This is a genomic window from Rhodopseudomonas sp. BAL398 (assembly GCF_033001325.1).
Lineage (GTDB): Bacteria > Pseudomonadota > Alphaproteobacteria > Rhizobiales > Xanthobacteraceae > JARJEH01.
On record NZ_CP133111.1, the window covers coordinates 1137642 to 1193824 of the forward strand.

The following is a 56183-nucleotide window of genomic DNA, read 5'->3' on the forward strand; positions in this document are numbered from 1 at the left end:
CACGCCGAAGCCGGTGGCGAGCTGCGCCTGGGGCGTGCGCGATTGCCGTCCGGGTCCGAAGGGCGAGCCGCCGGAAATCTCGACCCGTTCGCCGATGGTCAAGAAGGCGCGCGAAGGCGTGATGGAATTCCTGCTGATCAATCATCCGCTGGATTGCCCGATCTGCGATCAGGGCGGCGAATGCGACCTGCAGGACCAGGCGATGGGCTACGGCGTCGATTCCAGCCGCTTTGCAGAGAACAAGCGCGCGGTCGAGGACAAATATCTCGGCGTCCTGGTCAAGACCTCGATGAACCGCTGCATCCAGTGCACCCGCTGCGTGCGCTTCGCCTCCGAAGTCTGCGGGCTGCCCGAAATGGGCGCCACCGGCCGCGGCGAGGATATGGAGATCACCACCTATCTCGAAAGCGCGCTGACCTCGGAATTGCAGGGCAATCTGGTCGACATCTGTCCGGTCGGGGCGCTGACCTCGAAGCCCTATGCGTTCGCCGCACGGCCTTGGGAGCTCGGCAAGACCCAGTCGATCGACGTGATGGACGCGCTCGGCTCGGCGATCCGGGTCGACACCCGCGGCCGCGAAGTGATGCGGATTCTGCCGCGCGTCAACGAGGCGGTGAACGAGGAGTGGATCTCCGACAAGACCCGCCACATCGTCGACGGATTGCGCACCCAGCGGCTCGATCGGCCCTATATCCGAGAAGCCGGCAAGTTGCGCGCGGCGTCGTGGGCGGAAGCGTTCGGCGCGATCGCCGCCAAGCTCGGCCAGGTCGATGGCAAGCGGATCGGCGCGATCGCCGGCGATCTTGCCGCCGTGGAAGAGATGTTCGCGCTGAAGCAGCTGATGACCATGCTGGGCTCGGCCAACATCGCCGCGCAGAAAGTCGCGGCGTTCGATCCCAAGGCGGGCCGGGCGTCCTACATCTTCAATCCGACCATCGCCGGCATCGAGCAGGCCGACGCGCTGCTGATCGTGGGCGCCAATCCGCGCAAGGAAGCCGCCGTCTTCAACGCCCGGATCCGCAAGCGCTGGCGCAGCGGCGCGCTGAAAATCGGCGTGATCGGCGAACAGGCCGATCTGACCTACCAATATGATTATCTCGGCGCTGGCGTGGATTCGCTGAGCGATCTCGCCGCCGGCAAGAACGATTTCGCCGAGGTGCTGAAGAACGCCAAAAACCCGATCATTCTGGTCGGCGCGTCGGCGCTGGCGCGGCACGACGCCGCCGCGGTGCTGGCGCAGGCAGCGAAACTGGCGCTGGATCTGGGCGCGGTGAAGGATGGCTGGAACGGCTTCGGCGTGCTGCATGGCGCGGCTTCCAGCGTCGGCGCGCTCGACGTCGGCTTCGCACCCGGCGACAGCGGTCTCACCGCCGCGCAGATGATCACCGTCGGCACGCTCGACGTGCTGTTCTCGCTGGGCGCCGACGAGATCATGGTGCCGGACGATGTTTTCGTGGTCTATATCGGCACCCATGGCGACCGCGGCGCGCATCGCGCCGACGTCATCCTGCCGGGCGCCGCCTATACGGAGAAGTCCGGCCTTTACGTCAACACCGAGGGCAGGGTGCAGATCGCCGAACGCGCCGCGTTCCCACCCGGCGAGGCCCGCGAGGATTGGGCGATCCTGCGCGCGCTGTCGGAGGCGATCGGTCACAAATTGCCTTATGATTCGCAGAGCGCTTTGCGCAAGGCGCTGTTCGGCGCGGTGCCGCATCTGATGCGGGTCGATCAGATCGAGGCCGGCGACGCCGGCGGCATTCGCGCACTCGCGGCGCGCGGCGGCAAGGTCGAGAAATCGCCGTTCAGGCCGGCGATCGACGATTATTACATGACCAACCCGATCGCGCGGGCCTCGGCGGTGATGGCGGAATGTTCGCGCCTGGCCTCCGGGCAGATGCTGACAGCGGCGGAGTGAGCAGGATCGATGGCTGAATTCTGGACAACCTATCTGTGGCCGTTGATCATCGTGGTGGGGCAGAGCCTGCTGCTGATCGTGGTGCTGCTGGTCTGCATCGCCTATATCCTGCTGGCCGATCGCAAGATCTGGGCGGCGGTGCAGATCCGGCGCGGGCCCAATGTGGTCGGGCCCTTTGGGTTGCTGCAATCCTTCGCCGACCTGTTGAAATTCGTGTTCAAGGAGCCGACCGTTCCGTCGGGCGCCAACAAGGGCGTGTTCCTTCTGGCGCCGCTGGTGACCTGCGTGCTGGCGCTGTCGGCCTGGGCGGTGATCCCGGTCTCGGCCGGATGGGTGATCGCCGATATCAATGTCGGCGTGCTGTATATTCTCGCGGTGTCGTCGCTGTCGGTCTACGGCATCATCATGGCCGGCTGGTCGTCGAATTCGAAATATCCGTTCCTGGCGGCGCTGCGCTCCGCCGCGCAGATGGTATCCTACGAAGTCTCGATCGGCCTGGTGATCATCTGCGTGCTGCTCTGCGTCGGCTCGCTCAACCTCACCGCGATCGTCGAAGCGCAGAACACCAAGCTGGGCCTGCTCGGCTGGTATTGGCTGCCGCTGTTTCCGGTGTTCGTGATCTTCTACGTCTCGGCGCTGGCCGAGACCAACCGTCCGCCATTCGATCTGGTCGAGGCCGAGTCCGAGCTGGTCGCGGGCTTCATGGTGGAATATTCCTCGACGCCCTATCTGCTGTTCATGCTCGGCGAATACGTCGCCATCACCACGATGTGCGCGATGGGCGCGATCCTGTTCCTCGGCGGCTGGTTGTCGCCGATTCCCTTCGCCCCGTTTACCTGGGTGCCGGGCATCATCTGGTTCGTGCTGAAACTGTTCTTCATGTTCTTCATGTTTGCGATGGCGAAGGCGATCGTACCGCGCTACCGCTACGACCAATTGATGCGACTCGGCTGGAAGGTGTTCCTGCCGCTGTCGCTGGTGATGGTGGTGATCGTCGCCGCCGTGCTTCAATTTGCGGGGCTGGCACCGAAATGAGGCCGTCATGAGCGTCAACGCATCCGCCCGTTCGCTACTGCTGACCGAATTCGTATCGGCGTTCTTTCTCGCCATGCGTTATTTCTTCAAGCCGAAGCCGACGTTGAACTATCCCTTCGAAAAGGGGCCGATCTCACCGCGCTTTCGCGGCGAGCACGCGCTGCGTCGTTATCCGAACGGCGAGGAACGCTGCATCGCCTGCAAATTGTGCGAGGCGATCTGCCCGGCGCAGGCGATCACCATCGAGGCCGGACCGCGCCGCAATGACGGCACCCGCCGCACCGTGCGCTATGACATCGACATGGTGAAATGCATCTATTGCGGGCTGTGCCAGGAAGCGTGCCCGGTCGACGCCATTGTCGAGGGGCCGAATTTCGAATTCGCCACCGAGACCCGTGAGGAGCTGTATTACGACAAGGCGAAACTTCTCGCCAACGGCGACCGCTGGGAACGCGAGATCGCCAAGAGCATCGAACTCGATGCGCCATACCGGTGAGCTGACGCCATGACCATGCCCGCGCTGTTCTTTTATCTCTATGCCTGCACCGCGATCGCCTCCGCGGTGATGGTGATCGTCGCGCGCAATCCCGTGCATTCGGTGCTGTTCCTGATCCTGGTGTTCGTCAACGCCGCCGGGCTGTTCATGCTGATGGGCGCCGAATTCCTGGCGATGATCCTGATCGTGGTCTATGTCGGCGCGGTCGCGGTGCTGTTCTTGTTCGTGATCATGATGCTGGATGTCGATTTCAGCCGCTTGCGCGAAGGATTTCTGGAATATCTGCCGTTCGGCCTGTTGATCGGCGTGATCTTCCTCGCCGAATTGCTGCTGCTGGCGGGCGGCTGGGTCATCAGTCCGACCATCACCCAGGCGATCACCTCGCCGATCCCGGCCAATGTCGGCAATACCGAGGCGCTCGGGCTGGTGCTCTACACCCGCTACATTCACTACTTCCAGATTTCGGGCCTGATCCTGCTGGTGGCGATGATCGGCGCGATCGTGCTGACGATCCAGCACAAGAAGAAGGTGAAGCGGCAGAACATCGGCGCGCAGAACGCGCGGACCAAGGACGCGGCGATGGATGTGCGCAAGGTGGCGTCGGGGCAGGGGCTCAAGGACGCGGACGCGGCGGAGTGGGTGCAATGACGGATGCCTTGACGACCATCGGCCTGGGGCACTTCCTCTCGGTCGCCGCCATCCTGTTCACCCTCGGCACGCTCGGGATCTTCCTGAACCGCAAGAATGTGATCATCATCCTGATGTCGATCGAGCTGATGCTGCTCGCGGTCAACATCAATCTGGTGGCGTTTTCCAGCTATCTGAACGACATCGTCGGACAGGTGTTCGCCTTGCTGGTGCTCACGGTGGCCGCGGCGGAAGCGGCGATCGGCCTTGCGGTGCTGGTGGTGTATTTCCGCAACCGCGGTTCGATCGCGGTTGAAGACATCAACTTGATGAAGGGCTAGGGCATGATCCGGGACCACGAGACGCGGTTGTCCGGCCGGATCACGCTCGCGCAAAAGGCGCTCGCATGATCCAGGCCATTGTTTTCCTGCCGCTGGTCGGCGCGCTGATTGCTGCCGTCATCGCGCTGGTCGGCGCCCATGCGCGCCATCCCAGCGGCGACACCCTCGATCATGGCGATGGCCACGGCCACGCCGCGCATGACGATCATGCCCATGCCGCTCATGCCGACGACGATCACGGCCACGATCATCCGGTCGAGCCAGCGGCCGCCGGCTCGCGGGTCACCGAAATCATCACCACGGCGCTGCTGCTGATCTCCGCCGGCCTGTCATGGGTGGCGCTGGTCGATGTCGGCTTCATGCATCACGACGTGCGGATCGCGCTGTTTCCCTGGATCAATTCCGGGGATCTGCAAGTGGCGTGGTCGCTGCGCGTCGATACGTTGACCGCGGTGATGCTGGTGGTGGTGACCTCGGTGTCGTCGCTGGTTCACCTGTATTCGATCGGCTACATGAATGACGACCCGAACCGGCCGCGGTTCTTCGGCTATCTGTCGCTGTTCACCTTCGCGATGCTGATGCTGGTGACCGCCGACAATCTGGTGCAGATGTTCTTCGGCTGGGAAGGCGTCGGTCTCGCCAGCTATCTGCTGATCGGGTTCTGGTACCAGAAGCCCTCGGCCAATGCCGCGGCGATCAAGGCCTTTGTGGTCAACCGGGTCGGCGATTTCGGCTTCGCGCTCGGCATTTTCGCGATCTACATGCTGATCGGCTCGACCGATTTCGAAACCATCTTCGCCGGCGCGCCCGGCCTGGTCGGCAAGACCATTCCGCTGTTCGGCTGGCACGCCGATGCCCTGACCTTGACCTGCCTGCTGCTGTTCATGGGCGCGATGGGCAAGTCGGCCCAGTTCCTGCTGCACACCTGGCTGCCGGACGCGATGGAAGGCCCGACCCCGGTCTCCGCGCTGATCCACGCCGCCACGATGGTCACCGCTGGTGTATTCATGGTGGCGCGGCTGTCGCCGCTGTTCGAGTTGGCGCCCGACGCGCAGACCTTCGTGATGTTCATCGGCGGCACCACGGCGTTCTTCGCCGCGACCATCGGCCTGGTGCAGAACGACATCAAGCGGATCATCGCCTATTCGACCTGTTCGCAGCTCGGCTACATGTTCGTCGCGATGGGGGCGGGGGCCTATTCGGTCGGCATCTTCCATCTGTTCACCCACGCCTTCTTCAAGGCGCTGCTGTTCCTGGGCTCGGGCTCGGTGATCCACGCGATGCATCACGAGCAGGACATCCGCCGCATGGGCGGGCTGAAGGACAAGATCCCGTTCACCTATATCGCGATGGTGATCGGCACCCTGGCGCTGACCGGCTTTCCGCTCACCGCCGGCTATTTCTCCAAGGACGCGATCATCGAATCCGCCTATGCCTCGCATAACCCAATGGCGTTCTACGGCTTCGTCATGACGGTGGTCGCCGCCGGCCTGACCTCGTTCTATTCCTGGCGGCTGATCTTCAAGACCTTCCACGGCGAGCCGCATGATCAGGCGCATCATCAGGCCGCTCATGAAAGTCCGTTGCCGATGCTGATCCCGCTGTTCGTGCTGGCGGTCGGCGCGCTGGCGGCGGGTTTCCCGTTCAAGGAATTGTTCGCCGGGCACGGCATTGAGGAGTTCTTCCGCGACTCGCTGAAGATGAACCCGGAGATTATCGACGCGATGCACCACATTCCGGAAAGCGTCGCGTTCCTGCCGACGGTGATGATGGTGATCGGCTTCCTGGTGGCGTGGATGTTCTATATTCGAAGGCCGTATCTGCCGGTCGAACTCGCCAATCAGCATCAGCTGCTGTACAAATTCCTGCTCAACAAATGGTATTTCGACGAGCTGTATGACCTGATCTTCGTGCGCCCGACCAAATGGCTCGGCCGCTTCCTGTGGAAGAAGGGCGATGGCCTGATCATCGACGGGCTCGGCCCGGACGGGATTTCGGCGCGGGTGCTGGATGTCACCCGTGGCGTGGTCAGGCTGCAGACCGGCTATCTCTACCATTATGCTTTCGCGATGCTGATCGGCGTGGCCGGTCTGATTACGTGGTTCATGCTCGGCGTGGGAGGCCAGTGATGACGACCTGGCCCGTTCTTTCCGTCGTCACTTTCCTGCCGCTGGTCGGCGCCGTGCTGGTGTACCTGCTGGCGCGCGGCAGTGACGAGGCCGCCAACCGCAATGCGCGCTGGATCGCGCTGTGGACCACGCTGATCACCTTCGCGGTGTCGCTGATCCTCGTGATGCGGTTCGACCAGAGCAATCCGGACTTCCAATTCGTCGAAAAGGCGCCGTGGATCGCCAACGCCATCACCTATCATATGGGTGTGGACGGCATTTCGCTGCCCTTCGTGATCCTGACCACGGCGTTGATGCCGTTCTGCATCATCGCCAGCTGGAAATCGATCAAGCTGCGGGTGCGCGAATATATGATCGCGTTCCTGTTCCTCGAAACGCTGATGATCGGCACCTTCTCGGCGCTGGATCTGGTGCTGTTCTATCTGTTCTTCGAGGGCGGCCTGATCCCGATGTTCCTGATCATCGGGGTGTGGGGCGGTCCGCGCCGGGTCTATGCCTCGTTCAAATTCTTCCTCTACACGCTGCTCGGCTCGGTGTTGATGCTGCTGGCGATCATGGCGCTGTACCTGAACGCCGGCACCACCGACATTCCGACGCTGATGCATACGGCCGTGCCGCGTGGGTTGCAGACCTGGGCGTGGCTGGCGTTCTTCGCGTCCTTCGCCGTGAAGATGCCGATGTGGCCGGTGCACACCTGGCTGCCGGACGCCCATGTCGAGGCACCGACCGCGGGCTCCGTGGTGCTGGCGGCGATCATGCTGAAGATGGGCGGGTACGGCTTCCTGCGGTTCTCGCTGCCGATGTTTCCGGATGCGTCGCTGTATTTCACGCCGTTCATGTTCGCCCTGTCGGTGATCGCGATCGTCTACACCTCGCTGGTCGCGCTGATGCAGGAAGACATCAAGAAGCTGATCGCCTATTCGTCGGTGGCCCATATGGGCTTCGTCACCATGGGGATCTTCGCCGGGACCACCCAGGGCGTCGCCGGCGGCGTGTTCCAGATGATCTCGCACGGCATCGTGTCGGGCGCGCTGTTCCTCTGCGTCGGCATCGTCTACGACCGCCTGCATACCCGCGAGATTGCCGCCTATGGCGGGCTGGTCAACCGGATGCCGCTCTATGCGCTGGTGTTCATGGTGTTCACCATGGCCAATGTCGGGCTGCCGGGCACCTCCGGTTTCGTCGGCGAATTTTTGACGCTGATCGGCACCTTCAAGGTCTCGCTGCCGACCGCGATGGTGGCCACGCTGGGCGTGATCCTGTCGGCGGCCTATGCATTGTGGTTGTACCGCAAGGTGATCTTCGGGGCGCTGGTGAAGCCGTCACTGGCCAGCATCAAGGACCTGACCTTGCGTGAAAGCATCATGCTGGCGCCGCTGGTCATCCTCACCCTTCTGTTCGGCGTCTATCCGAAGCCCGTGCTCGACATGTCGGCGGCTTCGGTGCAACTCCTCGTCACCAATTACGCTGCCGCGACCTCTGCCGTGAAGGCAGCGGCGCTGCTGCATTAAACGCGGCAGGTCAGGACAAGACGCCATGAATTTTGATGCCGCCGGCTATTCGCTGCTACCCATCCTGCCGGAGATCGTGCTGGTGATCGGCGCCATGCTGCTGTTGATGCTCGGCGCCTATCGCGGGGCACAGACGACGCGGCTGGTCACCACGCTGGCGATCGTCCTGCTGGTGGTGACCGGCGGCCTCGAACTGATGCTGCCGGCCGGCAGACTGGTGACGTTCGGCGGCAGCTTCATCGTCGATGACTTCGCCCGGTTCCTCAAGATCCTAGCGCTGATCGGCTCTGCCGCGACGCTGATCCTGTCGGCGGAGATTGTCGCCGATCCGTCGCGCCGGATGTTCGAATATGCGATCCTGGTGCTGCTGTCCTCGGCCGGCATGATGCTGCTGATTTCGGCCGGCGACCTGATCATGCTCTATCTCGGCCTCGAACTGATGAGTCTCGCGCTCTATGTGGTGGCGGCGAGTAATCGCTCGGATCCGAAATCCAACGAGGCCGGCCTGAAGTATTTCGTGCTCGGCGCGCTGTCGTCCGGGATGCTGCTATACGGCGCCTCGCTGATCTACGGCTTCACCGGCACCGTCAGCTTCGCCGGCATCGCCGCGGTCGCCAAGGACGGCAATGTCGGCCTGGTGTTCGGTCTGGTGTTCCTGTTTGCCGGCCTGTGCTTCAAGGTCTCGGCGGTGCCGTTCCATATGTGGACGCCCGACGTCTATGAGGGCGCGCCGACCCCGGTCACCGCGTTCTTCGCCTCGGCGCCGAAGGTCGCGGGTCTGGCGATCTTTACCCGGGTGGCGCTCACCGCCTTTCCCGGCATCGTCCCGCAATGGCAGCAGATCATCGTTTTCGTGGCGATCGCCTCGATGGCGCTGGGCTCGTTCGCGGCGATCGCGCAGACCAACATCAAACGCCTGATGGCCTATTCGGCGATCGGCCATATCGGCTTCGCGCTGGTGGGGCTGGCCGCCGGGACGGTGGAAGGCGCGCAGGGCGTGCTGGTCTATATCTCGATCTATGTCGCGATGACGCTCGGCACTTTCGCGGTGATCCTGGCGATGAAGCGGGGCGGCCTGCACGTCGAGAACATCCGGGATTTCGCCGGCCTGTCGCGCACCAATCCGGCGCTGGCGTTCGTCTTCGCGATGTTGCTGTTTTCGATGGCGGGGGTTCCGCCCTTGGCCGGGTTCTTCGCCAAGTTCTACGTGTTTGTCGCGGCCATCAAGGCCGGGCTGTTCACACTTGCGGTGATCGGCGTGGTGACCAGCGTGGTGAGCGCCTTTTATTATCTGACCATCGTCAAGGTGATGTATTTCGACGAGCCGGCGCCGGGCATCGATCCGGTGCGGATGGAGCTGCGCACCGTGCTCGCTGTCGCGGGCGTGTTCAACATCCTGTTCTTCGTGTATCCGGCGCCGCTGGTGAGCGCCGCGTCGGTGGCTGCCAAGTCGCTGTTCTAGGTGGTGTTCTCGCTGGGTCCGAAATCGCGGGCGGCGGGCACCGGCGTCAAGGTGTTTGCCGAGACCGGCTCGACCAATATCGACGCGATGGATCATGCCCGCGCCGGCGGCGCGGCGCCCTGCTGGTTCGTCACCACGATCCAGACGGCCGGCCGCGGCCGCCGCAACCGCCCATGGGTCGCGCCGCGCGGCAATCTTGCCAGTTCGGTGTTCGAAATCCTCAACGTGACGCCGCCAGTGGCGGCGACGCTTGGCTTTGCCGCCGGTATCGCGGTGGAGATGGCGCTGCGCCAGGTCAGCGTCGAGGCCGCCATGCGGGCCCCGGATTCGGCTGCGAATGATTATCGGCTGAAATGGCCCAACGACATTCTGGCCGGCGGCGCCAAGCTCGTCGGCATGAATCTGGAGGCCGAGGCACGCCCCGACGGTCAATTGGCGGTCGTCGTCGGTATCGGGATCAATGTGGTGGCGGCGCCCGAAGGCACGCCCTATCGGGCGACCAGTCTCAACGCCCTCGGCGTCGGCGCCAGCGCCGAAGACGTGTTTGCAGCGCTGTCGGATTCGTGGCACGAGATGCGTGGAATTTGGAATAACGGTCGCGGCTTCCCGCAGATCCGCACCATGTGGCTGGAACGCGCTGCCGGGCTCGGGCAGGCGGTCTCGATCAGCCACGGCACTTCCGTTGTTTCGGGAATATTCGACACCATCGATGATACCGGCTGTATGATCGTGACGACTGCGGACCGCAAACGAATCCCGATTGCGGCCGGGGATGTTTATTTCGGCGACGCCGCGTCGGCAAAGGCAACAAATTGATGGCACGGCCAGATGAAATGACCTTCGTCCCGCTCGGGGGCGTCGGCGAGATCGGCATGAATCTTTATGTCTACGGCTTCGGCAACGGTCCGCAGCGGCGCTGGCTCATGGTCGATCTCGGGGTGTCGTTCGGCGATGAGGAGCATCTGCCCGGCATCGATCTGATCATGCCGGATGTACGATTCCTGGAGAAGGAAAAGAAGAATCTGGTCGGGCTGGTACTGACCCACGCCCATGAGGATCATTTCGGCGCCATCATCGATTTGTGGCCGAAGCTGAAATGCCCGATCTACGCCACCAAGTTCAGCGCATCTTTGTTCGCCGCCAAGTTGGCGTCGGAACGCAACCCGCCGAAAATTCCGGTGACCGTGGTGCCGTCCGGCGGCCGAATCGATCTGGGGCCGTTCAACGTCGAATTCATCCCGGTGGCGCATTCGATTCCGGAAGCCCACGCGCTGGCGATCCGCACCTCGGTCGGCACCGTGGTGCATACCGGCGACTGGAAGATCGATCTCACCCCGATCATCGGCAAGCCGACCGACGAGGCGCGCTTGCGCCAACTCGGCGACGAGGGGGTGCTGGCGCTGATCGGCGATTCCACCAACGCGGTGCGCGAGGGCCAATCGCCGTCGGAGGCCGAGGTCGCCAAGAATCTCGCCGCCTTGATGAAGGCGGCACGCGGTCGGGTCGCGGTCACCACCTTCGCTTCTAACGTCGCGCGGCTGCGCGCTGTCGCCGAGGCCGCGCAGGCCTGTGGCCGCGAGGTCGTTCTCGTCGGCCGCGCCATGGAACGGGTGGTGCAGGTGGCCCGCGAGACCGGTTATCTCGACGGCATCCCGGCATTCCGCGGCGCCGACCTGTACGGGCATTTTCCGCCTGACAAGGTGGTGGCGCTGTGCACCGGCAGCCAGGGCGAACCGCGCGCGGCGCTGTCGCGGATCGCCAATGACGACCATCCGCAGGTCACGCTGAACAAGGGCGACTGCGTGATCTTCTCCTCGCGCACAATTCCGGGCAATGAGCGTTCGGTCGGCGGCATCATCAACGGCCTGATCAACCAGGGCATCGAGGTGATCACCGACCGCACCCATATGGTTCACGTCTCCGGCCATCCGCGCCGCGACGAATTGCGCGAGATGATTTCCTGGGTCCGTCCGCAATTGCTGATCCCTGTGCATGGCGAAGCGCTGCATCTGTTCGAGCACGGCAAACTCGCGCGCGCCTGCGGCGTGCCCAAAGTGCTGATCTGCAAGAACGGCGATTTGGTGCGGCTGGGGCCGGGCGATAGCGCGGTGATCGAGCAGCTGCCGTCGGGTCGGCTTTACAAGGACGGCTCGATTCTCGAGGAGTCGAAATCGCGCGCCGTGGTGGAACGCAAGAAACTGTCGTTCGCCGGCGCCGTCTTCGTGGCCTTCGCCATCACCGACAAGGGCGAGTTGGTCGACGATCCGGAGATCGATCTGGCCGGCATCCCGGAAAAGAATTCCGGCGGCGAGCCGATCGACGATATCCTGTTCGACGCCATCGTCACCACGATCGAAGGCCTGCCGAAGGCGCGCAAGCGCGATCCCGACGCGATGGCCGAATCGGTGCGACGCACGGTGCGTTCGGTGGTGCAGGAGCATTGGGGCAAGAAGCCGCTGTGCTATGTACACGCTTTGACGGTTTGATAAGCAACGACGGAGAACTGCCATGTTGGGCCGGCTTAATCACGTGGCCATCGCGGTAAAGGATGCGGAGCACGCCGCCAAGATCTATGGCGCGGCGTTCGACGCGGAGATCTCGGCTGCGGTGCCGCTGCCCGAGCACGGCGTCATCACGGTGTTCGTGACGCTGCCCAATACCAAGATCGAGTTCATCCAGCCGCTCGGCGAGGCCTCGCCGATCGCCAAATTCCTTGAGCGCAATGCCGACGGCGGCATTCACCACATCTGCTACGACGTGCCGGATATCATCGCGGCACGCGATACGCTGGTGAAGGCGGGCGCCCGCGTGCTCGGCGACGGCGAGCCGAAGATCGGTGCCCACGGCAAGCCGGTGCTGTTTCTACACCCGAAGGATTTTTCCGGAGCGCTGGTCGAAATCGAGCAGGAGTGATCGGATGATCGCCACTATCTCGACCCTGCTGGCGATCTACTTCGTGCTGTGGTGGATCGTGTTGTTTATGACGCTGCCGTTCGGAATTCACAGCCAGTCCGAAAGCGGCGAGGTGATCCCCGGCACCGATCCCGGCGCGCCCGTCGCGTCATCGATGGCGCGCAAAGCCAAATGGACCACGATCGTTTCGGCGGTGATCTTTGCCGTCGCGCTGCTCGCTTACCATGCCGGCTATTTCAACATCGAGCGGCTGTCGAAGCTGATGGGCGTCCCGCTGTAGCGCCGATCTTGGATGGCGTGATCGGATCGATCGACGATCGGTGCTGCAAAAAAAAGAGCAGGACGCAAGTCCTGCTCAAAAACCGTGTCGACCCTTAATGTCCCGATTAGTTCTCTTATCGTTGTTTGCCGGGCGACGCTGCTTTTGCGCGTCAGGGTTCCTCCCGAGACTTGGACCACCAGACTTTCGCCTTACGGATAAGCCTGAGCTTGAATTCGTAACCGATCGCATGCGATTTGTCATCAATTCCGGCAATGATTGGGCAAAATTGATGCACACGACGAAATGATTGAAAAATCGCCACCGAAGGTTGTGGCCGTCGCCGTGCGCGATGCCGCAGCGACAACTGTCAAGTGCACTTCACGCCGCCGCAGTCTACAGCCGCTGCAGCTGCTTAGCGGTTGCATCGGCCTGTTTCGACCTGCATGATAATTGCTCAGGGAAGGCAGGCTGCGATCATGCGTCCGCGGTTTCGACAATTGATGCCGATCGTGGCGATCGCGCTGCTGGTGCAGCTTTTGTCGCCGATCGGCGCGTTCCGCGTCGTCGCCCTGTCGGTATCCGATCCGCTGGCCGTGATCTCGATCTGTTCCGGCCGGGCCGGGACCCAGGACAGTTCAGGCCTGCCGGCTGGTCCGCATGGCGATGGCAGTTGCTGCGCCATCTGTGCCGCGGGACTCGGCGGCCCGCCGGTGCCGAACGGGGCGCCGTTCAGCTTCGTGACGCTGCAGCGTCAGTATCAGACCGTGGTCTGGCGCGAGCGCATTGCGGCGCCGACGGCCGACCGCGTCGGCTCCAACGCACAGGCGCGCGGACCGCCGCTTGCCGCCTTGCTATGAGGCGACCCACGGGGCGCAGCTACCGGCTGCCTCCCTATTGCATGATTTAACGGGCTGGCTTCGCGATCGGGTTCGGACATCGTCCGCCCGCAGCGCGCGACGCTCGCTCGCAAACAAGAGAGATTCCAACATGAACACCATCTTTCGCGGCGTTGCATCCGCGGCCATCCTCTGCGCGCTGTCCACCGCTCAGGCGCAGGCCGGCGAAGTCAAGGCCGGCAATCTGGTCATCACCCAGGCATGGGCTCGCGCCACGCCGGGCGGCGCCAAGATCGGCGGCGGCTACCTCACCGTCGAGAACACGGGGACGACGCCGGACCGCCTGCTGGGCGGCTCCTCGACCATCGCCGCCAAGATCGACATCCACGAAATGGCGATGAACAACGGCGTGATGACCATGCGTCCGCTCGACAACGGCCTTGCGATCGCGCCGGGCAAGACCGTCACATTGGCACCCGGCGGCTATCATTTGATGCTGATGGATCTGAAGGCCCCGCTGAAGCAGGGCGACAAGGTGCCGGTGACGCTCGATTTCGAAAAGGCCGGCAACGTGAAGGTGGCGCTCGACGTCCAGGGCGTCGGTGCGCAGGCGCCGGCAGGCGGCGCTCATGGTGGCGCGATGGCGCCGATGGGCCATTCCGGAATGAAGAAATGAGCCGCGCTCGGATGAGTGGCTGGCCGTCGGCAGCGATGCCGCTGGCTGCGCTGGCGTTGATCTTTGGATCGGCGCCGGCCTTCGCGCATGTCACGCTGTCGCCCAATGAGGCGGCGGCGGGCGGCTATTTCCAGGCCACCTTCAGCGTGCCCCATGGTTGCAACGGCAGTGCCACGGTCGCCCTGCGGATCAAGGTGCCGGACGGGGTGTTGAGCGTGAAGCCGCAGATGAAGCCCGGCTGGAGCGTCGACATCACGACAAGGAAGGTCGATGGCGCCCCGCGCCTGCACGGCAAGGTCATCACCGAGACCGTGGACGAGGTGTCATGGCGCGGCGGCCCGTTGCCGGACCGGCTTTACGATACGTTCGGCCTGATCATGAAGCTGCCGGATACGCCCGGCAAGACGCTGTACTTCCCGGTGGTGCAGGAATGCGAGAGCGGCGTGACGCGCTGGATCGAGATTCCGGCCGCGGGCAAGGACGGTGACGAAATGCCTGAGCCCGCGCCACGGCTCCGCCTGAAGCCCAAGGGATCTTGAGAGGGATCTTGAGAGGGATCTTGAGAGGGTCCGTTGCACAGCGATTCCGGCGCCGCCTATGGGCGGCGCTGGGCCTTGTGTGGCTGGCGCTGGCGCCGTCGGCGGCGCTCGCCCATGCCAGCCTGGTCGCCAGCGATCCCGCCAACGAGGCGGTGCTGACGACCGCGCCGGCGACGCTGACGCTGCGCTTCAACGAGGCGGTCGAACCGCTGGCCTTGCGGCTGATCGATGCGCGCGGCACCGCGACGCCGATCGTACAAATAGACCGGGACGGCGACAATCTGGTGCTGACGCCGCCGGCGCCGCTGGGCGAGGGGGTGCATCTGCTGAGCTGGCGGGTGATCTCGGAGGATGGTCATCCGGTCGGCGGTTCGCTGAGCTTCTCGATCGGACGCGCCGACACCGCGCTGCCGACGCTCGAGGTCACCGGCCACGCCCCGCGCCGCGCCGCGATCTGGCTGGCGCGCCTCGCCATCTATCTGGGGCTGTTTGTCGGCGCCGGCGGCGCATTCTTCCTGGCCTGGGTGCCGAGGTCGCAGCCCGATCGCGGGACGACCATCGGCTGCGCCGTGATCAGTCTTGTCGGACTGGCAGCCGTCGCGGTGTCGACCGCATTGCAGGGGCTCGACATGGCCGACCTGCCGTTGCGCAGGCTGTTGTCTACGGCGGCCTGGGCCAGCGGCATGCAGGGATCGTTCGGCCATGCCGCGGCGATTGCCGTCGTGGCGCTGCTATGCGGCCTGGTCTCGCTGGCGTCGCGGGGCCGGGCAGCGAAGACCTGGTCGCTGATCGCACTGCTGGGGACCGGCGCGGCGCTCGCCGCCAGCGGTCATGCCGCCACCGCGAATCCGCGCTGGGTCACCATGACGTCGGTCTTCGTGCATGGCGTCTGCCTGGCTTACTGGATCGGCGCGTTGCTGCCGCTCGGACTGGCGCTGCGTGCCGGGGCCGATCGCGGCCGGGATTCGCTCGCCGCTTTTTCCCGGACGATTCCCTTTGCGGTCGGGGCCTTGCTGGCCAGCGGTGTCGCCTTGGCGGTCGTGCAACTGGGGCGGGTCGCGGCGCTGTGGACCACCTCCTATGGCCAAGTGCTGTGCGTCAAGATCGCCCTGGTCCTGCTGCTGCTGGCTTTCGCGCTGCTCAATCGCCGGCTGACCCCGGGCGCGCTGGCGGGGGCGGAGCGGCCGCGGCGCGCCTTGCGGCGATCAATCGCGGCCGAACTGATCGTGGTGGCGGCGATCCTCGGCGTCGTGGCCCTGTGGCGATTTACGCCGCCGCCGCGGGCGCTGGCCGCGGCCACCGACAGCTCGGTCACTTATCTGCATGCCGAGCGGGCGATGGCGCAAGTCACCGTGGCGCCGGGGCGGGCCGGGCCGATCGACATCACCGTTGAGCTTGAGGCGCCCGACCACACTCCGTTGCGCGCCCAGGCGCTGACCGTGACGCTGTCAAATCCCGCCATGGGCATCGAACCCGCGGCCGCGGACGCGCAAAGCCTCGGGTCGGGGCAGTGGCGGGTGCGGATGGTCGCGCCGGTGCCCGGCCGTTGGACGTTGTCGCTCGGCATCCTGATCTCGGATTTCAACAAGATCGTCGTCGAGGGGCCGATCCTAATCCGATAGTCTGAGCTGCGACGGGGCCTGCGCCAAGCCATGCCGCCGCCTCGGCGGGGCCGCCGAAAGTCAAATGAATCCGGGCGTTTTTGCGGCTTTCCGCGCGCCGCCCTTGTATTTTCGCAGCCAATCCGGTTTCACTGCTGCGAATTCCTGTCCCTCCGATTCCTGAGCACATCCCATGCGCCTGTCGCGATTCTTTCTGCCGATCCTCAAGGAGACCCCGAAGGAGGCCGAGATCGTCTCGCACCGCCTGATGCTGCGCGCCGGCATGATGCGCCAGGAGGCCGCCGGCATTTATGCGTGGCTGCCGCTGGGGCTGCTGGTGCTGAAGAAGATCGAGCAGATCGTGCGCGAGGAGCAGAACCGCGCCGGGGCGATCGAGCTGTTGATGCCGACGCTGCAGCTCGCCGATCTGTGGCGCGAGAGCGGGCGCTACGATGCCTATGGTCCGGAAATGCTGCGCATCACCGACCGGCACAAGCGCGAATTGCTGTATGGGCCGACCAATGAGGAAATGATCACCGAGATCTTCCGCTCCTATGTGCGCTCCTACAAGAGCCTGCCGCTCAACCTCTACCACATCCAATGGAAGTTTCGCGACGAGCAGCGCCCGCGCTTCGGCGTGATGCGCGGCCGTGAATTCCTGATGAAGGATGCTTATTCCTTCGATATCGACGAGGCCGCGGCGCGCAAATCCTATAACCGGATGTTCGTCGCTTACTTGCGGACCTTCGCCCGGATGGGGCTGAAGGCGATCCCGATGCGGGCCGAGACCGGCCCGATCGGCGGCGATCTCAGCCATGAATTTATCGTCCTGGCCGAGACCGGCGAATCCGGCGTGTTCTGCGACAATGACGTGCTCAATCTGCCGGTCCCCGATGCGGGCGTCGATTATGACGGCGACCTGACGCCGATAATCACGCAATGGACCACGCTCTATGCGGCGACCGAAGACGTCCATGATGCAGCGCGGTACGAGCGTGAGGTGCCCGAGGCCAATCGGGTCAGCACCCGCGGCATCGAGGTCGGCCAGATCTTCTATTTCGGCACCAAATATTCGGACTCGATGAAGGCGATGGTGGCCGGTCCCGACGGCGTCGATGTGCCGATCCATGGCGGCTCCTACGGCGTCGGCGTGTCGCGGCTGGTCGGCGCCATCATCGAGGCCTGCCACGACGACAATGGTATCAAATGGCCGGAAGCGGTGGCGCCGTTCCGGGTCGCGGTGCTGAACCTGAAGCAGGGCGACAGCGCTACCGACACCGCCTGCGAACAGCTCTATCGCGAGCTGAAGGCCAAGGGCGTCGACGTGCTGTATGACGACACCGATCAGCGGGCAGGGGCGAAATTCGCCACCGCCGACCTGATCGGCATTCCGTGGCAGATCCTCGTTGGTCCCAAGGGCCTGGCCGAGGGCAAGGTCGAAATCAAACGCCGCAGCGATGGATCGCGCGAGAATGTCAGCGCCGCCGACGCCGTCGCGCGGCTGGTGGCGTGATCACTTTTCCACCGACGCCGTCCGCACATCACCGTGTCGCGGCTAGAATTAGCCCGAATCATGTGCGATTCGGGCTATGGATGACAGTATGAGCGAGCCAATTCGAACCACACCCTTCGCGCCATTCGAATGGCTGCTGTCCGGACGCTATCTGCGTGCGCGTCGCAAGGAAGGCTTCATTTCGGTGATCGCCGGGTTTTCGTTCCTCGGCATCATGCTCGGCGTCGCCACCCTGATCATCGTGATGGCGGTGATGAACGGCTTCCGCAAGGAATTGCTGGACAAGATTCTCGGCCTCAACGGGCACCTGCTGGTGCAGCCGCTGGAGAGCCCGCTGACCGACTGGAAGGACGTCGCCGATCGGATCAACAAGGTCGCCGGCATCAAGCTGGCGGCGCCGGTGGTCGACGGCCAGGCGCTGGCCTCGTCGCCGTTCAACGCCGCGGGCGTGTTCGTGCGCGGCATCCGCGCCGACGACCTCAACAAACTGTCGTCGATCGTCAACCACATCAAGCAGGGCTCGCTGGAAGGCTTCGACGAGGGCCAGGGCGTCGCGATCGGCCGCCGGCTCGCCGATACGTTGTCGCTGCACGCCGGCGACAGCATCACGCTGGTGGCGCCGCGCGGCGCCGTGACCCCGGCCGGCACGATGCCGCGGATCAAACCCTACAAGGTCGCCGCGGTGTTCGAGATCGGCATGTCGGAATATGATTCGACCTTCGTGTTCATGCCGCTGACCGAGGCGCAGGCCTATTTCAACCGGGCCAACGACGTCACCGCGATCGAGGTCTACACCACCAATCCGGACAAGATCGACGGCTTCCGCAAATCGGTCACGGAGGCTGCGGGACGACCGGTGTTCCTGGTCGATTGGCGGCAGCGCAACGCGACCTTCTTCAACGCGCTGCAGGTCGAGCGCAATGTCATGTTCCTGATTCTGACCCTGATCGTGCTGGTGGCGGCGCTCAACATCGTGTCCGGGCTGATCATGCTGGTGAAGGACAAGGGCAGCGACATCGCGATCCTGCGCACTATGGGGGCGACCCAGGGCTCGATCATGCGGGTATTTCTGATCACCGGCGCTGCGATCGGCGTGGTCGGCACTTTGACCGGATTTCTGGTCGGCTTGCTGGTCTGCCTCAACATCGAATCGATCCGGCAATTCTTGTCCTGGATGACCAATACTGAGCTGTTCTCGCCGGAACTGTATTTCCTGTCCAAGCTGCCGGCCGAAATCGATTTCGCCGAGACCAGCGCCGTGGTGATCATGGCCTTGACGCTGTCGTTCCTCGCCACGCTGTATCCGTCGTGGCGCGCCGCACGTCTCGATCCTGTCGAAGCGCTGCGGTACGAGTGAGGCAGGACTGATGGAGCAGGGCGCGGAAGACATACCGGTTGTCTATCTACACGACATCAAGCGGCACTATTCGCAGGGTGAGTCGACGCTGACCATTCTGGACGGTGCCAAGCTGGCGCTGTGGGCCGGGCAGTCGGTGGCGCTGGTGGCGCCCAGCGGCGCCGGCAAATCGACGCTGCTGCACATCGCCGGCCTGCTCGAGCACCCGGACGAGGGCGAGGTCTATGTCGGCGGCACCGCCACCACGGCTTTGACCGATGCCGAGCGCACCCAGATCCGCCGCACCGACATCGGCTTCGTCTACCAGTCGCACCGACTGCTGCCGGAATTCAGCGCGCTGGAAAACGTCATGCTGCCGCAGATGATCCGCGGGCTGAAGAAGAGCGAGACCGTCAGCCGCGCCAAGGAAATCCTGGCCTATCTGGGCCTCGGCGACCGCATCACCCATCGGCCGGCCGAACTGTCCGGCGGCGAGCAGCAGCGGGTCGCGATCGCCCGCGCGGTCGCCAATGCGCCCCGCGTTCTGTTTGCCGATGAGCCGACCGGAAACCTCGACCCGCACACCGCCGATCACGTGTTTCAGGCACTGATGCAATTGGTCCGGGCGACCCGGGTGGCGATGCTGATCGCTACCCACAATATGGAACTGGCGGGGCGGATGGACCGCCGGGTCTCGTTGCAGAACGGCAACATCGTCGAACTGGATTAACCGCCGGGCTATCGGGTCCGCAAGGCTCGCGTCTTCTGCGGCCGCGAGGCAACCCGGCAAAGCGCGCGCGCGACGACGCTGGTCAATTTGGCTGACGGATGCACCTTTGAATCTGCCGCGTTGTTCGCGCTAGCCGCAACTGGTAGAACGCGGCATCCGGGATCCCTGCATGGCCGTCACTCGATCAACATCTGGCGCCGGGCGCCACTATTCGCCGATCTGGCGCTGGCTGCTGTCGGGTCTGCTTGCCGTGGCGATCGGCGTGAGCGGGGTGGCCTATGCGGCCAACAACAGCGTGCAGGGCGCCAAGAAGGACGAGGGTTACGACAGCGATGCGCCGACCGCGATCCTGATCGACGCCAGCAGCGGCAGCGTGCTGTTCGAGAAGAACGCCGACGAGTTGCGGCCGCCCTCCAGCATGATGAAGCTGGTGACCGTGGAGCTCGTCTTCCACCTGCTCCAGCAGGGCAAGATCAAGCTCAGCGACGAATACGAGATCAGCGAAAATTCCTGGCGCTATGGCGGCGCCCCGGCCGGCGGCTCGACGATGTTCGCCGAGATCCACAGCCATGTCTCCGTCGACAATTTGTTGCACGGCGCCATCATTCAGAGCGGCAATGATTCCTGCATGGCGCTGGCCGAAGGCATCGCCACCACCGAGCAGGGTTTCGTCGAGATGATGACCAAGCGGGCCCGCGAACTCGGCCTGACGCGGTCGACCTTCGCCAATTCCACCGGTCTGCCCGATCCCGGCAACAAGATGTCAGTGCGCGAGCTGGCCGTGCTGGCGCGCCATATCATCACGACCTATCCGGATTTCTACAAACTGTTCGGCGAGAAGGAATTCACCTGGAACAAGATCCGGCAGTTCAACCGCAATCCGCTGCTGAACGCGCTGACCGGCGCCGACGGGTTGAAGACCGGCCACACCAAGGAGGGCGGCTACGGCGTGGTCGGCTCGGCGGTGCAGAACGGGATGCGGCTGATCGTCGTCGTCAACGGGCTTGAGAGTTCGGAAGATCGGGCCAACTCAGCCAAGAAGCTGCTGGAATGGGGCTTTCGCAATTTCGAATCGCGGCCGCTATTCGCCGCCAACCAGCCGATCGGCTACGCCCGGGTGTTCGGCGGCGAGCGCCGCTATGTCGAGCTGGCGAGCCCCGAACCGGTCGAGGTGATGGTGCAGAAGAACGGCAGCGACAAGCTGTTCGCCCGGATCGTCTATACCGGGCCGATCCGCCCGCCGGTCGAATCCGGCCAGCCGGTCGGCGTCGTCCGGGTCTGGCGCAATGGCAATATCGCGGTGGAAATGCCGTTGCAGGCCGCGGCCTCGGTACCGGTCGGGTCGACCACGCGGCGCGCGATCGATGGCGCCAGCGAATTGATGTTGGGACTGTTCCGCGCCGGCCTGGCGAAGCTTTAGACAATGGTTGAACAACCCGGCGCAGCAGGCTCAAATCGCGGCCGTTTCATCACCTTCGAGGGCGGCGAGGGCGCCGGCAAATCGACCCAGATCAAATTGCTGGCGGCCCGCCTTGCGGCGGCGAAATTGCAGGCGATCGTGACCCGCGAGCCGGGCGGCTCTCCCGGCGCCGAGATCATCCGGCATCTGCTGCTGTCCGGGATCGGCGGGCTAATCGGCGGCGCGGCGGCCGAAACCCTATTGTTCGCCGCGGCGCGCGACGACCACGTCCATGCCCTGATCCAGCCGGCGCTGCAGCGCGGCACCTGGGTACTGTGCGACCGCTTTTCGGATTCGACCCGGGCCTATCAGGGCAGCCTTGGCGCGGTCGATCCCGGCGTGCTCAACGCGATCGAGCGGGTGACGATCGACAATTTGAAACCGGACCTGACCATCATTCTGGATATTCCGGTCGAGATCGGCATGGCCCGCGCCGCGGCACGCCGGGGCGCCGGGGCGCCGGACCGTTTCGAGGCCGAGAACAGCGATTTTCATCGCAAGCTGCGCGAGGCCTATCGGGGGATCGCGGCGTCGGAGCCGCAACGCTGCGTGCTGATCGATGCCAATGACAGTGCCGAGATCGTCGCCGGCCGGGTCTGGCTCGCGGTGCGCGACCGGCTGCTGTCGCCGGCCAAACCCGCAACGGAGCTGACATGAGCGCGCGCAAGGTCGAGCCCGAACGCTTAGTGAAAAGTCCGCGCGAGACCACGGCGCTGTATGGCCATCGCGGTCCCGAGCGGACCCTGCTCGACGCCTATCGCAGCGGCCGGATTCCGCATGCCTGGCTGATCGGCGGTGCCCAGGGCATCGGCAAGGCCACTCTGGCCTACCGGATGGCGCGCTTCGTGCTGAGCCACCGCGATCCTTCGTCCGCCGCGGCGCAGAGCGCCGAGACGCTAGCGATCGACCCGGCCGATCCGGTGGCGCGCCATGTCGCCGCCGGTGCCCATGGCGGGCTGCTGACGCTGGAGCGCTCGGTCAACGACAAGGGCGTGCTGCGCAGCGTCATCACCGTCGATGAATCGCGCGAGACCATCGGCTTTTTCGGCTCCACCGCGGCGGTCGACGGCTGGCGGGTCTGCATCGTCGATACCGTTGATGAATTGAACGCCAACGCCGCCAATGCGCTGCTCAAGGTGATCGAGGAGCCGCCGCTGCGCTCGCTGTTCCTGCTGATCAGCAATGCGCCGGCGCGGCTGCTGCCGACCATCCTGTCACGCTGCCGCAAACTGCCGCTGCGCCCGCTCGATCCCGACGACGTGATCCGGGCCGCCGCCGAGGCCGCCGATCTCGACGTCGCCGATCCGGTGCTGGCGGAAGCCGCCGACGCGTCGGAGGGCAGCGTCGCCCGCGCCCTCGGCCTGCTCGGCGGCGGCGCGCTGACCCTGCACCAGCGCACCACGGCGCTTTTGGACGAGCTGCCCAATGTCGATCCGCGCGCGCTGCACGCGCTGGGCGAGGCGCTGGGCGGCACCGACCGCGCCACGCTGGCGGCCTTTGTCGACGGCGTCGATCGCTGGATCGCAGAGCAGCTGCGCGTCGATGATGCCAACGCCAATCTGCCTCGCCTTGCGCGGCTGGCGCAGGTATGGGAAAAGATCAGCCGCGCCGCGCGCGAAACCGAAGCCTACAATCTCGAGCGCAAGCCTCTGGTGTTTTCGGTGTTCGGGCTGCTCGCGGAGGCGGTCCGCTGAGGTGCCGGGCGATCGTCCGCGTCGCCGGCTCCGACTGACATCACTGAAAGGCCCCGGCGCAAATGGCGCAGCGAAATTCATATTACATCACCACCGCGATCTCCTATCCGAACGGCGCGCCGCATATCGGCCACGCCTATGAGGCGATCGCAACCGACGCGCTGGCGCGCTTCCAGCGGCTCGACGGCCGCGACGTGTTCTTTCTCACCGGAACCGACGAGCACGGCCAGAAGATGGTGCAGACCGCGCAGAAGGAGGGGATGACGCCGCGCGAGCTGGCGACCCGCAATGCCGGGCTGTTCCGCCAGATGGACGACCGGCTCAACATCTCCTACGACCGCTTCATCCGCACCTCGGAGGAGCAGCATCACCGCTCCAGCCAGGAAATCTGGAAGCGGATGGAGAAGAATGGCGACATCTATCTCGACTCCTATGCGGGCTGGTATTCGGTTCGCGACGAGGCCTATTACGCCGAGGACGAAACCATTGTCGGCGACGACAAGGTGCGGCGCGGCCCGCAGGGCTCGCCGGTCGAATGGGTCGAGGAGAAGAGCTACTTCTTCAAGCTGTCGAAATATCAAGAGCCGCTGCTCAAGCTCTACAATGACCAGCCCGATTTTATCGGTCCGGATTCGCGCCGCAACGAGGTGATGTCCTTCGTCAAGGGCGGCCTCAAGGACCTCTCGGTGTCGCGCACGACTTTCGACTGGGGCATCCAGGTGCCCGAGGCCGACGGCCATGTGATGTATGTCTGGGTCGACGCGCTGACCAACTACATCACCGGCGTCGGCTTTCCCGACGAGCAGGACCCGAACTGGCACTACTGGCCGGCGGATCTGCACGTCATCGGCAAGGACATCATCCGGTTTCACGCGGTGTATTGGCCGGCATTCCTGATGTCGGCCGGCATCCCGGTGCAGAAACGGGTGTTCGCCCACGGCTTTCTGTTCAACAAGGGCGAGAAGATGTCGAAGTCGGTCGGCAATGTCGTCGACCCGTTCAATCTCGCCACCCAATATGGCGTCGATCAATTGCGCTACTTCCTGCTGCGCGAGGTCCAGTTCGGCCAGGACGGCAGCTATAATCACGAGGCGATCGTCAACCGCATCAATGCGGATCTGGCCAACGATCTCGGCAATCTGGCGCAGCGCTCACTGACCATGGTGGCCAAGCAATGCGACGCCGCGGTGCCGCAGCCGGGCGCGTTCAGCGAGAACGACAAGGCGATCCTCGACCAGGCCGACGGCATGATCGAACTGGCGCGGACCGCGATGGCGACGCAACAGATCCATCAGGCGCTCAACGGGGTGTGGGCAGTGGTGGCGGAAGCCAACCGCTACTTCGCCGGCGAAGCGCCATGGGCGCTGGCCAAGACTGATCCGCCGCGGCAGAAGACCGTGCTCTATGTCACCGCCGAAGTGCTGCGGCAGGTCGCGATCCTGGCCCAGCCGGCAATGCCGGAGGCGATGGCCAAGCTGCTCGACATTCTGGCGATCCCGGCGGATCAGCGCGATTTCGCCGCGCTCGATCAGCGCATCGTCGCCGGCACAAAGCTGCCGGCGCCGGCGCCGATCTTCCCGCGCTATATCGAGCCGACCGCCGCATGAGCGATCAACCGCCGATGCTGATCGACAGCCATTGCCATCTGGAATTCCCGGATTTCGCCGAGGATCTCGACGGCCTGGTCGCGCGCGCCCATGCCGCCGGCGTCGCCCGGATGGTGACGATCTCGACACGGGTGCGGCGGTTGCCGGAGTTGCTGGCGATCAGCGAGCGTTTCCCCAATGTCTATTGCTCGGTCGGCACCCATCCGCATCACGTCGACGAGGAAGACGGCATCCCGGCTGAGGAGTTGATCGAGCTCACCAGGCATCCCAAGGTGGTGGCGCTGGGTGAAGCCGGCCTCGATTACTTCTACGATCACGGCTCTCCCGAGGCGCAGGCGAGGGGGTTTCGTGCCCATATCGCCGCGGCCCGGGCCACCGGCCTGCCGCTGGTGATCCATACCCGCGAGGCTGATGTCGATTGCGGCAAGATCCTCGAGGACGAGATGGCCAAGGGGCCGTTCCGCGCCGTGCTGCATTGCTACACCGGCGGCCGCGACCTCGCTTTGCAGGCGATCGATCTCGGCCTGTCGATCGGCTTCACCGGCATCCTGACCTTCAAGAAATCGCAGGCCTTGCGCGATCTCGCCGCCGAATTGCCGGCCGACCGCATCCTGGTCGAAACCGACTCGCCCTATCTGGCCCCCGGCAAATTTCGCGGCAAGCGCAACGAGCCGTCTTATGTGGTCGAGACCGCCAAGGTGCTGGCGGAGGTCCGCGGCGTGTCGCTCGACGAGATCGCCCGCCAGACCACGCAGAATTTCTTTCGTCTGTTTTCCAAGGTGCCAGCACCGGAGGGTGTCGTATGACCCTGACGCTCACCATTTTGGGCAGCGGCTCCTCCGCCGGCGTGCCGCGCCCGGCGCTGGGCTGGGGCGCCTGCGATCCGGCCAATCCGAAAAACCGCCGCCGCCGCTGCTCGCTGATGGCCGAGCTGGCCTCACCCGACGGCATCACCCGCGTGGTGATCGACACCTCGCCGGATCTGCGCGAGCAGCTGATCGACGCCAATGTCGAGCATATCGACGCCGTGTTCCTGACCCACGAACACGCCGACCAGACCCATGGCATCGACGATCTGCGCTCGGTGGTGATGTCTCAGCGCACGCGGATTCCGGTCTATCTCAATCAGGCGACCGCGGCGCATATCCTGCTGCGCTTCACCTATTGCTTCGAGCAGGCGCCGGGCAGTTCCTATCCGGCGATTCTCGATGCCCGCGAGATCGAGGCCGGCGAAAGCCGCGTCATCGACGGCCCGGGCGGGGCGCTGACGCTGTCGGCGTTCCAGGTGCAGCACGGCGATATCATCGCGCTGGGCTACCGGATCGGCAACGCCGCCTACACCCCCGACGTCAACGACATTCCGCCGCAGAGTTGGCCGCAGCTCGAGGGGCTCGATCTGTGGATCATCGACGGGCTGCGCTACAAGCAGCACGGCAGCCATTTCAGCGTCAGCGACGCGCTGAGCTGGATCGAGCGCTTCAAGCCGAAGCGCGCGGTGATCACCAATATGCACGCCGACATCGACTACGAAGTGCTGCGCGGGCAGCTGCCGGCAGGCGTGGTGCCGGGTTTTGACGGGATGCGGCTGACGCTGGATGATGCCGCGGTGTCCTGAGCTGATCGCAGGCCCGGGCGCTACCAGGTGTAACCAACCCGCCCGCGGCCCTGATAGGTGGTGGTGCGATCGGCGAACTCGCCGTCGAACTGCAGCGCCACCGAGAAGCCGTTGCGAAACCGCAACTCGGCGCCGGCGGTGGCGAGCAGCAGGTCACCGGACGATTGCGCCCCCATCACGCTGAAGCCGCTACCCGCCAGCGTCACGAACGACGCATTCATGATCGGGGCCGAAATCTGGTCATGGGCCCAGGCTGCGCGGCTGCGCAGGATCAGGAGATCGCCGTCGGCGAGCGGTGCGGACTGGTCGAACCACGCGCCTATTTCCGTCCGGGTGGCGTTTACGGTGTGAGCCTCATAGCTGCGCGCCAGTGGCGAATTGCTGTTCTCGCTGTAGGCCGGCGTGCGGAACGCCTGCGCCTGCAAGGCGCCATAGGGCGTGACGCCGAAGTCCGGGATCGTCGGCAGAACCGGCACGGCGAAGCGATAGCCGCCCTCGATCCGGGCGCCGAAATTGTTGGCATGGTAGTTGGCGTTGAGGTGATCACCGAGCACGGAGAGGTATTGATCGGTGGTGACATCGTGCCAAGCATAGGCCAGCGCCGCCGACACATAGGCCGCATCGATCCGGGTCGAGGCATAGATCGCGGACTGGAACATGTCGCTGCGGCCGCCGCCGAAGCCGTCCGCCAGCGCATAATTGGTGCCGCCGCCGCCCAGCGCAAAGCCCACAATGGTGCTGGGGAGGATTCGATAATCCAGCCCTGCCGCGAAGCCATAGGCGCGGCTGGTGCGGTCGGTGGTGTCGGCGACGGAATCGCCCCTGGTCAAGGTTCGGCCACCATAGGCGCCGCCCCACACCGCCCAATTGCGCGGTTCGAGGCCGCGGTCCAGCGTGCCATCGATCGCCGCACTGGCAGGGGCCTTGGTGATCATATGCTGCGCCGCATACCCCAGCGTTCGCACCACCGGCACCGAGGGCCCGAAGCCGATGCGGCCTTCGGACAGGATGCTGCCGGCGAAGGGATTGAGCACCATCGAGAGGAAAGAATCCATGGCGCGGATGCCGGATTGCGCCGTGCCGGTGCTGGCTTCGCCGGTCAGCTGCCGCAATACCATTGCCTGCGCGGTTGGACTGAGACCGGCCAACAACAGGAACGCCTCCGGAAATGCGCTGGAGATCGAATTGCCGGCGCCGATCGCATTGGCGAAGGCGGCGTTGATGGCGGCAGTCACGCCCTGCACCGGCGTCGGGGTCGTGCCCGATCCCGGGGTCGTCGTGGGTGTTGTTCCCGGGGTCGTCACCGGCGTTGTCGGTAGCAGCGGCGCCACCGCGCATGGCGACAGGTTGCGCGTCGAGATCTGGTTGGTATCGAGCGTCACCGCACCGTTGCGGGCCAGCGCGCTGCCGCAAGTGATGTTGGCGCCGGTGTTGAGCGTAATGCTGCTCAGCGCCAGGATGTCGCCGACGAACGAGGTCGTGGTGCCGAGCGTCGCCGAACTGCCGACGCGCCAATACACATTGCTGCCGAGTCCGCCGCCGATCACGGTGACGCTTGCGGCGCTTCCGGTGGTCAGCGAACTGCCGACATTGAAGATGAAGATCGCGTTCGGATTGCCGAGCGCGTTGAGCGTTAGCGCGCCGGTGAGCTGGGCCGACGATGCAAAATTGTAGACGCCGGGGGTCAGCGTCAGGCCGCCGAGATCTTGTCCGGTCAGATCGCCGGTGGTGGGCCGGCTGGCGATGGCGTTGTAGCCGCTTGCCAGATCGATCTGGGCCTGGATCGCGATGGCGTCGCCGATATAGATGCCGCCGGGCGCAGTCACCATTCCGGGCGGAAAGCCGGTCACAGCGCTGCCGGGGCTCAGACCGAGGCTTCCGATTAGAACCGTTGGGCCGGTGTTGTTTACCGACGATCCTGCCAGCACCGCGAAATTCGCCGCGCTGCCGAGATTAGGAATTTGTGCCCATGCAGCCGATGGCGCGATCAGCGCCGCCAGGCAGGCCGGGCGAAGCAGGCGCCGGGCCCAACCGCCGCCAAAGCAGACAGGTGCGCCGAGTCGGGCAGGGAGGCGGCGAACGGGGCTGCGCATGAGAGGTTTCCTTGTTCCACAAAGAAGCTCCTCACGCTTGAGCGAATGTGCGCAGGTACGCGGCACATTGTGAGATATGAGAACAACATGGTTAACGGCGAATGGTTAACAAATCGTTAACGACACGGTCGTCCGCCGATCGCGGGCGTGGCATCTGCCGTCGCCTCGCATCGTCGCCGCCTATCGGACCGCTCTCTTACAATTTCCCGCTGACGCTGTTCGCCGCCGCGGTGCGGATGCGGGTGTGATTCGGAGTAACTCGTCGGCGCTTTGAACGCAATTGGCCCTTTGTCGTGATCCGCAGCCTACTCCGAAATCGCCTTGGCCGACTTCACCTGATCGCGCAGCATGAATTTCTGGATCTTGCCGGTCGAGGTTTTCGGGATCTCGGAGAACACCACCACCTTCGGGGTCTTGAAGCCCGGCATATGTTCGCGGCAATAGGCGATGATCTCGGCCTCTGTCGCATGCGCGCCTTCCTTCAGTTCGATGAAGGCGCAGGGCACTTCGCCCCATTTGGCGTCGGGCTTGGCGACCACCGCGGCGAACAGGATCGCCGGGTGCTTGTAGAGGATGTCCTCGACCTCGACCGAGGAGACGTTCTCGCCGCCCGAGATGATGATGTCCTTGGAGCGGTCCTTGATGATGACGTAGCCGTGCTCGTCGAGCACGCCGAGATCGCCGGTGTGAAACCAGCCGCCGGCGCTAGCGGTCCCCTGACGCCGTCGGCGTTCCAGGTGCAGCACGGCAGCCATTTCAGCGTCAGCGATGCGCTCTCCTGGATCGACCGCTTCAAGCCGAAGCGCGCGGTGATCACCAACATGCACGCCGATATCGACTACGAAGTGCTGCGCAGGCAACTGCCGGTGGGTGTCGTGCCGGGGTTTGACGGGATGCGGCTGGTGGTGGGCTGAGCGCGGAGATAGACCGACGTGTCCGACACCCAGAAACCGACCAGGAGGCTCGACGCCTGAACGCGCGCTGCTGCGGCGAGAAAGAATCGGCTGCGGGCAGCGTTCGCGCTTCGCGACGGATGCGAGCGAGTCACGCTCGCTTCCCGCACGCCCCCCAGCGCAGACCCCAGCTTCTCGACCAAAAGCGGTCAAAAGACGGACATCGCGCCTGGTCCGAAAAGGGCCAGAAGCGGACCAAGTCACATTGCTCGCATTAGACTTGAGTTTTCCCCGCATTCACATTGTGTCCACTCTGCCCCAGACGTGGTTCTGTACCCGCCAACAGCCTTTGAATGTTAGCGCGATGGCGAGCGATCACGTACAGGCCGCCGCAGGCCACTAGCAACCTATACGGCAAGGGATTCTCAAAAACGCAAACGAGAGCGATTGCCGTCAACGCGGCAAGGATCGAGCTGAGGGAGACAATTCTGGCTATAGCGAGCACACCGCCAAAAATTATTGCGGCACCCAGCCCAACGGGCCACGACATCGCCAGCAACACGCCGAGCCCGGTTGCTGCCGACTTGCCGCCGGTGAAATTCAGCCAGATCGAGCGGCTATGTCCCACGAGAACTGCAATTCCAGCCAGACAAACGATCCACGCCACCCACGTTTGAACACCAATTGCCGTCGGCGGCGTCGGAGATAGCAGCGCATAGAGCCAGGGACAAAATGAGCGGGCGACGCCAACGGCACAGACGCCTTTTAGCACATCGCCGACAAGCACAGCCAAGGCTGGCCATTTGCCAAGCGTCCGCAACACATTCGTTGCTCCAGTTGACTTGGAGCCATGCTCTCGAATGTCGAGGCCCCTTAGCATTTTCCCTGCCAAGTAGCCCGTGGGTATCGAGCCGAGAAGATAGGCGATCACCAAAGCAACTGCGACCGCTGTCCAGAACGCCATGGGTTGGACTTTCCGTTTGTCCCGCTGCTATTTTATCGCCGACTGCATCTGACCGCTATGGGTCAATTTCAGTCCTCCACCCGCTTGCGCCGCATGTCTGTTCCACAGCCAATAGCAGACACCCAGGGCTCCACGCTCAGCACCGGTCAGGCCAGCAAACGGCATTCGCCTAACTGATGCGACCAACAAAAAGCCGCCCAAGGGCGGCTGTGAATTCACAGACTCGATGCGTACCGCCGCACTCGGAGCGAGTGATGTCGTGAGGGCGCGGGGCGCGAGATCGGTGGAATTGATGACCATTCCAGGACCTTTTCGCCAGCCCATCATGCGGTAGTGAGGAGGGCAGCGCGCTTACTCCGAAATCGCCTTCGCCGACTTCACCTGATCGCGCAGCATGAATTTCTGAATCTTGCCGGTCGAGGTTTTCGGGATCTCGGAGAACACCACGACCTTCGGGGTCTTGAAGCCCGGCATATGTTCGCGGCAATAGGCGATGATCTCGGCCTCTGTCGCATGCGCGCCTTCCTTCAGTTCGATGAAGGCGCAGGGCACTTCGCCCCATTTGGCGTCGGGCTTGGCCACCACCGCGGCGAACAGGATCGCCGGGTGCTTGTAGAGGATGTCCTCGACCTCGACCGAGGAGACGTTCTCGCCGCCCGAGATGATGATGTCCTTGGAGCGGTCCTTGATGATGACGTAGCCGTGCTCGTCGAGCACGCCGAGATCGCCGGTGTGAAACCAACCGCCGGCCAGCGCTTCCTTGGTGGCCTTCTCGTTCTTGAGATAGCCCTTCATCACGATATTGCCGCGGAACATGACCTCGCCGATGGTCTCGCCGTCGCGCGGCACCTCGATCATGGTCTCCGGATCGAGCACGGTGACGGCTTCCTGCAGCGGATAGGGCACGCCCTGGCGGCGCTTCAGCTGGGCGCGCTCGGCGACCGGCAGATCGTCCCAGCCGGGCTGTTCGGCGCACACCGCCGCCGGCCCATAGACCTCGGTCAGGCCATAGACATGGGTCAGCTTGATGCCGATATTTTCCGCGCCGGCCAGCACCGCGACCGGCGGCGCGGCACCGGCGATCAGCCCGACCACTTTGTGGGCGGCGGAGGCCTTGGGGGCGCCGGCGGCATTGATCAGCGTGTTGTAGACGATCGGCGCGCCGGCCATGTGGGTGACGCCGTGGCGGGCGATCAGCTCGAAGATCTTGGCCGGGTCGACTTTGCGCAGGCAGACATTGATGCCGGCCGCGGCCGCCATGGTCCAGGGGAAGCACCAGCCGTTGCAGTGAAACATCGGCAGCGTCCACAGATAGACCGGGTGCTGGCCGAGATTGGCGGCGAGGATATTGCTGACGGCGTTGAGATAGGCGCCGCGATGATGCGTCACCACGCCCTTGGGATTGCCGGTGGTGCCCGAGGTGTAGCCCAGCGCGATGGCGTCCCATTCGTCCTGCGGCCGCACGCCGACAAAGCCGGGATCGCCGGAGGCGACCGCATATTCATATTCGAGTTCGCCGATCCGCTTGCCGCCGGGAAAGGTCGGGTCGTCGACGTCGATCACCTGCGGCTTTGGCCCATACATCAATTTCAGCGCCTCGGCGACCACGGCTGAGAATTCCGGATCGACCAGGATGATCTTGGCGCCGCCATGATCGAGCTGGAACGCGATCGAGGCGGCATCGAGCCGGATGTTGAGCGCGTTGAGCACCGCGCCGGCCATCGGCACCGCGAAATGCACTTCGTTCATCGCCGGGATATTCGGCAACATCGCCGCCACGGTGTCGCCGCGGCCGATGCCGCGCCGCACCAGCCAGGAGGCGAAGCGCCGGCAGCGGTCTCTCGTCTCGGCCCAGGTGAAATGCCGGCCCTCATAGACCGCGCTGGTGTGGTTCGGATAAATGTTGGCGGTGCGCTCGAGAAAACTCAGCGGCGACAGCGCCACGAAGTTCGCTGGCGTCTTGTCCAATCCGATGCTGTAAGGCCCTTGCGCGGTGCTCATGACGACTGCCTTTTCACTTCAAAACAATGCGGGCGCTTTCTCAACTCACGTGTCGGCTACAAGAAACCGATCGAGATCCAGGGAAACGCCGCGACCAGCATCAGGCCGATCAGCAGCGCCAGCATGTAGCCCCAGATCGGTCGGATACCTTCCGCCGGATCGACCCGACCGATCGCGCAGGCCGCATAATAGCCTACTCCGAATGGCGGCGCGAACAAGCCGATGCCCATCGCCAGAATGATGACCATCGCGTAGTGCACCTCATGGACTCCGACCGCCCGCGCGATCGGAAACAGCAGCGGCCCGAACAGCACGATGGCGGGAATACCTTCGAGCACGCTGCCCAGGATGACGAAAGCGACGATCGACACCGCCAGGAAGGTCGGCGGACCGCCGGGCAGGCCGGTCATTGCGCTGGCCAGCGCTCGCGAAAAGCCGGACTGGGTCAGGCCCCACGCCATCCCGGTCGCGGTGCCGATGATCAGCAGGATCGCGCCCGACAGGCTGGCGGTCTCGATCAGCATCGGCAGCAGCCGGCGCCAGTCGAAGCGACGGTAGATCAGTAGTCCCGCCGCCAGCGCGTAGACGATGCCGATGGTCGAGACCTCGGTCGCGGTGGCGACGCCCTCGACCACCGCGGCGCGGATCACGAAAGGCAGCGCCAATGCGGGCAGGGCGATGATAAAGGTTTTCAGGATCTGGCCGCCACTGGCCTTGGTGACATGGCTGAGGTCCTCGTGGCGATAGCGCCACCACACCAGCATGCACAGCGTGATCGCCAGCACCACGCCGGGTAGCAGACCACCTGTGAACAGCGCCGCGATCGAGACGCCGGTGACCGAGCCGATGGTGATCAGCACCAGGCTCGGCGGAATCGTTTCGGTCTGGGCGCCGGTGGCGGCGAGCAGGGCGACCAGATCGCCCGGCTTGGCGCCGCGCGCCTTCATCTCGGGAAACAGCACCGGCGCCACCGCCGCCATGTCGGCGGCCTTGGAGCCGGAAATCCCGGACACCAGATACATCGCGCCGACCAGCACGTAATGCAGCCCGCCGCGGACATGGCCGAGCAGGCTGGCCAGGAACGCCACCATGGCGCGCGCCATCCCGGTCATCTCGATCAGCAGGCCGAGAAACACGAACAGCGGCACCGCCAGCAGGATCAGATGGCTCATGCCCTCGTCGATCCGGCCGACCAGCACCATCAGCGGCGTGTGCGTGGTCAGCGCCAGATAACCGTAGATCGCCAGGCCAAAGCCGAACGCGATCGGCACGCCGGCGAACACGCAGGCGCCGGCGACGCCGACAAAGAAGATCAGCAGATTGAGATTGCCGAGCGGCCGCAGCCAGGGCTGCGCCAGCCAGAACGCGCCGATCAGCACCGCCACCGTCAGCACCGCGCCAAATACCAGCCGCGGATTGCCGATCCGCACCAGCCGCAGTAGCGCAAACAGCGCCATCAGGCCGATGCCAACCGGCAGCGCCGCGGCGCGCCAGACATTGGAGATCTGCAGCGCCGGCGTGGTGATGAAGGTTTCCTCGTAAGCGTAGTCCCAGGACGGCCAGGCGATCAGCAGCAGGAACGCCAGCGCCGCGCAGGTCGCCACCATGTCGAGGAAGGCGCGGCGCTGCGGGCGCGCGATGGCGACCAAAGCCGTCATCCGCATATGTTCGCCGCGCCGAAACGCCACCACGGCGCCAAGCATCGCCAGCCACAGAAACAGGATCGAGGCCAACTCGTCGGACCAGATCAACGGCGCGTGAAAGCCGTAGCGCGACACCACGCCGGCAAACAGCACGACGATCTCCGCGACCACCAGCATGGCCGCGGGAATCTCGACCAGCGCGCCGAGCCCGCGGTCGAGCAGCTCGGTCACGGAGCGGCGGTGGAGAGCAGGGCGCCCCGCTCCACCGGCCAGTTGCGTCAGTTCGGCGTCAGCCATGCCGCGACGTTACGCCAATTTGCCGACGGCCTTTTCCAGCAGTCCCCAGGCCTGGTCGCCATATTTGCCCTTCCACTCGGCATAGAAGCCGGCGGTGCGCAGCTTGTCGCGGAATGGCGCGATGGTCGGCGGGTTGAAGACGAGCCCCTTGCCGGCCAGATCCTGCTGCAGTCCGGCATTGAGCTTTTCGACGTCGCCGCGCTGCTTCAGCCCGGCCTCGTTGATGTTCTTGGCGACGATGACGCGCAGATCGTCCGGCAGCCGTTCCCAGGCGCGCTTATTGGCGAGGAACCAGAATCCGTCCCACATGTGGTTGGTCAGCGAGCAGTATTTCTGCACTTCATAGAGCTTGGCGGTGGAGATGATCGCCAGCGGGTTCTCCTGGCCCTCGACCACCTTGGTCTGCAGCGCCGAATAGACTTCGCTGAAATTGATCGAGGCCGGCGAGGCGTCGAACGCCTTGAACATCGAGGTCCACAGCGGCGACACCGGCACCCGGATCTTGAAGCCCTTGAAATCGTCGGGCCCGGTGATCGGCTTGGTCGACGACGTGGTCTGGCGGAAGCCGTTGTCCCAGATCTTGTCCATCACCACCAGATTGGCCTTGGCGATTTCGCCGCGCACATGGGCGCCGAGCTCGCCGTCCATCGCCTTCCACACGGTGGCGTAATCCGGAAACGCGAAGCCGATGCCGTTGATCGAGGCCGCCGGCACCAGCGTCGCCAGGATCAGGCCGGACAGCGTGAAGAACTCGACGCCGCCGGAGCGGATCTGGCTCAGCATGTCGGTGTCGGAGCCAAGCTGGTTGCTCGGGAAAATCTGGATATCGACCCGGCCATTGGTCTGGGTCTTGATCGCCGCGGCCATCTCCCGGGCGCGGATATTCATCGGATGGGTGTCGGGCAGGTTGTTGGCGTATTTGTATTTGAACTCGGCCTCCGCCGCCCGCGCCACCCACGGCGCGCCGACGCCGCCGATGACGGTCGCTGCCGCCGATGCCTTCAACAATGTCCGACGTGAAACGCTCATCCGAAATCTCCCTGCGATGGTTTCTTGTTGTAAGATCGACCCTACAAAGCACCGGGCCTCTGGTCATCATTCAATCCGGTTCCGGTCAAGCAATTTCCGGGACCGTCAGACCAAAGGACGGCGACGGCCGCTGCGCTGGCTGCCGTCCTTGGAGATCGGCCTGCGGCGTCCGCAGGCCGCGGCCTGACCGGCGACGGCGCGCAAAAGCCGTCCGCCGCTGCCGAGCTGATGCCGGTTCGTAAGATCTCGCGGTAAGCCATTGGTTTGTTTTGCGGATCAAAATATTCCATAATATACCTTATGCGAATCAAGGATATGAAGCTGCGGTCGGGTGTTGGCATGCCTGGCGGACCACCCCATAAAATCTCGCTTCATCCCAAATGAACGTCGCGACGCACCCCATAAGACCGTCGCGCTTTCGGCGGGACGAAGTTGAGCTGCCTTGCCCTAGCCGTCCCCGACCTTCAATTCCGGCTCTTCGGCGCAAATCGAAGCGAGAAAATCGATGAACTGCCGCACTCGCGAAGGCATGCGTCGCCCGGCAGCGGTCACTGCGTTGATCGGAAAGGACGGCGGCGCATGCTGATCCAGAATTCGTACAACCTCGCCAGAGGCCACCACATCCGTGAACAACCAACTCGCATGGTGGGCGATGCCAAGGCCCGCGAGGACTGCGCCGCGGACATGCTCGGCGTCATTGGTGCGGAACGCTCCCCCTCCGTCGACCGTGACCGGTCGGCCGTCAACCTGGAAACCCCACCCGATGATATCCCCTTGGTAGATGTAGCTGACACGCTGGTGGTCACGCAGTTCGTCGACCGTTTGCGGCGTGCCATGTTGGGCAAGATAGCCGGCGGAGGCCACGGTCATCATCCGCATGTCGCCGATGCGCCGGGCGACGAGCGCTGAATCGGAGAGCCGACCGATACGGATTGCGACATCCATTGCCTCCTCGATCAGATCGACGTGTCGCCCCGAGATTTCCATCTCGATCGCGACGTCAGGGAAACGGCGCCTGAAGTCCGGCAGCCGGGGGATGACGAACATTCTCCCGAACGCCGGCGAGAGCGTCACGCGGACCAGCCCCGAAGGGGCCGCCTGCCCCTCGAGGATTCTCTCTTCGACGAGGTCGATATCCTGAAGGATGCGGACGGTGGCCTCGTAATAGTCCTGTCCTGCGGGCGTCACGGCGAGAGCACGGGAGTTTCTCGACAGCAGTTGCGTCCCGAGCCGCAATTCAAGCGCGGCGAGCTGTTTGCTGACGGTGGGTTGGCTGACGTTCAAGTCACGCGCCGCCTGCGAAAAGCTTCCGCTTTCGACAACGCGCACGAACATCCTCATCGCATCCAGCCTATCCATCGCTGATCCCGATCAATTCCAGAATGGAATAGATGGCATTCTAACTGGCTCAATTTCATTCGCCAATAGAATGTGAGAGCTCTTTCTAGGCCGCCCGTCCCGGGCCGCGAACCGAAAGCGAAAAGTCATGGCGATGAAGATTTATGGTGACGCGGGCTCGGGAAGTCTGCGTCGCGTGAGCACGGCGGCGAAGATCATGGGCATCGAACTCGAACGCGTTAATGTGGACCTCTTCAAAGGCGAGAGCCAGACCGACGAGTTCAAATCACGCCTCAATCCCCATGGCCTGACGCCGGTTCTTGAGGATGGAGACACCATTCTCTGGGAAGCTTCGGCGATCAATCTGTATCTTGCCGGGAAGGTGAATTCGCCGTTGGTCGGTGTCACCCGAGAGGAGCGCTTCCAGGTTCTTCAGTGGATGTTTTGGTCGGGTGAACAGTGGCGCACCTTCACCACCACTGTCTTCGACGAGCGCGTGGCGAAGACGGTTATGGGCTTACCGAAGGAAGAGTCTCTCGTCGCGTTTGCTGAGGGCAAGATCCGCGCCGCAGCGAAGGTGCTCGACCGGCATCTTGAAGGCCGCAAGTTCATGGTCGGCAATGCATTGACCTTTGCCGACATCGATATTGCGGCGCCCTTTTCCCAGGCCGGTCGCGCGAAGTTTCCGTTCGAAGAGTTTCCGAACCTGATCGCTTGGCACGACAACCTTCTGCGTTCGTTCCCAGCGTGGGCGGAGACGAAGGCTGAGGTCGATGACCGGATGGAAAGCTTCCTGGCGAGCGTCGGCGTGAAGCTGTAGTTCCAAAGCCTCCTATCTGTCTTTCTGGCTCTGCGCGAAGGTCTTAGGCCATCGTTCGTTACGCCAACTCCTCCACTTGGCTCTAAAAAGCGCGACGTCTTTATGGGGTGGTACCGCCGCAGAAATCCTTGATGATTCTCGATTTCACGTCGCTCTTATGTGGGGAGCAACACCCCACATCAGAGCGACGCGCTCATCAAGCGGATTGCACGGTGTCCTTGGGCACGGTGTCCATGGCCATCGATTCTGCCGGTGCCGTCATTTTGGATCCACCACATGCGTCCGTCGCATTACCCGCCATGGGCGGGTCTGGCGCCTATCCGGAAGGACCGCCATGAGCGAGCCTGTCCGATTGCCGAATGGTTGTGGGCCGATGGCTTGACCAAGCTATCGCGGGCTCGGATTTGCCGCTCCCGACCGTCCGGCAGGCGTCGCTTAAGCCGCCGTTCGGACCGCGTGCGGGCGCGACCAGACGCGTTGCGCTCGGGTTCCTGGCGGATGGACACTTGCGCCGCCAGCGGCGGGCACCCAGCTCGTCCATTGCAGATCGGTTTTCAACCGATCAGCGAAGCCTGTTATCGGGCGCGTTGTCGTCCTTTGGAACAAGCGTTTTCAACTCCGCGAGGGCATCGAGCGCAATTTCGCAAGATCGATCGATGAACTCCTCGCCGCGAGCCGTGGGGTTGATCACCTTTCGCATCTCGGCTTGATAATCGTGCTTCGCATGGTTCAATCGGTCGCGTGCAGCGGCGATCACAGCCTCCGAGATTGCGGGGCATTGCGCAACCTCACGTAAGGCGTCGTGGTCGTGCAAATAGATGGCCGCCAGATCGTACGCATCCCGGGGCGCGAACCGCGAGGCTCGGTACTTCAGTTTCTTGGTCGCGATCTCGGCCGATCGTTCAGCGCGGATCACGCGATCGCCAAATCGAAGCGCGTAAGTCGGATGATCGATGTAGGATGGCGCGGTTAGAAAATCGATCTCGCCGACATCGCGAAGGATAAGCTTGAGATATTTGCCCGGCCAGTTCCATGTGTCGCAGAGCGACTTGGTCACGGGATTGATGTTGGGAGCCAAATTCTTCAACGCAGCGCTGGAATCGAGAAAAATATCGACGTCGTAGCTGATGCGATGATCCAGAAGTTGCGCCAATGCCGTACCGCCGCCGAACGTCCAAAGGACTGGCGCGCCAGGCAAGCTATCGAGGGCGATCAGGGCGTTCTGCATCAGGTCTTCCCACTTCGAAGGAAGCCATTTCCCTGACCCATCTCTCATTCTCGGACTCCCTCACCCGCCAGATATCGATCGCCTTCGACAAGTCGCTGAATGTCACCAGTCGATCCAGCACGAGCTTGTGGATGACGGACACATCCACCTCGTCGAACAGAGCCTGCACATACACCCGCCATCTCGGGTCGGACACTTTGCCTTTCAGGCAAGCGATCAAGGTCTTTTCGTCGATGCGGAACGGCATGGGCGTGTTGATCGTGGTCACCGCCGTCGTGAGATTGTCGAAGGCCGCCGTCGAGGTGAAATCGGCTTTGTCGCGTCGCGAACGCTTGCTGCCCTCGCCGTCGAAGAATCGGGCGTTGTCGTCGCCCCATTTGCAAAGCGGCTCCAGCGCATGTGCAAGGGTTTTGCCGGTGGGGCTGAGTGCGTAGTCGACCCGCGGCGGAACCTCTTTGTAATCCGTGCGCTTGACCAGGCCATCCGCCTCCAGTTCTTTCAGCTGCTGGATCAGCACTTTTTCGCTTGCATGACGCACAGACCTTTTCAACTCGCCGAACCGCTTAGGGCCAGGCAAGAGGAAGTACAGGATGAATGGCTTCCACTTCCCGCCAAGTACACGGAAGGTGGTGTCGAGCCCGCAGGCGGGCGCAACGGCATTTTTAGTTTCGACTTGCATTTCAGTATGCTTACAAAAGGTGGTATACAAGTCAAATAGATAGTGTCGCGCTTTGGGGGCCAGCTCTTTGGTAGGATTGTTCCGCCGCTTAAGCCACGCGAGCGGGTTATTCGTCGCGGTGGCGACGCTCGCGGAGCAGACCGCGTGTCGTTACTACCGGCGAAAGCGGCCTCGCGCCCGGCGGGGATCCCTCTGCCGGGCGCATCGCGATCGGGGTTGTCGACGTCAGGCGCGATAGGCGCTCTGGCGCTCGAGCATCCAGCCGGGATATTCGGCGGGCAGCCGGCTGACGCCGTCGAGCTGGGCGAGGTCGTCGGCGTCGAGCGTAACCTTGGTGGACGCGATATTGTCGGCGAGCTGGTCGACGCGCTTGGCGCCGACGATGACGCTGGTGACGACGTCCTGATGCAGCAGCCAGGCCAGCGCCACCTGGGCGACGCTGCAGCCCTTGGCGGCGGCGATTCCGCGCATCGCCGCGATCACCGGGCCGCCGCGGCTGCGGTCGACCGGGGGAAAGTCGAAGCTGGCGCGGCGGCCGTCGGGTGCGGCGCCCTCGCCGTCATATTTGCCCGACAGATAGCCGCCGGCCAGCGGGCTCCACACCATCAGCCCGATCTTCTCGGATCGCAGCATCGGCGCGATCTCGCGTTCCAGATCGCGACCGACCAGCGTGTAGTAAGCCTGCAGCGACAGGATCGGGGCAAGGCGGCGCGCCTCGGCGATTCCGACCGCCTTGACGATCTGCCACGCCGCCCAGTTCGACAGCCCGAGATAGCGAACATGGCCATGGCGGACCAGATTATCGAGCGCCTCCAGGGTTTCGACCATCGGCGTCGCCGGGTCGAAGCCGTGGATCTGATAGAGATCGATATGGTCCAGTCCGAGCCGTTGCAGGCTGGCCTTGCATTGGCTGAGGATATGACCGCGCGAGGCGCCGCGCGCATTGGCGCCCTCGCCCATCGGTCCCATGACCTTGGTGGCGATCACCACGTCGTCGCGGGCTATGCCGAGATTCTGCAGTGATTGGCCCAGAATGCGCTCGCTGGCGCCGCCGGCATAGACATTGGCGGTGTCGATGAAATTGATGCCGGCATCAAGCGCGGTCTTGACCAGGACGTCGGCCTCGTCCTGGCGCAGCTGCCCGATCTGGCTCCAGATGCCTTCGCTGCCGCCGAATGTCATGGTGCCGAGGCAGAGCTCGGAGACGAACAGGCCGCTGGGCCCAAGTTGGCGCATACGCATGATTGGATTCCTTGGTTCGGGTGGGGTTGGCGGTTGATACCGCGCCCGATCCCTCCGGGGCGACGCCAATCCTCTCAGACTTATGCCCGATCCTATCAAGTCGCGGTTCTGGCGCGTGCGTTGGGGCGCCTGATCCGATATAACCGCGCCATGGCGACAGTTTTCGACAGCCTCATCGCGCTGGTGGATCGGCAATATCGGCGTTTCGGTCGCGAGACCCCGCTCGATGGCCTGCTGCTGAGCCGGGCCGAGACGCCGAGCGGCATCATCCGCTCGGTCTATCGCCCGTCGTTCTGCATGGTGTTGCAGGGGGCGAAAGTCAGCACGCTCGGCGAGCGATCGTTTCGCTATCATGCGGGTCAGGGGCTGCTCGCCGCGATCGACGTGCCGGTCAGCGCGCGAATTTCCGAGGCGTCATTGCAGCGGCCCTATCTGGCTTTCAGCCTGACGGTCGATCCGGCGATGGTCGCGGGCCTGCTGGTCGAACAGTCACAAGCCCATATCGGCAGCCCCAGCGCCTCGGTGCTGACCACCGCGGATCTCGATGCCGAACTGTGCGAGCCGCTGGCGCGCTTGTTCGCGCTGCTCGACACGCCACGCGATCTGCCGATTCTGGCGCCGCTGGTCCGACGCGAGATCGTCTGGCGGCTGCTCTGCGGCCGGCTCGGGCCGGCGCTACGCCAAATCGGGCTCGCCGAAAGCCATGCCGCGCGGATCGGCCGCGCCACCGCCTGGATCCGCGATCATTTCGCTGGCCCGCTGCGGGTGGCCGATCTGGCGGCGCTGGCGCATATGAGCGTCCCGAGCTTCCACCGCCACTTCAAGGCGGTGACGACCCTCACCCCGGTTCAGTTCCAAAAGCAGATCCGGTTGCAACAGGCGCGGCAGCTGCTGCTCACGGAAGCCGCGGTGGCCTCCGTCGGCTATGCCATCGGCTATGAGAGCCCGTCGCAGTTCACCCGCGACTACCGGCGCCTGTTCGGCGTATCGCCCGGCCGCGATGGCGCTGCGATGCGGGCGAGCCTGACGCCGGAGCCGGTGATCTGAGCTTTGGTCCGAGCCGTGTTGGGCTCGGACCGCATCGCCCGGGCTTGCACGCAAGCCCCGCAAGCCCAAGTCTGGCGCTTAGCCGCCCTTCGGGCCGGGCTCTCCTTTGGCTCCGGTGTCGCCCTTGGGGCCCGTTTCGCCCGTGGGACCTGTTTCGCCCTTTGGCCCTGTTTCACCTTTCGGCCCGGTTTCGCCCTTCGGTCCGGTATCGCCCTTCGGACCGGGCTCACCCTTGGGACCAGCATCACCTTTGGGGCCCGCGTCACCCTTCGGGCCAACGTCACCCTTCGGTCCCGCATCTCCTTTGGGTCCGGCCGGGCCAGCAGGACCGGCGGGGCCCGCGGGACCAGCAGGCCCGGCATCGCCCTTGGGAGCGCAATTGGCGACTAGCCGGTCGTCCAGCGTTTCGGTTCCGGATTTGAAATTCAGCTTGCAGGTTTCGGGCAGGTAGTTGAGCACGAACCGGAAGCGTCGCGACGAGGAGCTCTTGACCTTGTCACCGGTGTTGACGAGTTCGACCTCCTGGTTGGGCGCGGTGGTCTTGCCGATAACAATCAGCCTGCCGCCGTCGATTTTCACGGTGTAGACGTCAAGCGCCATTGCGGCGCCCGATGTCATCATCAACGTGGCCAAACCAACCAGAATTGCTCGTTTCTTCATTGCACGTTCCCCTCTGATTTCATGCGACGCGGTCTCACGCCGGTTTATTCGGATTCGATGACGGTCAGACAATGCCCCTGCTTGCGCCCCCTCCCATGGGCGCGCGATCCATAGACCGGCGAAGCCTAACACGAGAATTTTCGATCCGCGAAGACCCGCGCTGCGCGAACATCTTGCTGCGCTGCGCGAATATCGGCCAGCCGCCTGGTCGGCTTGTGATTGGCATTGCGAACAAAGCAGGAATCAGGGACCGTCAGCGGTCCCATCACACAGGCGTCGTTTGGTGTCCCTGCCCGCAACCTATCTGGACGGCCTCAATCCGGAGCAGCGGCTGGCGGTCGAACACGGCGTCGGTGTCGTGGCCGCCTGCCCGCTGCTGGTGATCGCCGGCGCCGGTTCCGGCAAGACCAATACGCTGGCGCATCGCGTCGCGCATCTATTGGTCAATGGTGCCGATCCGCGGCGGATTCTGCTGATGACATTCTCGCGCCGCGCCGCCAACGAAATGACGCGCCGGGTCGAGCGGATCGCCCGCAAGGTGATCGGCGATGGCGCCGGCGTCATGACCCAGGCGCTGGGTTGGGCTGGCACCTTCCACGGCATCGGCGCGCGGCTGCTGCGCGAACATGCCGAGCAGATCGGGCTCGATCAGGCCTTCACGATCCACGACCGCGAGGATTCCGCCGACCTGATGAATCTGGTGCGCCACGAGCTCGGTTTTTCCAAAACCCAGAGCCGGTTTCCCACCAAGGGCACGTGTCTGGCGATCTATTCGCGCTGCGTCAACGCCGAGACCGCGCTGGACCAGGTGCTGGGCGCCTCGTTTCCATGGTGCGCCGGCTGGTCCGCCGAATTGAAATCGCTGTTCGCCGGCTATGTCGAGGCCAAGCAGCGCCACAACGTGCTCGATTACGACGATCTGCTGCTGTACTGGGCCCAGACTATGGCCGAGCCGGCGCTGGCCGACGAGATCGGCGGCCGCTTCGACCACGTGCTGGTCGACGAATATCAGGACACCAACCGCCTGCAATCGTCGATCCTGCTGGCGCTGAAGCCGTCCGGCGCCGGCCTCACCGTGGTCGGCGACGACGCCCAGTCGATCTATTCGTTCCGCGCCGCCACCGTGCGCAACATCCTTGATTTCCCCGGCCAGTTCAGCCCGCCTGCCCGCATCGTCACGCTGGACCGCAACTATCGCTCGACGCAATCCATTCTCGCCGCCGCCAATGGGGTGATCGATCTGGCGGCCGAGCGCTTCACCAAGAATCTGTGGACCGATCGCGCGTCGGGCGCGCGGCCGCAGCTGGTCGGCGTCCGCGACGAGGCCGATCAGGCGCGCTACATCGTCGAGCGCATACTCGACAATCGCGAAGGCGGCGCCACGCTGAAGCAACAGGCCGTGCTGTTCCGCACCTCGTCGCATTCCGGGCCGCTGGAGATCGAGCTGACCCGGCGGAACGTCCCCTTCGTCAAATTCGGCGGGCTGAAATTCCTCGACGCCGCGCATATCAAGGACATGCTGGCGCTGCTGCGCTTTGTGCAGAACCCACGCGACCGCGTCGCCGGCTTCCGGCTGATGCAGCTGATGCCGGGCGTCGGCCCCGGCTCGGCGCAGAAGGCGCTGGATTTCATCGCTGCGACCGCCGATCCGATTGCCGCGCTCATTGATGCCCCCGCGCCGCCGCGTGCCGGCGAGGATTGGCGCGGCTTCGTCGAGACCGTGACTGAGTTGCGCAGCGGCCGCGCCGGCTGGCCGTCCGAGATGGAACGCGCGCGGCTGTGGTACGAGCCGCAGCTCGAGCGTCTGCACGAGGACGCGACCACGCGCCGCGCCGATCTGATCCAGCTCGAGCAGATCGCCGGCGGCTATCCGTCGCGCGAGCGTTTTCTCACTGAGCTGACGCTGGACCCGCCCGACGCCACCTCGGACCAGGCCGGCGTGCCGCTGTTGGACGAGGACTATCTGATCCTGTCGACGATCCATTCGGCCAAGGGCCAGGAATGGAAATCGGTGTTCGTGCTCAATGTGGTCGACGGCTGCATGCCGTCCGATCTCGGCACCGGCAGCTCGGCGGCGATCGAGGAGGAGCGCCGCCTGCTCTATGTGGCGATGACCCGCGCCCGCGACGATCTGCACCTGGTGGTGCCGCAGCGCTTCTTCACCCACGGCCAGAACGCCCAGGGCGACCGTCACGTCTATGGTTCGCGCAGCCGCTTCATCCCCGACCGGCTGCTCGGACTGTTCGAACGGGTCAGTTGGCCGCTCGCCGCCGCCAGCGCAGCCGTCGCGGCCCGGCAGGGCCCGCGCATCGACATCGGCGCACGGATGCGCGGGATGTGGCGGTAGAGATGGCCACGATCACGCCGCGGCGTCGACCGTGATCTGTCCATCCATCAGATTGTCGACGATCACCGGCGTGTCGAACCAGGCGATCACCGGCTCGGCGCCGTAGAGCTTGGCGACCCGGTCGCGCCATTCGCCGCCATAGACCGCCTCGGCGGCCTGCCGCGATTCCCACAGATACACCCCGCCGGCGCTGCGGCCGTCTTCGGAGCGGATGTAGTATTTGCGGATCAGCCCCGGCAGCTTCTGATATTTCGGCGCGCTGCCTTCGAAGCGGCGGGTTGCCTCGTCGAGGCTGATCGGCGTCGCCAGATGAAATTGCACTACTGTCGTGATCATCGGGACCCTCGCTGCCGTTTGCGCGACCTTAACGCGCCGGCGATCGGCTCAGCAACCGCTCTGGCTCCGCGGCAGATTTCACCGCGCCGCAACAAACTTGATGCTATTGATTGAAATCAATGGTGAAAGCGATTGAGCCGGCAACAATTTCATCGATTCGGGGGACGCGAAATTGTCGACACTATTGGCTCTAGCGGCGCTTGTGCTCGGCGCAGCGGCGGCGATCTTCTATAATGCGCATGGCCAGATCTATTACGGAACGGGCTGGGCCGTGGATGTCTGCACCGCCTCGCCGCTGTTCTGCGGCCATTGGGAATATCTGGCCTATGCGGCGGCGGGCAGTCTGGTGCTCGCTATCGGCGTCGGCCTCGGCAGCGCGCTGAGCGGCGACTGAATTGGGGCTCGGCGTCCATCGAACCACGGTTTGCGCCTGCCAACGCCCTCGCTCCCTGATGTTTTGTTCGCGCCAGGCTGGCAGAGCCCCGGCTCGACAGCGCAACAATTTCCCCGCTATGCTGGCGTCATGAGCGGACACCATCACGACCATCATCACGACCATTCCGAATTGTCGGAGACCGAGCTGCGGGTTCGCGCCCTGGAATCGGTGCTGACCGAAAAGGGCTATGTCGATCCCGCCGCGCTTGATCTCTTGATCGAGACCTATGAGACCAAGGTCGGCCCGCGCAACGGCGCCGCCGTGGTGGCGAAGTCGTGGGTCGATCCGGAATTTTGCGCGCGGCTAAAGGCCGACGGCACCGCGGCGATTGGCGAGCTCGGCTATGAGGGCCGCCAGGGCGAGCACATCGTCGCGGTCGAGAACACACCGCAGACCCATAACATGGTCGTGTGCACACTGTGCTCCTGCTATCCGTGGCCGGTGCTGGGCCTGCCGCCGGTGTGGTACAAATCGGCGCCGTACCGCTCACGCGCCGTCAAGGAGCCGCGCGCCGTGCTGGCCGATTTCGGCGTGACGCTGCCGGACCAGACCACGATCCGGGTCTGGGATTCCACCGCCGAGATCCGCTATCTGGTGATCCCGATGCGGCCTGCGGGCACCGAAGGCTGGAGCGAACAGCAACTGGCCGAGCTGGTCACCCGCGACAGCATGATCGGCACCGGCCTGGCCAAAACGCCGGGGGCCGGCTGATGGACGGCGCGCATGACATGGGCGGCGTCGCCGGTTTCGGGCCGGTGGTGCCGGAGCCGAACGAGCCGTGGTTTCACGCCGAATGGGAGCGCCGCGCCTTCGCGCTGACGCTGGCGATGGCGCGGCCCGGCGGCTGGAATATCGACATGTCGCGCTTTGCTCGCGAGAACCGCCCGCCGCAGGATTATCTCTCGAAGAGCTATTTCGAGATCTGGCTGGCCGGGCTGGAGCGTCTGATGGCCGAGCGCGAGCTGGTAACGCCCGACGAGATCGCGGCCGCCAAGCCGCTGCATCCGCGCCAAAAGGTGCCGGTGCTGCAGGCCGACGATGTCGCGCCGATGCTGCGCCGCGGCGCGCCGACCACGCGCGCCGCCAGTCACCCGGCCCGCTTCGTGGTCGGCGACCGGGTCCGGGCCAAGGATATTCATCCGCCGACCCATACGCGGCTGCCGCGTTATGTCCGCGGCCATGTCGGCGTGATCGAGCTGGTCCATGGCGCCCATGTGTTTGCCGACAGCAACGCCCGCGGCGCCGGCGAGGATCCGCAATGGCTCTATACCGTGGTGTTCGACGGTCGCGAATTATGGGGCGCGGATGGCGAGGCGTCGGCGACGATCTCGGTCGACGCCTGGGAATCCTATCTGGAGCCGGCGTAATGGCGCTCGACGCCCACGCCGCGCTCAACGCGGCCAACGCCCTGCCCGAGCTGCCGCGCGACGATGACGGGCCGGTGTTCCGCGAACCGTGGGAGGCTCATGCCTTCGCCATGGCGCTGGCGTTGCATCAGCGCGGCGTGTTCAGCTGGAGCGAATGGGCGGCGGCGCTGGCGGCCGAGATCAAGCGCGCCCAGGCGGCCGGCGATCCCGACAGCGGCGAGACCTATTACCGGCACTGGCTGGCGACGCTGGAACGCCTGGTCGCCGACAAGGGCGTCGCCACCTCCGACACCTTGCATCGCTATCGCGACGCCTGGGATCACGCCGCCGACCGCACCCCGCATGGCCAGCCGATCGTGCTCGCCGCCGAGGATTTCGCGGGTTAGCTTTTCAAGTGGGTTGATGCGCTTGCAACAAGGGATGCCGTCATTCCGGGGCACGCGCAGCTCGGCTGCGCGTGCTCCGGAATCTCGCTGAAGCGCTGTGCCTTGCCGCAAGATTCCGGGTTCGCTCGGCCTGCGGCCTCGTGCCCCGGAATGACCGCGAGCTGAGAAGCGTGTCCGCGCAGCAGGACGACGTCCTCAAAGCTGACCTGTCGGGTCACTCGCTCGTCGCAAACGCGTCATAGACCAATTGCCTGAAGGCCGCGGTGATGCGGCCGCGCTCGGTCTGGGTCTGCTCCATCAAGATGTAGATCATGTCCAACTTGGGATCGACGCCGAAGTAAGTGCCGCTACCGCCATCCCATTTCAGCTCGCCGATCGAGCCCGGCGGCGGCGGTTTGGCTTCGCCCGGACCGGTGCGCACCGCAAAGCCATAGCCGAAGCCGAAACCGTCGCCGGGATAATAGAAATAGTCGCGGTCGACGCCGGAGCCAGGCCCGATATGGTCGGTGGTCATCGCCTTGAAGGCGGCCGGACTCAGATAGCGTTTGCCGTCGAGTTGCCCGCCCTTGAGGATCATCTGAGCAAAGCGCGCATAGTCGGTGATGGTCGAGACCAGCCCGCCGCCGCCGGACTGCCATTGCGGATGGGCGCGGCGCAGCGCCTCGGACTGAACCAGAATTTCATCGCTCGGCAATGGCTCCGCCATGCGCGCCCGCTCCTCGGCGCTCTCCAGCACATATTTGGTGCTGGTCATGCCCAGCGGATCGAAAATGTGCTGGCGCTCGAATTGATACAGCGTCTGGCCGGACACGATTTCGATGACGCGGCCGAGCACGTCGGTCGAATGTCCGTATCGCCACAGCGTGCCGGGTTGCCGCGCCAGCGGCAGGTGGGCGATCCGCTCGGCGAACGCCGCATTGTCGAAGGGACCGTCGAAAATATGGGCGTCCTGATAGGCCTGTTCGATCAGCTCGCCGCCGATATATTCGTAGGTGATGCCGGAGGTGTGGCGCAGCAGATCCTCGATCGTCACCGCCCGGTTAGCCGGCACCAATGCGAGCGCGGGCTTGCCGTCCGCGGACATCGGTTCGATGCCGACCTTGAGGTCGGCAAAGGCCGGGATGAATTTCGCCACCGGATCGGCCAGTGCCAATTTGCCGGAATCGATCAGCATCATCGCGGCAACGCTGGTGATCGGCTTGGTCATCGAATGCAGCGCGAAGATGGTGTCGGGCGTCATCGCGGCGCCGGTGGCGACGTCGCGGACGCCGAAGCTTTTCAGATAGACCGGCTTGCCGTGCTGCTGGATCAGCACCACCGCGCCGGGCAAGCTGCTGGCGTCGACCTCATGGCGGAAAAACCCGGTAATGCGCGCGAGCTTGTCCGGCGCCGGGACCGGATCGTCCGCCGCCCGGCCGGCAACGGCGGCGCCGATCACCAGCACGGCGGCGAATGCCGACCCGATGCGCTGCAATGTGATCAAACCGAACCAGACGGGGCGTGCCGATTTCGTCATGACACCTGTTCGGTCGGCCTGGGAGTGGGCTCGGGGCTGGGGCTGGTCGATGATGGCGGGCCGGACAATAATCGAAAGGCTAGCACGCTACCGGACCAGCCGCCATGCCGCGCGGTTTCGCCGCCTGTGGGGAATCGCACGTTTGCTCCGTTGCAAGACGGCCGGAACGGCGTCAATATCGTCGTCTTGGCCCGCATGAAGCGCCTCGACAATCACGGAACACTGCCATGATCGACACCTCCGCCGAAGAGATCCGCAAGATCGCCACGGCCCTGACCAAGACGGCGATCGAGATCGTCTCCGAGGAAGATGGCGGCGCCCGCAACCATTGCAAGATTTGCGACGCCTCGGTGCCCTGGCTGCAGACCGGCGACGAGATCAAGCACAAGCCGGACTGCCCGGTGCTGATCGCCCAGAGCGTGCTGGCCAAGCCGCGGCTGCACAGCGTCTAGCGCTGTTTTCTGGCGCGTTCCATCGCCCGAACCGAGGAACCTCGTCATTCCGGGGCGCGCGCAGCGATAGCTGCGAGCGAACCCGGAATCTTGCCGCTTGTGCCTTGTCGCGAGATTCCGGGTTCGCTCGGCCTGCGGCCTCGCGCCCCGGAATGACGTTGAGCTTGGTGCGCCCGGTCAGCTCATCATCCGACTGATGGGTTCGAGCCAGACACGGCGGCATATTCCCGCCAGCCCTTGGCGCGCAGCTGGCAGGCCGGGCACTGGCCGCAGCCATAGCCCCATTCATGGCGGGCGCCGCGTTCGCCGAGATAGCAGGTGTGGGAATGCTCACGGATCAGATCGACCAGCGCGCTGCCGCCAAGATCATGCGCCAGCTGCCAGGTCGCGGCCTTGTCGCGCCACATCAGCGGGGTATGCAGTTGGAAATTCCTGGCCATGCCGAGATTGAGCGCGTGGTTGAGCGCCCGGATAGTATCGTCGCGGCAATCCGGATAGCCGGAATAGTCGGTCTCGCACATGCCGCCGACGATGTCGGCGATGCCGCGCCGATAGGCCAGGGCCGCGGCGAAATTGAGAAAGATCAGATTGCGTCCGGGGACGAAGGTGTTGGGCAGACCGTCCGCGCCCATCGCGATCGCGACGTCACGGGTCAGCGCGCTGTCCGAAATCGCGCTGAGCGTCGGAATCGCCAGCGTATGGCTCTCGCCCAGTCTTTGCGCCCAGTCGGCGCTGATCGCGCGTAGGCCCTCGACCAGCCGGTCGCGGCAATCGAGTTCGATGGCGTGGCGCTGGCCGTAGTCGAAGCCCAGCATCTCGACCCGGGCGAAGCGCGACAGCGCCCAGGCCAGGCAGGTCGCCGAATCCTGTCCGCCGGAGAACAGCACCAGCGCGGTTTGATCCTGAATATCTTGGCTCATCCGCTGGCCATAGCACCGCTGGCGGTCGCCGCCAAATGCCGCCAGCGACGGCCAGCCATGGCGATTTTCGCTGGGCCGTGGCGGCGCCTTGCGGCATAGAAGCCGAACCGCGTCCACAGTCAGGCAGCTCATGACCCCTTCCCGCGATATCGCCCGCCTGCTCGAGATCATGGCGCAGCTGCGCACCCCCGGCACCGGCTGCCCGTGGGATCTGGAGCAGGATTTCGCGTCGATTGCGCCCTACACCATCGAGGAAGCCTTCGAGGTCGCCGAAGCGATTTCGCGCAACGACCTCGACGATCTGCGCGACGAGCTCGGCGACCTGCTGTTGCAGGTCGTGTTCCATGCCCGGATCGCGGAGGAGCGCGCGGTGTTTTCGTTCGGCGACGTGGTCGAGGCGATCTGCGCCAAGATGATCCGGCGCCACCCTCATGTGTTTGCCGATGCCGAGGGCCGGATCGCGCCGGCCCATGTCGCCGGCGTCTGGGACCGCATCAAGGCCGAGGAAAAAGCCGACCGCGCGGCGCGCCGGGCCGAGCCCGCCCCGAATCCGGCCGGCTCGGTACTGGCCGGCGTCAAGCCCGGCCAGCCGGCGCTGAGCCGGGCGATGGAGTTGCAGCGCAAGGCCGCAAATGTCGGCTTCGACTGGAACGATCCGCGCGAGGTGCTGAAGAAGATCCGCGAGGAAGCCGACGAGATCGAGGATGCGCTCGATCGCGGCGACAAGGCCGAGATCGCCGCCGAGACCGGCGATCTGATGTTCGCGCTGGTCAATCTGGCGCGCCACACCGGCGCCGATCCGGAGATGGCGCTGCGCTCCACCAACGCCAAATTCGAGCGCCGTTTCGGCTATATCGAACGGCAATTGGCGGCGCGCGGCCGCAAGCCCGAGGCCGCCACTTTGGCCGAAATGGACGCGCTGTGGGATCAGGCCAAACGCGACGAAGTCGAAAAATAGCGTTTTACATCAGCTATTTTCACCAATCCGCTCATCTGATTGATGCAGTTGCCTCGGATCGCTGCGATGGGCCGATAGTTACGTTTGCCGGCCGGACTCCCTATCTATCTTGCTTCGGACCAGATGCAGGGGGGCGGCGCACGCGCCATGTTGTCGTTGGAATTCGCAATCGTCATCGTTCTCATCGTCGTCAACGGGCTGCTGTCCATGTCCGAACTGGCGATCGTCTCCTCCCGTCCGGGACGTCTCACAGTGCTGGTGCAGCGGAACGTCCCCGGCGCCGGGCAGGCGCTGGCGCTGGCCTCGGAGCCCGGCAAATTCCTCTCGACCGTGCAGATCGGCATCACTCTGGTCGGCGTGCTGTCGGGCGCGTTCTCCGGTGCCACGTTGGGGCTGCGGCTGACCGACTGGCTGGGCGAACACGGCGTACCGAGCGCCACCGCCGATATTCTGGGCTTCGGCCTGGTCGTCACGCTGATCACCTATGCGACCTTGATCGTCGGCGAATTGGTGCCGAAACAGGTGGCGCTCCGCGATCCCGAGGCGGTCGCCGTCAAGGTCGCCCCCGCAATGGCGTGGCTCGCCAAACTCTCGCTGCCGCTGGTGTTCGTGCTGGATATTTCCGGCCGGGCGATCCTGAAACTGCTGGGCCAGGGCGGCGCCACCGAAGACAGAGTGTCGGAAGACGAAATCCACACTTTGGTACGCGAGGCCGAAACCGCCGGCGTGCTGGAGCCCGGCGAAAAGGAAATGATCGCCGGCGTGATGCGGCTCGGCGATCGGCCGGTCGGCGCGGTGATGACGCCGCGGCCCGAGGTCGATCTGATCGACCTCACCGATTCCTGGGACGAAGTCTGCGAAATCCTCCGCGACAGCCCGCATTCCCGGCTGCCGGCGACCGACGGCGACCGTGACGATCCGATCGGCATCATCCAGGCCAAGGACGTGCTCGGCGCCTATCTGCGCGGCGAGAAGCCCGATCTGCGCAGCCTGGTGCGCGACGCGCCGGTGATCCCCTCATCGGCCGATGCCCGCGACGTGCTGGCCACGCTGCGCAAAGCAAGCGTGCATATGGGGCTGGTCTATGACGAATACGGCGCGTTCGAAGGCGTGGTCACCACCGCCGACATTCTTGAATCGATCGTCGGCGCCTTCAGTACCGAACAGGGCCCGGCCGAGCCCGCCTTCGTCCGCCGCGACGATGGCTCCTATCTGGTCTCGGGCTGGATGCCAGTCGACGAATTCGGCGATCTGCTGCCGGTGCCGGTGCCGGTGCATCGCGACTATCACACCGTCGCAGGCCTGGTGCTGCAGCATTTCGGCGCCCTGCCCGGCGTCGGCGACCGCTTCGACTATCAAGGCTGGCGCTTCGAAATTCTCGATCTCGACGGCCGCCGGATCGACAAGATTTCGGCAACGAAGCTCGAAGAACCGGCCGCGCCGGCGTGACCGCGCCGGATCAAAACCAATCTGCGGATGCCAAAGCGCGCGCGCTGACCACGATCCGCGCGCTGCACACTGCGATCTGGGGTTTTTTCGCCAGTTCGATCGTGGCGATTCCGATCGCCACGCAGCTCGGTGAACTCACCGCCGCGCTGTGGATGAGCCTGTTCGTCTGGGGCGAAGTGATCGTGCTGCTGGTGAACCGGATGCGCTGCCCGCTGACCGCGCTCGCCGCTTGCTACACGGAGGACCGCGCCGACAATTTCGACATCTTCCTGCCACGCTGGCTCGCCCGCCACAACAAGCTGATCTTCGGCTCGCTATTTGGCGCCTCGCAATTGCTGCTGCTCGGCGCGCTGATGGCGCGGTGATGTCACGGCGGCCCCGGTCAGGGGCCGCCCGGAGGTCGTCCCGCGTCGGCTCAGAACGGGATGTCGTCATCCATGTCGTTGCTGCGGCTGGGGGCCGCGACAGCGCGGCGCGGTGCCGGCGCCGAGACGCTGCTCGAGCCGAAATCGCCGCCTGCGGAATCATCCGCGCCATAGCCGCCGCCACCGCCGCCCTTGCCGTCCAACATGGTCAGCGTCGAATTGAAGCCCTGCAGCACCACTTCGGTCGAATAGCGCTCGATATTATCCTTGTCGGTCCATTTGCGGGTCTGCAACGCGCCCTCGATATAAACCTTGGCGCCCTTCTTCAGATATTGCTCGACGACCTTGCACAGGCCCTCGTTGAAGATCACCACGCGGTGCCACTCGGTCTTTTCCTTGCGCTCGCCGCTGTTCTTGTCGCGCCAGGTTTCCGAGGTCGCAATGCGCAGATTGGCAATCGGCCGCCCGTCCTGGGTCCGCTTGATTTCCGGATCGGCCCCGAGATTGCCGATCAGAATCACCTTGTTCACACTTCCCGCCATTACCGCTCTCCACTGTCGAAACTATCAGATCAGATTCACGCGCCGAATCAGATTGCACGCCGAACGGCGGCTGCCGCTGAATGCGAGCGCCGCCATCGCCGATCCGCCGAAATCATCCTGCGCGGACGCTATACGTTCTCGCCGTGCCGCGAGCTGATGATCCTGCGTTATCCACCGATCGCCAAGCTATGTTCTTTCTTTGTTCTCGATCAAGAGCTAAATCATGATGGCGACGCGATTTCCTGCTCTCATGCAACTCCAATGCCTCAATTGATGACAATATTGGGGATGCCGATGACGCCGCCCGACGCCCTCCCGGGCTGCCGGTGGTGTCCCAATACGCCAAACAAATCATGACCTTCCGGCCAGCACTTGGCGCGCAAGTGTTGCTTTTCGGCGACGGAAATTTGCACGGATGCCGAGTATATTCTGATTGACGCATCCGACCCACCGGCGCTCGCGCTGCTGGCATTTGCTGCGGGACATACGAGGATTTAACGGGCAGACGACGAGGGGAGATTTTGAGATGAAGAAATTTCTGATGGGGACTGCTGGTTTGATCGCGTTGAGTGCGGCCGCTGCTCCTGCGGTTGCGGCCGATCTTCCGGCCCGGACGTACACCAAGGCGCCGGCCTATGTGGCGCCGATCTACGATTGGAGCGGGTTTTATATCGGCGCCAATGGCGGCTGGGGAACCACGCACGACAAGTGGAGCACCATTGGCGGCTTTGATCTCGGCAGCCACGACGCCGATGGCGGCATCGCGGGTGGCCAGATCGGTTATCGCTGGCAGACCGGGACCTGGGTGTTCGGGCTTGAGGCCCAGGGCGACTGGGCTGATTTGAGCGGAAGCCACAATAATCTTGTGGTGGCGCCTCCGTTCTTTCCCTTCCAGCTCTCCGACAATTCCAAGCTCAAAGCGTTCGGACTGTTCACCGGCCAGATCGGCTATGCGTGGGATAACGCCCTGCTCTACGCCAAGGGCGGCGCGGCAATCACCAGCACGAAATATGACGTGTCGCTCCCGGTCTTGGGGATCGTCGCAGCCACGGATGACGTCGAGCGTTGGGGTGCAACGGTCGGCGCCGGCGTCGAATACGGCTTCGCGCCGAATTGGTCGATGGCGGTCGAATATGATCACATCTTCATGGGCCGGAAGGATGTCGATTTCTATTTGACCTCGACCGGCACTTTCGCTGGTGTTGCACACACCGGCGGCGACACCGATATGGTCACCGCCCGCGTCAATTATCGCTGGGGCGGCCCGATCGTCGGGCGCTATTGAGCCGCGTCGGATCGAGCGCTGGCGCCGTCGATGCGCCGGGCGCCATCAAAGGCCGGCCTTGCGCCGGCCTTTGTGCGTGATGGGCCATGGATTTTGTTGTCTGCCCGGCGAGCTGTCGGCGGCTGCCCCGCCCCCAGGGCTGTACAAAACGCCAGTTCCGAACGGATGCTCAACCGTGCGTCGCCTGATGGTCATCAGACTGGGATGACAACACTCACAGCTGGGCGCGGGCGTAGCGACGGGGAGCGCAGCCGACGACCCGCCGCAACGTCGTGTTGAAGGCGTTCTCGGATTTGCAGCCGAGGGTCTTGGCAACGTGCCGAGCGGCTTCCGGCCGGCCGTGAGCCTGTCCCTCGCCAACATCATCCGCCATCGGGTGAGATAGCCGATCGGCGTCTCTATTGAAGTCGCGGGATGCGCTCCGTTTGTCACACCGCCTCATAGATCTTGAAATAAGTGATGAGCAAATCGGCCAAGAAGTCCGCTTGACGTAAAAGCTCTTCTTTGGGTCGCTCCTCGTCTGTCGCACGCTCAGTGAAACTGGTGATGAGTGTGGTGACTGTTTCGATCGTAAAATCCAGGGCGTCCGGAAGGCGCTCCCCCAGAGCATCGGAGAGGAACGTATGAAACAACGTCGTTCCTCTTGCGAGCATGGCCTTGAACTCCGGCGTTTCCCGAAGCTCCACCGAGGCAGCGCGTAGCCCACGCCGCAACTCCACCTCCTCCGCCTCTACAAGCATCAGCTCTTGCACGAATGTCCGCAGGCGCAGCGCGGGACTACCGGTCGAGCTCGTCAGGATAGGCTCAAGGCGTGCGAACTGCTCCTCCCAGATGCGCTGTACGATGTGGAACAGCAGCGCCTCCTTGTTCGGAAAATACTGGTAGAACGACGCGACATTGACTCCGGCGCGCTCGGCGACCTTGTTCGAGGTGAAATCGGTGAGGCCGCCACGACGCAAAATGTAAGTACCCGCCTCGACGATGGCGGTGACGGTCGCGATCGATCTCGACTGTTTTGCCTGCTTTTTCAACGCCAAGTCAGGCTTTCGCGCCATCGCGCAGATCTCCTCCCGCCATGTGATTAGCGAACGCAAGCATTAGCTTATATTTTCTGTTCACATCACGGACAAGGAGCAGCGGCCATGGCCAGCACGGAAGAAACGAGCGTCGTCATCATCGGAGGAGGAACCGCGGGTCTGGCGCTGGCGACCTTCCTTGGCAACGAAGGCGTGGCGTGCGTCGTGCTGGAGCGGCGCGACCGTGCCACGATCCAGGCGCGCCAGCGGGCCGGCGCCGTAGATGCGAGCAGCGTCAGGATGTTCGAGCGGCGCGGCCTCGCCGACAAGCTTCTGGCAGGCCCCGTCACGCAGACGATCGACTATCGGGTCAACGGCGTCGGGCGCGTCTTCACCGTGACGAGCGACGACGGCAGCGAGGGGCGCTTCTGCACGCAACAGATGCTCGTCGCCAACCTCATGCGCGAGCTCATCGACAATATGGGCGGGGACGTTCGGTTCGCAGTAAGCGACGTGCGGATCAGCAATGAGGAGGGTGAACGTCCCCGCGTCCAATACGATCGCGCCGGAGAGACAC

Annotated in this window: 53 protein-coding genes and 2 pseudogenes (2 of these 55 cut by a window edge); 39 read left to right on the plus strand and 16 right to left on the minus strand. The window is 64.3% G+C overall.

The features are described from left to right. The 25 genes from nuoG to RBJ75_RS05460 form a co-directional block, all read left to right on the plus strand. On the plus strand, positions 1-1915 hold the 3' portion of the coding sequence (nuoG, locus tag RBJ75_RS05340) for an NADH-quinone oxidoreductase subunit NuoG (protein WP_044416594.1). 161 nt of this gene lie to the left of the window's left edge; the window shows 1915 of its 2076 coding nt (coding positions 162-2076); its start codon lies beyond the left edge, outside the window; its stop codon occupies positions 1913-1915. Positions 1916-1924: 9 nt separating this feature from the next. Next, positions 1925-2950, plus strand: a complete 1026-nt coding sequence (nuoH, locus tag RBJ75_RS05345) for an NADH-quinone oxidoreductase subunit NuoH (RefSeq protein ID WP_044416592.1) — start codon at positions 1925-1927, stop codon at positions 2948-2950. A gap of 7 nt (positions 2951-2957) precedes the next feature. Continuing rightward, positions 2958-3446 carry an NADH-quinone oxidoreductase subunit NuoI gene (gene nuoI, locus RBJ75_RS05350; protein WP_044416590.1) on the plus strand — a complete coding sequence of 163 codons (489 nt, stop codon included), beginning with the start codon at positions 2958-2960 and terminating at the stop codon, positions 3444-3446. Positions 3447-3455: 9 nt separating this feature from the next. After that, positions 3456-4094 (plus strand): NADH-quinone oxidoreductase subunit J, encoded by a 639-nt coding sequence (locus RBJ75_RS05355; protein ID WP_044416589.1) that lies wholly within the window; start codon positions 3456-3458, stop codon positions 4092-4094. Beyond that, positions 4091-4414, plus strand: a complete 324-nt coding sequence (gene nuoK / locus RBJ75_RS05360; protein WP_044416587.1) for an NADH-quinone oxidoreductase subunit NuoK — start codon at positions 4091-4093, stop codon at positions 4412-4414. The genes RBJ75_RS05355 and nuoK overlap by 4 nt, the downstream gene beginning before the upstream one ends. Before the next feature lie 65 nt (positions 4415-4479). After that, positions 4480-6543 carry an NADH-quinone oxidoreductase subunit L gene (nuoL, locus tag RBJ75_RS05365; RefSeq protein ID WP_044416585.1) on the plus strand — a complete coding sequence of 688 codons (2064 nt, stop codon included), beginning with the start codon at positions 4480-4482 and terminating at the stop codon, positions 6541-6543. Further along, positions 6543-8054 carry an NADH-quinone oxidoreductase subunit M gene (locus RBJ75_RS05370; RefSeq protein ID WP_044416583.1) on the plus strand — a complete coding sequence of 504 codons (1512 nt, stop codon included), beginning with the start codon at positions 6543-6545 and terminating at the stop codon, positions 8052-8054. The genes nuoL and RBJ75_RS05370 overlap by 1 nt, the downstream gene beginning before the upstream one ends. A gap of 25 nt (positions 8055-8079) precedes the next feature. Continuing rightward, entirely contained in the window at positions 8080-9516 is a 1437-nt protein-coding gene (gene nuoN / locus RBJ75_RS05375) for an NADH-quinone oxidoreductase subunit NuoN (RefSeq protein ID WP_044416581.1), read from the plus strand. Then, positions 9517-10332 (plus strand): biotin--[acetyl-CoA-carboxylase] ligase, encoded by an 816-nt coding sequence (locus tag RBJ75_RS05380; protein ID WP_044416579.1) that lies wholly within the window; start codon positions 9517-9519, stop codon positions 10330-10332. Then, positions 10332-12002: a ribonuclease J gene (locus RBJ75_RS05385; RefSeq protein WP_276156730.1), complete on the plus strand. Its 1671-nt coding sequence runs from the start codon at positions 10332-10334 to the stop codon at positions 12000-12002. The genes RBJ75_RS05380 and RBJ75_RS05385 overlap by 1 nt, the downstream gene beginning before the upstream one ends. A gap of 22 nt (positions 12003-12024) precedes the next feature. Continuing rightward, complete coding sequence (mce, locus tag RBJ75_RS05390) at positions 12025-12429, plus strand: methylmalonyl-CoA epimerase (RefSeq protein WP_044419241.1); 405 nt, start codon at positions 12025-12027, stop codon at positions 12427-12429. A gap of 4 nt (positions 12430-12433) precedes the next feature. Further along, the gene (locus RBJ75_RS05395) at positions 12434-12709 is read left to right on the plus strand and encodes a DUF1467 family protein (protein WP_044419243.1); all 276 of its coding nucleotides are present in this window, start codon (positions 12434-12436) and stop codon (positions 12707-12709) included. A gap of 458 nt (positions 12710-13167) precedes the next feature. Further along, positions 13168-13548: a DUF2946 family protein gene (locus RBJ75_RS05400; RefSeq protein WP_044416358.1), complete on the plus strand. Its 381-nt coding sequence runs from the start codon at positions 13168-13170 to the stop codon at positions 13546-13548. Between the two features lie 130 nt (positions 13549-13678). Next, positions 13679-14203 (plus strand): copper chaperone PCu(A)C, encoded by a 525-nt coding sequence (locus RBJ75_RS05405; protein ID WP_044416360.1) that lies wholly within the window; start codon positions 13679-13681, stop codon positions 14201-14203. Then, positions 14200-14742, plus strand: coding sequence for a YcnI family protein (locus RBJ75_RS05410; protein WP_052629028.1), 543 nt, complete (start codon positions 14200-14202; stop codon positions 14740-14742). The genes RBJ75_RS05405 and RBJ75_RS05410 overlap by 4 nt, the downstream gene beginning before the upstream one ends. A gap of 20 nt (positions 14743-14762) precedes the next feature. Further along, positions 14763-16364: a CopD family protein gene (locus RBJ75_RS05415; protein WP_044416364.1), complete on the plus strand. Its 1602-nt coding sequence runs from the start codon at positions 14763-14765 to the stop codon at positions 16362-16364. A 172-nt stretch (positions 16365-16536) separates the two neighbouring features. Continuing rightward, complete coding sequence (proS, locus tag RBJ75_RS05420) at positions 16537-17856, plus strand: proline--tRNA ligase (RefSeq protein ID WP_044416365.1); 1320 nt, start codon at positions 16537-16539, stop codon at positions 17854-17856. Positions 17857-17932: 76 nt separating this feature from the next. Beyond that, a complete protein-coding gene (locus RBJ75_RS05425) occupies positions 17933-19213 on the plus strand; it encodes a lipoprotein-releasing ABC transporter permease subunit (protein ID WP_044416367.1) in 1281 nt (426 codons plus the stop codon). 10 nt (positions 19214-19223) lie between these two features. Continuing rightward, positions 19224-19922, plus strand: a complete 699-nt coding sequence (locus tag RBJ75_RS05430; protein ID WP_044416369.1) for an ABC transporter ATP-binding protein — start codon at positions 19224-19226, stop codon at positions 19920-19922. A 169-nt stretch (positions 19923-20091) separates the two neighbouring features. Beyond that, entirely contained in the window at positions 20092-21342 is a 1251-nt protein-coding gene (locus RBJ75_RS05435; protein ID WP_044416370.1) for a D-alanyl-D-alanine carboxypeptidase family protein, read from the plus strand. A 3-nt stretch (positions 21343-21345) separates the two neighbouring features. Continuing rightward, the gene (gene tmk / locus RBJ75_RS05440; protein WP_044416372.1) at positions 21346-22038 is read left to right on the plus strand and encodes a dTMP kinase; all 693 of its coding nucleotides are present in this window, start codon (positions 21346-21348) and stop codon (positions 22036-22038) included. Further along, positions 22035-23075, plus strand: a complete 1041-nt coding sequence (locus RBJ75_RS05445; protein ID WP_044416374.1) for a DNA polymerase III subunit delta' — start codon at positions 22035-22037, stop codon at positions 23073-23075. Before tmk ends, RBJ75_RS05445 begins: the two co-directional genes overlap by 4 nt. Before the next feature lie 62 nt (positions 23076-23137). Continuing rightward, on the plus strand, positions 23138-24682 hold the full coding sequence (gene metG / locus RBJ75_RS05450) for a methionine--tRNA ligase (RefSeq protein WP_044416376.1): 1545 nt from the start codon (positions 23138-23140) through the stop codon (positions 24680-24682). 14 nt (positions 24683-24696) lie between these two features. Then, positions 24697-25488, plus strand: a complete 792-nt coding sequence (locus RBJ75_RS05455) for a TatD family hydrolase (RefSeq protein WP_044416380.1) — start codon at positions 24697-24699, stop codon at positions 25486-25488. Then, entirely contained in the window at positions 25485-26297 is an 813-nt protein-coding gene (locus RBJ75_RS05460) for an MBL fold metallo-hydrolase (RefSeq protein ID WP_044416378.1), read from the plus strand. The genes RBJ75_RS05455 and RBJ75_RS05460 overlap by 4 nt, the downstream gene beginning before the upstream one ends. 20 nt (positions 26298-26317) lie before the next feature. Here the strand turns inward: RBJ75_RS05460 and RBJ75_RS05465 are convergent, their stop codons facing one another. Beyond that, entirely contained in the window at positions 26318-28390 is a 2073-nt protein-coding gene (locus tag RBJ75_RS05465) for an ice-binding family protein (protein WP_080901199.1), read from the minus strand. 305 nt (positions 28391-28695) lie between these two features. Beyond that, positions 28696-29100, minus strand: a pseudogene (locus tag RBJ75_RS05470) (AMP-binding enzyme); the annotation flags it as partial. Between the two features lie 30 nt (positions 29101-29130). Between RBJ75_RS05470 and RBJ75_RS05475 the strand changes: the two are divergent. Beyond that, positions 29131-29304 (plus strand): annotated as a pseudogene (locus tag RBJ75_RS05475) (MBL fold metallo-hydrolase); the annotation flags it as partial. 253 nt (positions 29305-29557) lie between these two features. On the opposite strand, the gene plsY reads toward RBJ75_RS05475, so the two are convergent. The 5 genes from plsY to RBJ75_RS05500 form a co-directional block, all read right to left on the minus strand. After that, positions 29558-30247, minus strand: coding sequence for a glycerol-3-phosphate 1-O-acyltransferase PlsY (plsY, locus tag RBJ75_RS05480; RefSeq protein WP_044412823.1), 690 nt, complete (start codon positions 30245-30247; stop codon positions 29558-29560). A 351-nt stretch (positions 30248-30598) separates the two neighbouring features. Next, positions 30599-32248, minus strand: a complete 1650-nt coding sequence (locus tag RBJ75_RS05485) for an acyl-CoA synthetase (protein WP_276156223.1) — start codon at positions 32246-32248, stop codon at positions 30599-30601. Between the two features lie 56 nt (positions 32249-32304). After that, positions 32305-34188: a TRAP transporter large permease subunit gene (locus tag RBJ75_RS05490; RefSeq protein WP_044412005.1), complete on the minus strand. Its 1884-nt coding sequence runs from the start codon at positions 34186-34188 to the stop codon at positions 32305-32307. Positions 34189-34197: 9 nt separating this feature from the next. Beyond that, positions 34198-35217 (minus strand): TRAP transporter substrate-binding protein, encoded by a 1020-nt coding sequence (locus tag RBJ75_RS05495; RefSeq protein ID WP_044412002.1) that lies wholly within the window; start codon positions 35215-35217, stop codon positions 34198-34200. 447 nt (positions 35218-35664) lie between these two features. Beyond that, positions 35665-36576 (minus strand): LysR family transcriptional regulator, encoded by a 912-nt coding sequence (locus tag RBJ75_RS05500; RefSeq protein ID WP_044411999.1) that lies wholly within the window; start codon positions 36574-36576, stop codon positions 35665-35667. 127 nt (positions 36577-36703) lie between these two features. Between RBJ75_RS05500 and RBJ75_RS05505 the strand changes: the two genes are divergently transcribed. Next, positions 36704-37375, plus strand: coding sequence for a glutathione S-transferase family protein (locus tag RBJ75_RS05505; RefSeq protein WP_044411996.1), 672 nt, complete (start codon positions 36704-36706; stop codon positions 37373-37375). A gap of 562 nt (positions 37376-37937) precedes the next feature. Here the strand turns inward: RBJ75_RS05505 and RBJ75_RS05510 are convergent. From RBJ75_RS05510 to RBJ75_RS05520, 3 genes are all read right to left on the minus strand, one after another. After that, positions 37938-38603: a nucleotidyl transferase AbiEii/AbiGii toxin family protein gene (locus tag RBJ75_RS05510; RefSeq protein WP_052628943.1), complete on the minus strand. Its 666-nt coding sequence runs from the start codon at positions 38601-38603 to the stop codon at positions 37938-37940. Then, a complete protein-coding gene (locus RBJ75_RS05515) occupies positions 38575-39282 on the minus strand; it encodes a winged helix-turn-helix transcriptional regulator (protein ID WP_080901043.1) in 708 nt (235 codons plus the stop codon). Before RBJ75_RS05515 ends, RBJ75_RS05510 begins: the two co-directional genes overlap by 29 nt. Before the next feature lie 225 nt (positions 39283-39507). Then, on the minus strand, positions 39508-40524 hold the full coding sequence (locus RBJ75_RS05520; RefSeq protein ID WP_044411993.1) for an aldo/keto reductase: 1017 nt from the start codon (positions 40522-40524) through the stop codon (positions 39508-39510). Between the two features lie 150 nt (positions 40525-40674). On the opposite strand from RBJ75_RS05520, the gene RBJ75_RS05525 reads away from it, so the two are divergent. Next, positions 40675-41571 (plus strand): AraC family transcriptional regulator, encoded by an 897-nt coding sequence (locus RBJ75_RS05525; protein ID WP_044411990.1) that lies wholly within the window; start codon positions 40675-40677, stop codon positions 41569-41571. Between the two features lie 78 nt (positions 41572-41649). Here the strand turns inward: RBJ75_RS05525 and RBJ75_RS05530 are convergent, their stop codons facing one another. Continuing rightward, entirely contained in the window at positions 41650-42231 is a 582-nt protein-coding gene (locus RBJ75_RS05530; RefSeq protein WP_044411987.1) for a collagen-like protein, read from the minus strand. Between the two features lie 283 nt (positions 42232-42514). Here RBJ75_RS05530 and RBJ75_RS05535 point away from each other — a divergent pair, with 283 nt between their 5' ends. After that, positions 42515-44578 carry an ATP-dependent helicase gene (locus tag RBJ75_RS05535; RefSeq protein WP_044412013.1) on the plus strand — a complete coding sequence of 688 codons (2064 nt, stop codon included), beginning with the start codon at positions 42515-42517 and terminating at the stop codon, positions 44576-44578. 12 nt (positions 44579-44590) lie between these two features. Here RBJ75_RS05535 and RBJ75_RS05540 read toward each other — a convergent pair whose 3' ends face one another. Continuing rightward, complete coding sequence (locus RBJ75_RS05540) at positions 44591-44914, minus strand: YdhR family protein (protein ID WP_044411984.1); 324 nt, start codon at positions 44912-44914, stop codon at positions 44591-44593. A gap of 172 nt (positions 44915-45086) precedes the next feature. Here RBJ75_RS05540 and RBJ75_RS05545 point away from each other — a divergent pair, with 172 nt between their 5' ends. From RBJ75_RS05545 to RBJ75_RS05560, 4 genes are all read left to right on the plus strand, one after another. Beyond that, complete coding sequence (locus RBJ75_RS05545; RefSeq protein ID WP_044411981.1) at positions 45087-45308, plus strand: hypothetical protein; 222 nt, start codon at positions 45087-45089, stop codon at positions 45306-45308. A 129-nt stretch (positions 45309-45437) separates the two neighbouring features. Continuing rightward, complete coding sequence (gene nthA / locus RBJ75_RS05550; RefSeq protein ID WP_044411978.1) at positions 45438-46061, plus strand: nitrile hydratase subunit alpha; 624 nt, start codon at positions 45438-45440, stop codon at positions 46059-46061. Beyond that, the gene (gene nthB, locus RBJ75_RS05555; RefSeq protein WP_044411977.1) at positions 46061-46717 is read left to right on the plus strand and encodes a nitrile hydratase subunit beta; all 657 of its coding nucleotides are present in this window, start codon (positions 46061-46063) and stop codon (positions 46715-46717) included. The genes nthA and nthB overlap by 1 nt, the downstream gene beginning before the upstream one ends. After that, a complete protein-coding gene (locus RBJ75_RS05560; protein ID WP_044411976.1) occupies positions 46717-47103 on the plus strand; it encodes a nitrile hydratase accessory protein in 387 nt (128 codons plus the stop codon). The genes nthB and RBJ75_RS05560 overlap by 1 nt, the downstream gene beginning before the upstream one ends. 214 nt (positions 47104-47317) lie before the next feature. On the opposite strand, the gene RBJ75_RS05565 is transcribed toward RBJ75_RS05560, so the two are convergent. Beyond that, positions 47318-48619, minus strand: coding sequence for a serine hydrolase domain-containing protein (locus tag RBJ75_RS05565; protein ID WP_080901042.1), 1302 nt, complete (start codon positions 48617-48619; stop codon positions 47318-47320). A gap of 227 nt (positions 48620-48846) precedes the next feature. On the opposite strand from RBJ75_RS05565, the gene RBJ75_RS05570 reads away from it, so the two are divergent. Continuing rightward, a complete protein-coding gene (locus RBJ75_RS05570; RefSeq protein ID WP_044411973.1) occupies positions 48847-49071 on the plus strand; it encodes a DUF3222 family protein in 225 nt (74 codons plus the stop codon). A 185-nt stretch (positions 49072-49256) separates the two neighbouring features. On the opposite strand, the gene queC is transcribed toward RBJ75_RS05570, so the two are convergent. Further along, positions 49257-49991, minus strand: a complete 735-nt coding sequence (queC, locus tag RBJ75_RS05575) for a 7-cyano-7-deazaguanine synthase QueC (RefSeq protein WP_044406506.1) — start codon at positions 49989-49991, stop codon at positions 49257-49259. Between the two features lie 130 nt (positions 49992-50121). On the opposite strand from queC, the gene mazG reads away from it, so the two are divergent. From mazG to RBJ75_RS05590, 3 genes are all read left to right on the plus strand, one after another. Further along, the gene (gene mazG, locus RBJ75_RS05580; protein WP_044406504.1) at positions 50122-50949 is read left to right on the plus strand and encodes a nucleoside triphosphate pyrophosphohydrolase; all 828 of its coding nucleotides are present in this window, start codon (positions 50122-50124) and stop codon (positions 50947-50949) included. Positions 50950-51096: 147 nt separating this feature from the next. After that, entirely contained in the window at positions 51097-52398 is a 1302-nt protein-coding gene (locus tag RBJ75_RS05585) for a hemolysin family protein (RefSeq protein WP_044406502.1), read from the plus strand. After that, entirely contained in the window at positions 52395-52763 is a 369-nt protein-coding gene (locus tag RBJ75_RS05590) for a hypothetical protein (protein ID WP_044406501.1), read from the plus strand. Before RBJ75_RS05585 ends, RBJ75_RS05590 begins: the two co-directional genes overlap by 4 nt. A gap of 50 nt (positions 52764-52813) precedes the next feature. On the opposite strand, the gene RBJ75_RS05595 is transcribed toward RBJ75_RS05590, so the two are convergent. After that, a complete protein-coding gene (locus RBJ75_RS05595) occupies positions 52814-53305 on the minus strand; it encodes a single-stranded DNA-binding protein (protein WP_044406500.1) in 492 nt (163 codons plus the stop codon). Between the two features lie 526 nt (positions 53306-53831). Here RBJ75_RS05595 and RBJ75_RS05600 point away from each other — a divergent pair. Beyond that, complete coding sequence (locus RBJ75_RS05600) at positions 53832-54590, plus strand: outer membrane protein (protein ID WP_044406499.1); 759 nt, start codon at positions 53832-53834, stop codon at positions 54588-54590. 428 nt (positions 54591-55018) lie between these two features. Here RBJ75_RS05600 and RBJ75_RS05605 read toward each other — a convergent pair whose 3' ends face one another. After that, entirely contained in the window at positions 55019-55645 is a 627-nt protein-coding gene (locus tag RBJ75_RS05605) for a TetR/AcrR family transcriptional regulator (protein WP_044406498.1), read from the minus strand. An 87-nt stretch (positions 55646-55732) separates the two neighbouring features. On the opposite strand from RBJ75_RS05605, the gene RBJ75_RS05610 reads away from it, so the two are divergent. Further along, positions 55733-56183: the beginning of a 4-hydroxybenzoate 3-monooxygenase gene (locus tag RBJ75_RS05610; protein WP_044406497.1), read on the plus strand. It continues 725 nt past the right edge of the window; the window shows 451 of its 1176 coding nt (coding positions 1-451); it begins with the start codon at positions 55733-55735; its stop codon lies beyond the right edge, outside the window.

Excerpts from the sequence above, each read along its gene's own strand:
- nuoH (WP_044416592.1), top strand. The coding sequence starts at position 1,925 with ATGGCTGAATTCTGGACAACCTATCTGTGGCCGTTGATCATCGTGGTG.
- nuoI (WP_044416590.1), top strand. The coding sequence starts at position 2,958 with ATGAGCGTCAACGCATCCGCCCGTTCGCTACTGCTGACCGAATTCGTA.
- RBJ75_RS05355 (WP_044416589.1), top strand. The coding sequence starts at position 3,456 with ATGACCATGCCCGCGCTGTTCTTTTATCTCTATGCCTGCACCGCGATC.
- nuoK (WP_044416587.1), top strand. The coding sequence starts at position 4,091 with ATGACGGATGCCTTGACGACCATCGGCCTGGGGCACTTCCTCTCGGTC.
- nuoL (WP_044416585.1), top strand. The coding sequence starts at position 4,480 with ATGATCCAGGCCATTGTTTTCCTGCCGCTGGTCGGCGCGCTGATTGCT.
- RBJ75_RS05370 (WP_044416583.1), top strand. The coding sequence starts at position 6,543 with ATGACGACCTGGCCCGTTCTTTCCGTCGTCACTTTCCTGCCGCTGGTC.
- nuoN (WP_044416581.1), top strand. The coding sequence starts at position 8,080 with ATGAATTTTGATGCCGCCGGCTATTCGCTGCTACCCATCCTGCCGGAG.
- RBJ75_RS05385 (WP_276156730.1), top strand. The coding sequence starts at position 10,332 with ATGGCACGGCCAGATGAAATGACCTTCGTCCCGCTCGGGGGCGTCGGC.
- mce (WP_044419241.1), top strand. The coding sequence starts at position 12,025 with ATGTTGGGCCGGCTTAATCACGTGGCCATCGCGGTAAAGGATGCGGAG.
- RBJ75_RS05395 (WP_044419243.1), top strand. The coding sequence starts at position 12,434 with ATGATCGCCACTATCTCGACCCTGCTGGCGATCTACTTCGTGCTGTGG.
- RBJ75_RS05400 (WP_044416358.1), top strand. The coding sequence starts at position 13,168 with ATGCGTCCGCGGTTTCGACAATTGATGCCGATCGTGGCGATCGCGCTG.
- RBJ75_RS05405 (WP_044416360.1), top strand. The coding sequence starts at position 13,679 with ATGAACACCATCTTTCGCGGCGTTGCATCCGCGGCCATCCTCTGCGCG.
- RBJ75_RS05410 (WP_052629028.1), top strand. The coding sequence starts at position 14,200 with ATGAGCCGCGCTCGGATGAGTGGCTGGCCGTCGGCAGCGATGCCGCTG.
- proS (WP_044416365.1), top strand. The coding sequence starts at position 16,537 with ATGCGCCTGTCGCGATTCTTTCTGCCGATCCTCAAGGAGACCCCGAAG.
- RBJ75_RS05425 (WP_044416367.1), top strand. The coding sequence starts at position 17,933 with ATGGATGACAGTATGAGCGAGCCAATTCGAACCACACCCTTCGCGCCA.
- RBJ75_RS05430 (WP_044416369.1), top strand. The coding sequence starts at position 19,224 with ATGGAGCAGGGCGCGGAAGACATACCGGTTGTCTATCTACACGACATC.
- RBJ75_RS05435 (WP_044416370.1), top strand. The coding sequence starts at position 20,092 with ATGGCCGTCACTCGATCAACATCTGGCGCCGGGCGCCACTATTCGCCG.
- tmk (WP_044416372.1), top strand. The coding sequence starts at position 21,346 with ATGGTTGAACAACCCGGCGCAGCAGGCTCAAATCGCGGCCGTTTCATC.
- RBJ75_RS05445 (WP_044416374.1), top strand. The coding sequence starts at position 22,035 with ATGAGCGCGCGCAAGGTCGAGCCCGAACGCTTAGTGAAAAGTCCGCGC.
- metG (WP_044416376.1), top strand. The coding sequence starts at position 23,138 with ATGGCGCAGCGAAATTCATATTACATCACCACCGCGATCTCCTATCCG.
- RBJ75_RS05455 (WP_044416380.1), top strand. The coding sequence starts at position 24,697 with ATGCTGATCGACAGCCATTGCCATCTGGAATTCCCGGATTTCGCCGAG.
- RBJ75_RS05460 (WP_044416378.1), top strand. The coding sequence starts at position 25,485 with ATGACCCTGACGCTCACCATTTTGGGCAGCGGCTCCTCCGCCGGCGTG.
- RBJ75_RS05465 (WP_080901199.1), bottom strand. The coding sequence starts at position 28,390 with ATGCGCAGCCCCGTTCGCCGCCTCCCTGCCCGACTCGGCGCACCTGTC.
- plsY (WP_044412823.1), bottom strand. The coding sequence starts at position 30,247 with ATGGCGTTCTGGACAGCGGTCGCAGTTGCTTTGGTGATCGCCTATCTT.
- RBJ75_RS05485 (WP_276156223.1), bottom strand. The coding sequence starts at position 32,248 with ATGAGCACCGCGCAAGGGCCTTACAGCATCGGATTGGACAAGACGCCA.
- RBJ75_RS05490 (WP_044412005.1), bottom strand. The coding sequence starts at position 34,188 with ATGGCTGACGCCGAACTGACGCAACTGGCCGGTGGAGCGGGGCGCCCT.
- RBJ75_RS05495 (WP_044412002.1), bottom strand. The coding sequence starts at position 35,217 with ATGAGCGTTTCACGTCGGACATTGTTGAAGGCATCGGCGGCAGCGACC.
- RBJ75_RS05500 (WP_044411999.1), bottom strand. The coding sequence starts at position 36,576 with ATGGATAGGCTGGATGCGATGAGGATGTTCGTGCGCGTTGTCGAAAGC.
- RBJ75_RS05505 (WP_044411996.1), top strand. The coding sequence starts at position 36,704 with ATGGCGATGAAGATTTATGGTGACGCGGGCTCGGGAAGTCTGCGTCGC.
- RBJ75_RS05510 (WP_052628943.1), bottom strand. The coding sequence starts at position 38,603 with ATGCAGAACGCCCTGATCGCCCTCGATAGCTTGCCTGGCGCGCCAGTC.
- RBJ75_RS05515 (WP_080901043.1), bottom strand. The coding sequence starts at position 39,282 with ATGCAAGTCGAAACTAAAAATGCCGTTGCGCCCGCCTGCGGGCTCGAC.
- RBJ75_RS05520 (WP_044411993.1), bottom strand. The coding sequence starts at position 40,524 with ATGCGTATGCGCCAACTTGGGCCCAGCGGCCTGTTCGTCTCCGAGCTC.
- RBJ75_RS05525 (WP_044411990.1), top strand. The coding sequence starts at position 40,675 with ATGGCGACAGTTTTCGACAGCCTCATCGCGCTGGTGGATCGGCAATAT.
- RBJ75_RS05530 (WP_044411987.1), bottom strand. The coding sequence starts at position 42,231 with ATGAAGAAACGAGCAATTCTGGTTGGTTTGGCCACGTTGATGATGACA.
- RBJ75_RS05540 (WP_044411984.1), bottom strand. The coding sequence starts at position 44,914 with ATGATCACGACAGTAGTGCAATTTCATCTGGCGACGCCGATCAGCCTC.
- nthA (WP_044411978.1), top strand. The coding sequence starts at position 45,438 with ATGAGCGGACACCATCACGACCATCATCACGACCATTCCGAATTGTCG.
- nthB (WP_044411977.1), top strand. The coding sequence starts at position 46,061 with ATGGACGGCGCGCATGACATGGGCGGCGTCGCCGGTTTCGGGCCGGTG.
- RBJ75_RS05560 (WP_044411976.1), top strand. The coding sequence starts at position 46,717 with ATGGCGCTCGACGCCCACGCCGCGCTCAACGCGGCCAACGCCCTGCCC.
- RBJ75_RS05565 (WP_080901042.1), bottom strand. The coding sequence starts at position 48,619 with ATGACGAAATCGGCACGCCCCGTCTGGTTCGGTTTGATCACATTGCAG.
- RBJ75_RS05570 (WP_044411973.1), top strand. The coding sequence starts at position 48,847 with ATGATCGACACCTCCGCCGAAGAGATCCGCAAGATCGCCACGGCCCTG.
- queC (WP_044406506.1), bottom strand. The coding sequence starts at position 49,991 with ATGAGCCAAGATATTCAGGATCAAACCGCGCTGGTGCTGTTCTCCGGC.
- mazG (WP_044406504.1), top strand. The coding sequence starts at position 50,122 with ATGACCCCTTCCCGCGATATCGCCCGCCTGCTCGAGATCATGGCGCAG.
- RBJ75_RS05585 (WP_044406502.1), top strand. The coding sequence starts at position 51,097 with ATGTTGTCGTTGGAATTCGCAATCGTCATCGTTCTCATCGTCGTCAAC.
- RBJ75_RS05595 (WP_044406500.1), bottom strand. The coding sequence starts at position 53,305 with ATGGCGGGAAGTGTGAACAAGGTGATTCTGATCGGCAATCTCGGGGCC.
- RBJ75_RS05600 (WP_044406499.1), top strand. The coding sequence starts at position 53,832 with ATGAAGAAATTTCTGATGGGGACTGCTGGTTTGATCGCGTTGAGTGCG.
- RBJ75_RS05605 (WP_044406498.1), bottom strand. The coding sequence starts at position 55,645 with ATGGCGCGAAAGCCTGACTTGGCGTTGAAAAAGCAGGCAAAACAGTCG.